The organism is Bradyrhizobium sp. T-1 (genome assembly GCF_053592855.1).
This window is the reverse complement of sequence record NZ_JBSGOX010000002.1, coordinates 517922-574604: the sequence shown is the minus strand read 5'-3', so window position 1 is coordinate 574604 and position 56683 is coordinate 517922. Positions and strand designations below refer to the sequence as shown.

General features: G+C 59.1%; 53 protein-coding genes and 1 pseudogene (1 of these 54 only partly in view). 37 read left to right on the top strand and 17 right to left on the bottom strand.

Annotated features, from left to right (window positions below; translation table 11 throughout):
- Nucleotides 1-36 precede the first annotated feature (36 nt).
- Entirely contained in the window at nucleotides 37-954 is a 918-nt protein-coding gene (locus ACWAT4_RS42125) for a LysR family transcriptional regulator (protein WP_128930053.1), read from the bottom strand.
- 122 nt (nucleotides 955-1076) lie between these two features.
- On the opposite strand from ACWAT4_RS42125, the gene ACWAT4_RS42120 reads away from it, so the two are divergent.
- From ACWAT4_RS42120 to ACWAT4_RS42110, 3 genes are all read left to right on the top strand, one after another.
- Entirely contained in the window at nucleotides 1077-2429 is a 1353-nt protein-coding gene (locus ACWAT4_RS42120; RefSeq protein ID WP_128930054.1) for an MFS transporter, read from the top strand.
- A gap of 55 nt (nucleotides 2430-2484) precedes the next feature.
- Nucleotides 2485-3672 carry an L-talarate/galactarate dehydratase gene (locus ACWAT4_RS42115; RefSeq protein ID WP_128930202.1) on the top strand — a complete coding sequence of 396 codons (1188 nt, stop codon included), beginning with the start codon at nucleotides 2485-2487 and terminating at the stop codon, nucleotides 3670-3672.
- A gap of 83 nt (nucleotides 3673-3755) precedes the next feature.
- Complete coding sequence (locus ACWAT4_RS42110) at nucleotides 3756-5006, top strand: lactonase family protein (protein WP_164933592.1); 1251 nt, start codon at nucleotides 3756-3758, stop codon at nucleotides 5004-5006.
- An 83-nt stretch (nucleotides 5007-5089) separates the two neighbouring features.
- Here ACWAT4_RS42110 and ACWAT4_RS42105 read toward each other — a convergent pair whose 3' ends face one another.
- From ACWAT4_RS42105 to ACWAT4_RS42095, 3 genes are read right to left on the bottom strand one after another with little or no spacing between them, the layout of a single operon-like run.
- The gene (locus ACWAT4_RS42105) at nucleotides 5090-6385 is read right to left on the bottom strand and encodes a glycerate kinase type-2 family protein (protein ID WP_128955144.1); all 1296 of its coding nucleotides are present in this window, start codon (nucleotides 6383-6385) and stop codon (nucleotides 5090-5092) included.
- 9 nt (nucleotides 6386-6394) lie between these two features.
- Complete coding sequence (locus ACWAT4_RS42100) at nucleotides 6395-7471, bottom strand: tartrate dehydrogenase (RefSeq protein ID WP_128930057.1); 1077 nt, start codon at nucleotides 7469-7471, stop codon at nucleotides 6395-6397.
- Between the two features lie 27 nt (nucleotides 7472-7498).
- Complete coding sequence (locus ACWAT4_RS42095) at nucleotides 7499-8791, bottom strand: MFS transporter (protein WP_128930058.1); 1293 nt, start codon at nucleotides 8789-8791, stop codon at nucleotides 7499-7501.
- A 153-nt stretch (nucleotides 8792-8944) separates the two neighbouring features.
- Between ACWAT4_RS42095 and ACWAT4_RS42090 the strand changes: the two genes are divergently transcribed.
- Both ACWAT4_RS42090 and ACWAT4_RS42085 read left to right on the top strand, forming a co-directional pair.
- Nucleotides 8945-9862 (top strand): LysR family transcriptional regulator, encoded by a 918-nt coding sequence (locus ACWAT4_RS42090; protein WP_128930059.1) that lies wholly within the window; start codon nucleotides 8945-8947, stop codon nucleotides 9860-9862.
- A gap of 608 nt (nucleotides 9863-10470) precedes the next feature.
- Nucleotides 10471-10725 (top strand): type 2 periplasmic-binding domain-containing protein, encoded by a 255-nt coding sequence (locus tag ACWAT4_RS42085; RefSeq protein ID WP_232995554.1) that lies wholly within the window; start codon nucleotides 10471-10473, stop codon nucleotides 10723-10725.
- Nucleotides 10726-11168: 443 nt separating this feature from the next.
- Here the strand turns inward: ACWAT4_RS42085 and ACWAT4_RS42080 are convergent, their stop codons facing one another.
- A complete protein-coding gene (locus ACWAT4_RS42080) occupies nucleotides 11169-12074 on the bottom strand; it encodes a LysR family transcriptional regulator (RefSeq protein WP_128955145.1) in 906 nt (301 codons plus the stop codon).
- A gap of 442 nt (nucleotides 12075-12516) precedes the next feature.
- On the opposite strand from ACWAT4_RS42080, the pseudogene ACWAT4_RS42075 reads away from it, so the two are divergent.
- From ACWAT4_RS42075 to ACWAT4_RS41995, 17 genes and pseudogenes are all read left to right on the top strand, one after another.
- A pseudogene (locus tag ACWAT4_RS42075) lies at nucleotides 12517-13501 on the top strand (pyruvate kinase).
- Nucleotides 13502-13733: 232 nt separating this feature from the next.
- Nucleotides 13734-14711 carry a LysR substrate-binding domain-containing protein gene (locus ACWAT4_RS42070; protein ID WP_128930062.1) on the top strand — a complete coding sequence of 326 codons (978 nt, stop codon included), beginning with the start codon at nucleotides 13734-13736 and terminating at the stop codon, nucleotides 14709-14711.
- Entirely contained in the window at nucleotides 14701-16368 is a 1668-nt protein-coding gene (locus ACWAT4_RS42065) for a GspE/PulE family protein (RefSeq protein WP_377818964.1), read from the top strand. Before ACWAT4_RS42070 ends, ACWAT4_RS42065 begins: the two co-directional genes overlap by 11 nt.
- Before the next feature lie 4 nt (nucleotides 16369-16372).
- A complete protein-coding gene (locus ACWAT4_RS42060; protein WP_128955146.1) occupies nucleotides 16373-17587 on the top strand; it encodes a type II secretion system F family protein in 1215 nt (404 codons plus the stop codon).
- A 20-nt stretch (nucleotides 17588-17607) separates the two neighbouring features.
- Entirely contained in the window at nucleotides 17608-18078 is a 471-nt protein-coding gene (gspG, locus tag ACWAT4_RS42055) for a type II secretion system major pseudopilin GspG (protein WP_128930065.1), read from the top strand.
- Nucleotides 17960-18532 carry a GspH/FimT family pseudopilin gene (locus ACWAT4_RS42050; protein ID WP_313753858.1) on the top strand — a complete coding sequence of 191 codons (573 nt, stop codon included), beginning with the start codon at nucleotides 17960-17962 and terminating at the stop codon, nucleotides 18530-18532. Before gspG ends, ACWAT4_RS42050 begins: the two co-directional genes overlap by 119 nt.
- Complete coding sequence (locus ACWAT4_RS42045; protein ID WP_128930067.1) at nucleotides 18510-18908, top strand: general secretion pathway protein GspI; 399 nt, start codon at nucleotides 18510-18512, stop codon at nucleotides 18906-18908. The genes ACWAT4_RS42050 and ACWAT4_RS42045 overlap by 23 nt, the downstream gene beginning before the upstream one ends.
- Complete coding sequence (locus tag ACWAT4_RS42040; protein WP_128930068.1) at nucleotides 18905-19639, top strand: general secretion pathway protein GspJ; 735 nt, start codon at nucleotides 18905-18907, stop codon at nucleotides 19637-19639. The genes ACWAT4_RS42045 and ACWAT4_RS42040 overlap by 4 nt, the downstream gene beginning before the upstream one ends.
- Nucleotides 19640-19721: 82 nt before the next feature.
- Nucleotides 19722-20585: a type II secretion system minor pseudopilin gene (locus ACWAT4_RS42035; RefSeq protein WP_164933593.1), complete on the top strand. Its 864-nt coding sequence runs from the start codon at nucleotides 19722-19724 to the stop codon at nucleotides 20583-20585.
- A complete protein-coding gene (locus ACWAT4_RS42030; RefSeq protein WP_128930070.1) occupies nucleotides 20582-21655 on the top strand; it encodes a PilN domain-containing protein in 1074 nt (357 codons plus the stop codon). Before ACWAT4_RS42035 ends, ACWAT4_RS42030 begins: the two co-directional genes overlap by 4 nt.
- Nucleotides 21633-22190: a type II secretion system protein GspM gene (gene gspM / locus ACWAT4_RS42025; RefSeq protein ID WP_128930071.1), complete on the top strand. Its 558-nt coding sequence runs from the start codon at nucleotides 21633-21635 to the stop codon at nucleotides 22188-22190. Before ACWAT4_RS42030 ends, gspM begins: the two co-directional genes overlap by 23 nt.
- Nucleotides 22187-22786 (top strand): hypothetical protein, encoded by a 600-nt coding sequence (locus ACWAT4_RS42020; RefSeq protein WP_128930072.1) that lies wholly within the window; start codon nucleotides 22187-22189, stop codon nucleotides 22784-22786. The genes gspM and ACWAT4_RS42020 overlap by 4 nt, the downstream gene beginning before the upstream one ends.
- Before the next feature lie 460 nt (nucleotides 22787-23246).
- Nucleotides 23247-24524, top strand: a complete 1278-nt coding sequence (locus ACWAT4_RS42015) for an MBL fold metallo-hydrolase (protein ID WP_128955148.1) — start codon at nucleotides 23247-23249, stop codon at nucleotides 24522-24524.
- 82 nt (nucleotides 24525-24606) lie between these two features.
- Nucleotides 24607-25257, top strand: coding sequence for a DUF1007 family protein (locus ACWAT4_RS42010; RefSeq protein ID WP_128930074.1), 651 nt, complete (start codon nucleotides 24607-24609; stop codon nucleotides 25255-25257).
- A gap of 279 nt (nucleotides 25258-25536) precedes the next feature.
- A complete protein-coding gene (gene gspD, locus ACWAT4_RS42005) occupies nucleotides 25537-27834 on the top strand; it encodes a type II secretion system secretin GspD (RefSeq protein ID WP_128955149.1) in 2298 nt (765 codons plus the stop codon).
- A 16-nt stretch (nucleotides 27835-27850) separates the two neighbouring features.
- Nucleotides 27851-28450, top strand: coding sequence for a prepilin peptidase (locus tag ACWAT4_RS42000; protein WP_128930076.1), 600 nt, complete (start codon nucleotides 27851-27853; stop codon nucleotides 28448-28450).
- 45 nt (nucleotides 28451-28495) lie between these two features.
- Nucleotides 28496-28981: an SEL1-like repeat protein gene (locus tag ACWAT4_RS41995; RefSeq protein WP_128930077.1), complete on the top strand. Its 486-nt coding sequence runs from the start codon at nucleotides 28496-28498 to the stop codon at nucleotides 28979-28981.
- A gap of 732 nt (nucleotides 28982-29713) precedes the next feature.
- Here ACWAT4_RS41995 and ACWAT4_RS41990 read toward each other — a convergent pair.
- Nucleotides 29714-30799: a TRAP transporter substrate-binding protein gene (locus ACWAT4_RS41990; protein WP_128930203.1), complete on the bottom strand. Its 1086-nt coding sequence runs from the start codon at nucleotides 30797-30799 to the stop codon at nucleotides 29714-29716.
- Nucleotides 30800-30887: 88 nt separating this feature from the next.
- Entirely contained in the window at nucleotides 30888-32564 is a 1677-nt protein-coding gene (locus tag ACWAT4_RS41985; protein WP_164933594.1) for a thiamine pyrophosphate-binding protein, read from the bottom strand.
- A gap of 183 nt (nucleotides 32565-32747) precedes the next feature.
- On the opposite strand from ACWAT4_RS41985, the gene ACWAT4_RS41980 reads away from it, so the two are divergent.
- From ACWAT4_RS41980 to ACWAT4_RS41970, 3 genes are all read left to right on the top strand, one after another.
- Nucleotides 32748-34223 carry an aldehyde dehydrogenase gene (locus ACWAT4_RS41980; RefSeq protein ID WP_128955150.1) on the top strand — a complete coding sequence of 492 codons (1476 nt, stop codon included), beginning with the start codon at nucleotides 32748-32750 and terminating at the stop codon, nucleotides 34221-34223.
- A 131-nt stretch (nucleotides 34224-34354) separates the two neighbouring features.
- On the top strand, nucleotides 34355-35725 hold the full coding sequence (locus ACWAT4_RS41975) for an amidohydrolase family protein (protein WP_128930081.1): 1371 nt from the start codon (nucleotides 34355-34357) through the stop codon (nucleotides 35723-35725).
- A gap of 188 nt (nucleotides 35726-35913) precedes the next feature.
- The gene (locus ACWAT4_RS41970) at nucleotides 35914-36798 is read left to right on the top strand and encodes a Bug family tripartite tricarboxylate transporter substrate binding protein (protein ID WP_449731338.1); all 885 of its coding nucleotides are present in this window, start codon (nucleotides 35914-35916) and stop codon (nucleotides 36796-36798) included.
- A gap of 27 nt (nucleotides 36799-36825) precedes the next feature.
- Here ACWAT4_RS41970 and ACWAT4_RS41965 read toward each other — a convergent pair whose 3' ends face one another.
- Nucleotides 36826-37620 (bottom strand): GntR family transcriptional regulator, encoded by a 795-nt coding sequence (locus tag ACWAT4_RS41965; protein ID WP_128930083.1) that lies wholly within the window; start codon nucleotides 37618-37620, stop codon nucleotides 36826-36828.
- Nucleotides 37621-38173: 553 nt separating this feature from the next.
- On the opposite strand from ACWAT4_RS41965, the gene ACWAT4_RS41960 reads away from it, so the two are divergent.
- A complete protein-coding gene (locus ACWAT4_RS41960; protein ID WP_128930084.1) occupies nucleotides 38174-39133 on the top strand; it encodes a LysR family transcriptional regulator in 960 nt (319 codons plus the stop codon).
- A 790-nt stretch (nucleotides 39134-39923) separates the two neighbouring features.
- Here ACWAT4_RS41960 and ACWAT4_RS41955 read toward each other — a convergent pair.
- Nucleotides 39924-40451, bottom strand: a complete 528-nt coding sequence (locus ACWAT4_RS41955; protein WP_128930085.1) for a GNAT family N-acetyltransferase — start codon at nucleotides 40449-40451, stop codon at nucleotides 39924-39926.
- On the bottom strand, nucleotides 40439-40753 hold the full coding sequence (locus tag ACWAT4_RS41950) for a type II toxin-antitoxin system TacA family antitoxin (RefSeq protein ID WP_128930086.1): 315 nt from the start codon (nucleotides 40751-40753) through the stop codon (nucleotides 40439-40441). The genes ACWAT4_RS41955 and ACWAT4_RS41950 overlap by 13 nt, the downstream gene beginning before the upstream one ends.
- A gap of 421 nt (nucleotides 40754-41174) precedes the next feature.
- Between ACWAT4_RS41950 and ACWAT4_RS41945 the strand changes: the two genes are divergently transcribed.
- The gene (locus ACWAT4_RS41945; RefSeq protein ID WP_128930087.1) at nucleotides 41175-41462 is read left to right on the top strand and encodes a type II toxin-antitoxin system Y4mF family antitoxin; all 288 of its coding nucleotides are present in this window, start codon (nucleotides 41175-41177) and stop codon (nucleotides 41460-41462) included.
- Nucleotides 41463-41471: 9 nt separating this feature from the next.
- On the opposite strand, the gene ACWAT4_RS41940 is transcribed toward ACWAT4_RS41945, so the two are convergent.
- From ACWAT4_RS41940 to ACWAT4_RS41925, 4 genes are all read right to left on the bottom strand, one after another.
- Complete coding sequence (locus tag ACWAT4_RS41940; protein ID WP_188637393.1) at nucleotides 41472-41702, bottom strand: hypothetical protein; 231 nt, start codon at nucleotides 41700-41702, stop codon at nucleotides 41472-41474.
- Nucleotides 41703-41739: 37 nt separating this feature from the next.
- Complete coding sequence (locus tag ACWAT4_RS41935; protein ID WP_188637394.1) at nucleotides 41740-41922, bottom strand: hypothetical protein; 183 nt, start codon at nucleotides 41920-41922, stop codon at nucleotides 41740-41742.
- A 49-nt stretch (nucleotides 41923-41971) separates the two neighbouring features.
- Nucleotides 41972-42202 (bottom strand): hypothetical protein, encoded by a 231-nt coding sequence (locus ACWAT4_RS41930; protein WP_188637395.1) that lies wholly within the window; start codon nucleotides 42200-42202, stop codon nucleotides 41972-41974.
- A gap of 209 nt (nucleotides 42203-42411) precedes the next feature.
- Nucleotides 42412-42768 (bottom strand): XRE family transcriptional regulator, encoded by a 357-nt coding sequence (locus tag ACWAT4_RS41925; RefSeq protein WP_232995558.1) that lies wholly within the window; start codon nucleotides 42766-42768, stop codon nucleotides 42412-42414.
- Between the two features lie 291 nt (nucleotides 42769-43059).
- Between ACWAT4_RS41925 and ACWAT4_RS41920 the strand changes: the two genes are divergently transcribed.
- From ACWAT4_RS41920 to ACWAT4_RS41885, 8 genes are all read left to right on the top strand, one after another.
- Nucleotides 43060-43239 carry a hypothetical protein gene (locus tag ACWAT4_RS41920; protein ID WP_449731337.1) on the top strand — a complete coding sequence of 60 codons (180 nt, stop codon included), beginning with the start codon at nucleotides 43060-43062 and terminating at the stop codon, nucleotides 43237-43239.
- Nucleotides 43240-43851: 612 nt separating this feature from the next.
- Nucleotides 43852-45915: a hydantoinase/oxoprolinase family protein gene (locus ACWAT4_RS41915; protein ID WP_128930089.1), complete on the top strand. Its 2064-nt coding sequence runs from the start codon at nucleotides 43852-43854 to the stop codon at nucleotides 45913-45915.
- Nucleotides 45912-47573 carry a hydantoinase B/oxoprolinase family protein gene (locus tag ACWAT4_RS41910; protein ID WP_128955152.1) on the top strand — a complete coding sequence of 554 codons (1662 nt, stop codon included), beginning with the start codon at nucleotides 45912-45914 and terminating at the stop codon, nucleotides 47571-47573. The genes ACWAT4_RS41915 and ACWAT4_RS41910 overlap by 4 nt, the downstream gene beginning before the upstream one ends.
- 14 nt (nucleotides 47574-47587) lie before the next feature.
- Complete coding sequence (locus ACWAT4_RS41905) at nucleotides 47588-47947, top strand: DUF4286 family protein (protein WP_128930091.1); 360 nt, start codon at nucleotides 47588-47590, stop codon at nucleotides 47945-47947.
- Between the two features lie 152 nt (nucleotides 47948-48099).
- The gene (locus ACWAT4_RS41900) at nucleotides 48100-49356 is read left to right on the top strand and encodes an MFS transporter (protein ID WP_245477392.1); all 1257 of its coding nucleotides are present in this window, start codon (nucleotides 48100-48102) and stop codon (nucleotides 49354-49356) included.
- A 71-nt stretch (nucleotides 49357-49427) separates the two neighbouring features.
- A complete protein-coding gene (locus ACWAT4_RS41895; RefSeq protein ID WP_128930093.1) occupies nucleotides 49428-50063 on the top strand; it encodes an RraA family protein in 636 nt (211 codons plus the stop codon).
- Between the two features lie 21 nt (nucleotides 50064-50084).
- Nucleotides 50085-50459 carry a cupin domain-containing protein gene (locus tag ACWAT4_RS41890; protein ID WP_128930094.1) on the top strand — a complete coding sequence of 125 codons (375 nt, stop codon included), beginning with the start codon at nucleotides 50085-50087 and terminating at the stop codon, nucleotides 50457-50459.
- Between the two features lie 67 nt (nucleotides 50460-50526).
- Nucleotides 50527-51336: an alpha/beta fold hydrolase gene (locus tag ACWAT4_RS41885; RefSeq protein WP_128930095.1), complete on the top strand. Its 810-nt coding sequence runs from the start codon at nucleotides 50527-50529 to the stop codon at nucleotides 51334-51336.
- Between the two features lie 73 nt (nucleotides 51337-51409).
- Here the strand turns inward: ACWAT4_RS41885 and ACWAT4_RS41880 are convergent, their stop codons facing one another.
- Both ACWAT4_RS41880 and ACWAT4_RS41875 read right to left on the bottom strand, forming a co-directional pair.
- Nucleotides 51410-52357 (bottom strand): AEC family transporter, encoded by a 948-nt coding sequence (locus ACWAT4_RS41880; RefSeq protein ID WP_128930096.1) that lies wholly within the window; start codon nucleotides 52355-52357, stop codon nucleotides 51410-51412.
- A 337-nt stretch (nucleotides 52358-52694) separates the two neighbouring features.
- Nucleotides 52695-53186: a MarR family winged helix-turn-helix transcriptional regulator gene (locus ACWAT4_RS41875; protein WP_237864937.1), complete on the bottom strand. Its 492-nt coding sequence runs from the start codon at nucleotides 53184-53186 to the stop codon at nucleotides 52695-52697.
- Between the two features lie 89 nt (nucleotides 53187-53275).
- On the opposite strand from ACWAT4_RS41875, the gene ACWAT4_RS41870 reads away from it, so the two are divergent.
- Nucleotides 53276-54484 carry an ABC transporter substrate-binding protein gene (locus ACWAT4_RS41870; RefSeq protein ID WP_128930098.1) on the top strand — a complete coding sequence of 403 codons (1209 nt, stop codon included), beginning with the start codon at nucleotides 53276-53278 and terminating at the stop codon, nucleotides 54482-54484.
- Between the two features lie 14 nt (nucleotides 54485-54498).
- Nucleotides 54499-55677, top strand: coding sequence for a cytochrome P450 (locus ACWAT4_RS41865; protein ID WP_128930099.1), 1179 nt, complete (start codon nucleotides 54499-54501; stop codon nucleotides 55675-55677).
- A 676-nt stretch (nucleotides 55678-56353) separates the two neighbouring features.
- Here the strand turns inward: ACWAT4_RS41865 and ACWAT4_RS41860 are convergent.
- Nucleotides 56354-56683 carry the 3' portion of a putative bifunctional diguanylate cyclase/phosphodiesterase gene (locus tag ACWAT4_RS41860; protein ID WP_128930100.1) on the bottom strand. 1479 nt of this gene lie beyond the right edge of the window, so the window shows 330 of its 1809 coding nt (coding positions 1480-1809); the start codon falls outside the window, past its right edge — the gene reads right to left on this strand; the stop codon is at nucleotides 56354-56356.

Below are 56683 nucleotides of genomic sequence, written 5' to 3'. Positions count from 1 at the left end.
GGACCGAATCCGGGTCCGCGTTCTGGTTAGTGGCCTCTAGGGCTGCAGCTGCAAGGGCCGGCGGACACCGCTGCCCTCGTCCCGAAAGGCAAGCTCGCGCAGGCGCGGTAAAACAGGATTGCGATTGTCACTTCTCCAGATGGCGTGCAATTCAGCAAAGATAGAGCGCCCAAAGCGGATAGGCCGAAACACGACATTGTCGAAGCAGGCATTGCGGGTCTCTCCGGGAACAATCGCAAGACCCAACCCCGTGCTGACCAGCGCGAGGATGGCTTGTGCCTGGCTCATCGACTGCACGACATTCGGCCGGATGCCGGCGGCTCCAAACGCCATGGTCAGCAGCGAGTTCATGTAGGGGCCAGCGCTCGAATACATGATGAAGGGTTGCCCATCGAGCTGCTCAAGCTCGGGCCGGCGCCGCCCCGCGAGCGGGTGATCGAGTGGCAGGGCGAGCGCCAGCTCCTCGCGGAACACGCATGCGCTTCTGACCGTCTCGGCCGTCTGCAATGGGCGCACCAAGCCGAAATCGATTTGCCCTGATTTGAGAGCTTCGAGCTGCTCGCGCGAGGTCAGCTCGACAAAGCTTGCTTCGATGTGCGGTAGTTCGCTGCGCAAGCACGAGGCAAGCCAAGGCAAATACCCGTAAGTTGTAGCACCCACGAAGCCGATCGTCAGGGCACCACCAGCCAATAAGGCTGCTTGTCGCGCAGCCTTCACCGCATTCTCCCGTTGCTGAAGCAGCCCTCGCGCTTCAGAGAGAAACGCCCTTCCAGCGACGGTCAGCTCAACCGACCGGCTCGTTCGCTCAAGCAGCGTCACATCGAGCTGTTGCTCGAGCATCTGGATGTGCCGGCTGAGTGGCGGCTGAGTCATGTTGAGGCGCTTGGCCGCTCGCCCGAAATGAAGCTCGTCGGCAACCGCAACAAAGGCACGAATTTGTGCAAATTCGATCATTGATAACTTTAAGGTATTAGCTCGATCCAAAATTGAGTTTAGACGTGAATTGATCCTGCGTCTAGGTTGGGCTCCGTGATCGGCGAGAGATCGATCCGGGAAAACCTCGACGGGAGGATCGTATGTCAGGGAGCAGAGTGGCGCGCTTCCAATTTCGTTTCGTGATCTTGGCACTCATCACGATGTTGCTGGCACTAAGCAGCGGCGATCGAGCGACGCTCTCGATCGCGGGCCCCAATATGTCCAAGGCTCTTGGCATCAGCCCGGTCGAACTCGGCTGGATGTTTTCCGCTTTCGCATGGGCCTACGTGCTGGCTCAGGTGCCCGCTGGCTGGATCACGGACAAGCTCGGCGCAAAGCTCAGCATCCTGGTCGGATTGATCCTCTGGTCGGTCGTCACGTTCCTGATGAGCGGCGTGGCCTGGCTCGCCTATCCGTTTCTGGCCATGCTCGCCTTGCGCTTCCTGCTTGGCGTGTTCGAATCTCCAGTCGGGCCGGCTGCTGGGCGCATCATCGCTGCCTGGTTTCCATCGAGCGAGCGCGGCATTGCCGGCGCGATCTTCAACAGCGCGCAATATGTCTCCCTCGTGATCTTCACGCCTTTGATGGGCTATCTAGATCATCGCTTCGGCTGGGAGCACATCTTCACTGTGATGGGCGTCCTAGGGCTCGCATTCTCCGCCCTCTGGTTCGTCACGTACTATCCGCCTGCTCAACATCCAAAAGTCGCGCCAGCTGAACTCGATCACATTCGCTCTGGTGGCGGCCTTGTCGACCTCGGCGCAGCTCCTGTGCGCTCCGCCGAGCGCGGTCCAAAATGGTCGGATCTGGCCGAAGTCTTCCGCAGCCGCATGCTCGTCGGCATCTTCCTCGCGCAGTACGGCATTACATCCATCACCTGGTTCTTCGTCTCCTGGTTTCCGAGCTATCTCGTCAAGGCCCGCGGCTTTTCGGTACTCGACGCAAGTTTAGTGGCGACCATCCCGGCCATCGCCGGCTTCGTTGGCGGCGTCATGACCGGCTTCTTCTCAGATTGGCTTCTTCGCAGGACCGGATCGCTAAGCACCGCGAGGAAGACGCCGATTACGATTGGTCTGTTGATGACGATGCTGATCATCGGCTGCAATTACACAGACTCCACCACGTTGATCCTAGTCCTGATGAGCGCCGCCTTTTTCGGCAAGGGCTTTGGATCGCTAGGTTGGACCGTAGTGGCCGATACCGCGCCAAAAGAAGTCATCGGGCTGACCGGCGGCGTCTTCAACGCGATCGGTAATACTGCCGGCATCACGACCCCGGTTGCGATCGGCTACATCCTTGCAGCGACCGGATCCTTCAATGGCGCGCTGCTCTATGTCGGCCTCCATGGCCTACTCGCCATTATCAGCTACTGGGTCATCGTGGGCCCGATTCAACGTGCCGTCATTCAGGAAAGGCCCGAGCTTCCTCGCGCTGCGCCAATACCAGCCGAATAGACGCCGGGCCGCAGAAGAGTATTCAACGACGAAAGAGGACGAACAGATGAACTTTATGCAAAACACGACACGCATCATTGCCAATCCGCTAGCTGCGGGACTTGCGCCCGGCGAAGCCACCACCGATCGAATCGCATGGGTCAAGCTATCGCTGGTTTTCCTTCCACTTGCCGCACCGATCAGCGACGCGAAGGTGCTTACCGGCCGCCAAAAGCCGCTCACGGAGATCGCGTTCCTGTTCGCGGAGATCGAAACCGAGCAGGGCCATAGTGGCATCGGCTATAGCTATTCGAAGCGCGCGGGAGGGCCCGGGCAGTTCGCTCATGCCAAGGAAATTGCCGGTGAACTTATAGGTGAGGATCCCAATGACATCGCGCGCATCTGGGACAAGCTGGTCTGGGCCGGCGCTTCCGTCGGGCGTAGTGGACTGTCAACCCAGGCAATTGCCGCCTTTGACATTGCGTTGTGGGATCTCAAGGCCAAGCGAGCGAAGCTGCCGCTGGCCAAATTGCTCGGCGCCCACCGAGATTCGGTTCGCTGCTACAACACATCCGGCGGCTATCTCTCCATGCCCATCGAGGAGGTCAAGGAGCGCGTCTCGATGGCGCTCGAAAAGGGCATCGGCGCCATCAAGCTCAAAGTCGGCCAGCCCGACCCGATGGTTGATCTCGCCCGCATCGAGGCAGTGCGCAAACATATTGGCGACGTACCGCTGGCGATCGATGCCAATCAGCAATGGGACCGCACGACTGCACTGAGGTTTGGTCGCATTGCCGAGCAGTTCAGCCTGACCTGGATCGAAGAGCCGCTGGATGCTTACGATTACGAAGGGCATGCCGCGCTCGCCAAGGAGCTTGCAACCCCGATCGCCACGGGTGAGATGCTAACAAGCGTCGATGAACATTACGAGCTGATCCGGCACAATTCGGTCGACTTCATTCAGCCAGACGCCCCCCGCGTCGGGGGCATCACCCCCTTCCTGAAGATCCTCGCGCTTGCCGACCATAAGAAGCTGCAGCTCGCTCCCCATTACTGCATGGAGATCCACCTTCATCTGACGGCGGCTTACGGCCGCGAGCCCTGGGTCGAGCACTTCGAGTGGTCGGAAGCCATGTTCAACGAGAAACTCCATGTCGTGAATGGACGCATGATCGTGCCAAACCGACCGGGCCTCGGCTTCAGCCTCTCGGATCAGGCTCGGGCATGGACTCGCGCCACTCACGAAGCCGGAAAGCGGCCCTAATAAACAGAAGGCTGGTCCGGCCCCGCCGGCCCAGCCTTTTGAGGCCGAGTAGACTTAGCAGCACGTTACGAGGAGTTGAACGCATGAACCGCGCAGTGTCACTCAGCCGCCGTACGTTTGTAGGCCTCCTTGCCGCAGCGGGGCTATCGCCACGAGCAGTTGCTGCGCAGAACACAGCTCGCGCGGTCCTCTACGTCGCAGTTGGGTCCGAGCTGATGTGTTACGAGGCCGACGACACGAAGCTCGCCTTGCAGAAAATTGACACTATTCGCGTGCCAGAGGCGGTTCAGTACGCCTGGAAGCATCCATCAAAGCCGCTGCTCTACGTGGCTTTTAGCAACCGGTATACCTCCAAGGCTGACGACCGGCACGGGGTCGCGGTCTATGCGATCGATCAAGACACGGGGCGGCTGCAGCAATTTGGAGAGCCTGTCTTTCTCAAGAACCGCCCAGTTAACCTCACGCTCGATCCGGCAGGGCGCTATCTGCTTGTTGCTTACAACATGCCGTCAGATCTGACCGTCCATGCGCTCGGGGAGAACGGCTCCATCGGAGTTGAAATCAAGCAGTCCGGCTCAATCGATGCCGGCATCTATGCTCACCAAGTCCGTGTCTCACCGTCTGGCAAGCTCGTCGTGCTTCCGACGCGCGGCAACGATCCGGGCGCCGGCAAGCCCGAAGATCCCGGAGCCCTGAAAGTCTTCCGATTTGAAGCGGGGCAGCTTTCGCATGAGACTTCGATCACTAAAGGAAACGGACTTGGCTTCGGCCCGCGGCACGTCGACTTTCATCCGGAAAAACCGTGGATGTTCGTATCGATGGAACGCAACAACCAGCTGCTGGTCTATGGGACGAGTGACGAAGGCATCGATCCTAAGCCGCTGTTCGAAAGATATACTGCTGAAAACCACGAAGCTAGGCTACCGGTCCAGTTCGTCGGCCCCATCCACGTGCACCCCAACGGCCGGTTCGTCTATCTTGCCAACCGCTCGGACGGAACGATCGATTTCGCGGGCCGAAAGGTCCATGGGGAGGGAGAAAATACTGTCGCCGTGTTTTCGATCAATCCCGCAAGCGGAGAGCCGACGCTCATCCAGACCATTGATACCCTGACCTTCCATTGCAGGACATTCTCAATCCATCCGGCCGGACGAATGCTGGTCACAGCTGCGGTTGCGCCGCTTGACGTTCGCGACGGTGGCGCCGTTCGGACGGTTCCAGCAGGGTTGACAGTATTCGACGTCGCCGACGATGGCAAACTGAACTTCGCTCGCAAATACGAGGTCGATATCGGCAAAGATTGGATGTTCTGGTGTGGAATGGTTGCTCTCTGAGCATGCAGCTCTGCACGACGCGCTCGCGGGAGCTCTCGCACGAGCGGGCGCCTTATGTAGGCGAACGAACGAGCTTTGCCAGCTTACGACGTCTGTTGCCTAGTCGGCGCAATCAGAACGGCCCGAATGTCATTGACATTTGTGAGAGTGGGACCTGTTCGAACGAGATCACCAAGACGCTCGAAAAAGGTGTAACTATCGTGAGCCGTCAGAAGCGCGCGGGCATCGAGCTGGCTCGCAGCGGCGCGATGCAAGGTATCTGGCGTCACCAAAGCGCCGGCGGCATCCTCCGTTCCATCAATCCCGTCACTATCCCCGGCAATGGCCCAAATGCCCGCCGCTCCATCAAGGGCCACCGCAAGTCCGAGCAAGAACTCGGTATTGCGACCACCACGACCTGCTCGGCCATGACCGATGCTAACTGTCGTCTCTCCTCCTGAAAGCAGAACGGCCGGCGCCTTTACAGGATGCCCGTGCTGAGCGACCGACCGGGCAATTCCGGCCATCATGGTACCGAGCTCTCGGGCCTCCCCCTCGATTGCGTCCCCAAGTACAACAGCGCTCAATCCCTCGCGCTTGGCGAGCTGCGCTGCAGCATCAAGGGCCGTGAGTGGCGCGGCGATAATACGGACATCTTCGGCAATGTCCCCAGGCTTCGCCGTATCTTGTCCGCCGTCTAGAACGGCTTGCGCAGAGTCGGGCAGCTTGATCCCGAAACGGCGAACGATCTCGCGCGCATTGGCCTTCGTGCTGGCATCCGGCAGCGTCGGGCCGGAGGCGATCGCAGCCGGATCGTCCCCCGGAATGTCTGAGATCACGAGGGTGAGGAGGCGCGCAGGGCGCGCTGCAAGCGCCAGCCGACCGCCTTTGATCGCCGACAGGTGCTTGCGCACCACATTCATCTCCGCAATCGTCGCCCCGCTCGCGAGTAATGCCCGGTTTACCGCTTGCTTGTCCGCGAGGGTCATCGGAGGGGCGGGAAGGGCCATCAGTGCGGACCCGCCACCGGACATCAACGCTAGGACCAGGTCATCCTTCGTCAGCCCTCTGACCGCATCCAGCATCCGCAGCGCCGCGGCCTCGCTCGAGTGGTCCGGGACGGGGTGCGACGCCTCAAGGACTTCGATCCCGCCCGCCGGCACCGCGTGCCCGTGCCGCGTCACAACGACCCCCGACAATTCGACGTCGGGCCAGGCCGCATCGACCACCGCAGCCATTGCCGCGGACGCCTTGCCGGCTCCGACAACAATACAGCGTCCGCTGGGCTTTGGCGGCAGATGCGTCGTGACGGCTATGCGCGGATCAGCGCTCGCGATTGCGGCATCAAAGAGTTGCCGCAGCAAGCTGCGAGCCCGTGCGTCGGTCCACACAGCGGACATTGGGGGGCTTCACGCGTTTTCCGCTTGGATCGCGCTCACGACAGCGTCTGTCACCTTGCGGGTGTTCGCCGATCCTCCAAGGTCTGGCGTATGCAGTTCGGGGTTGGCGGTGACGCGCTCGATTGCCTTCATGAGCCGCTGCGCGGCTGCATTCTCCCCCAGATGCTCAAGCATCATAACCGCCGACCAGAATGTCCCGACGGGATTGGCAATGCCCTTGCCTGTGATGTCGAAGGCGGAGCCATGGATGGGCTCGAACATCGATGGGAATTTGCGCTCGGGATTGAGATTGGCGGTCGGGGCGATGCCAAGCGAACCGGCAAGGGCAGCGGCAAGGTCGGACAGCACATCAGCATGGAGATTGGTAGCCACGATCGTATCGAGGCTCTGCGGGCGCATGACCATGCGCATCGTCATGGCATCGACCAGCATCTTGTCCCACGTCACGTCAGAAAACTCGCGCGCGACCTCCGCTGCAATTTCATCCCACATGACCATTGCATGCCGCTGTGCATTGGATTTCGTCACGACGGTCAACAACTTGCGGGGACGAGACCGTGCAAGGCCGAAGGCAAAGCGCATGATCCGCTCCACACCGGCGCGCGTGAACATAGCGACATCGGTTGCTGCCTCCAAAGGAGATCCCTGATGGACCCGTCCGCCGACGCCCGCATACTCGCCTTCCGAATTTTCCCGAACGATGACCCAGTCGAGCTCCTTGTCCTTGACGGCACGCAAGGGCGAGGTGATGCCGGGAAGGATGCGGGTCGGACGCACATTCGCATATTGATCGAACGGCTGACAGATCGCGAGCCGCAGGCCCCAAAGCGTGATGTGGTCCGGAATTTCTGGGTGCCCTGCGGAGCCAAACAGGATTGCATCGTGATTACGGATCAGATCGCGCCCGTTTTCGGGCATCATGCGGCCATGCCGCTTATAATATTCCCCACCCCAATCAAAGTGGTCGAAGTGAAAGGTGAATGCCCCATCGCGCTTCGCCAGCGCCTTAAGAACTTCGACGCCGGCATCCACAACTTCGGAGCCGATACCGTCGCCTGGGATTGCCGCAACGTTGTAGGTCTTCATGAGAGATATCCTTCCTCTTCCGTATGATTAGTGCGCGACGGCCGCCTGATGGCGGCCGATCGAGCGCGCGAGCAGCAACGTCAGCGTGGCGGACAACAACAAGAGTGCGCAGACGAAATAGAGCCCGCCCTCGAAGCTGCCGGTGAGGTCCTTGATCCATCCGATCATGGCCGGACCGACGAAGCCGCCGAGATTGCCGATGGAGTTGATGGTTGCGATGCCGCTCGCCGCGGCCGGACCGGCCAGGAACAGTGTCGGCATGCTCCAAAGCGGCGGCTTGGCGGCGCTGATGCCGACGTTCACCAGCACCAGCGCAGCGATAACTGAAGCAACGCCAGTCGACATGCCTGCCAGCGCGAGCCCGGCCGCCGCAACGAGGCAAGCGATGACTACATGCCACGTCCGTTCGTTGGTGCGGTCCGAATGCCTTGACCACAGATACATGGCCACCACGGCGATCGTCGGCGGGATCGCATTGAGCGATCCAACCGCCATATTCGACAGGCCGAAGCCTTTGATGATCTGCGGCGCCCATACCCCCAGCGTGTACAGTCCCGCCGACGTGCCGAAGTAGACGAGGGACAAAGCCAGAACGCGTAGATCCGTCAGTCCCCGCCAGACGCTATGGCTCGCCGACCCTGCCTTGGCCGCCCGCTCCGCATTCATGGCCTCGACCAGCCAGGCCCGCTCATCATCGGCAAGCCACTTCGCCTGTTCCGGCCGATCCGTCATGAATCCGAGCACGATGAACCCAAGCACGATGGCGGGTAGCGCCTCGAGGAGAAATAGCCATTGCCACCCCTTAAGGCCGAACAAGCCGTGCAACTCCAGAAGAGCGGCCGAGACGGGCGATCCGAGGACCGTTGAAAGAGGCGCCGCTGCCATGAACAGAGCGGTGATCCCGGCACGCTGGCGCGCGGGAAACCAATAGGACAGATAGAGGATAATTCCTGGGAAGAACCCAGCTTCGGCCGCGCCGAGCAAGAAGCGAAGAACGTAGAAGCTTGTTTGCCCTTGGACGAACGCCATTGCCCCGGATATCAAGCCCCAGGTGATCATGACCCGAGCGATCCACAGTCGGGCTCCCACCTTGTCCAAAATGATGTTGGAGGGCACCTCGAACAGGAAGTAACCCCAGAAGAAAATGCCCGCACCAAATCCGTATACGGAGGAGGAGAAACCAAGATCCTTGTTCATCGTCAGCGCTGCGAAGCCGATGTTCACTCGGTCGATAAACGCGACGAAGTAGAGTAGCATCACGAATGGCACGATCCGGTAAGCTACTCGACGGATCGTGCGCTTCTGAACCTCGTTCACCACCTTGGGCCTCCTCGTTTTTCGGCTGGCGCCCCGGCTGGCAGCCATGCCTTTTATCTACGGCCAGCCTAGAAGGAAGAGACGGCGTCACTCAATACGCCCTTATTTGTACAAAAAAATGGTATAATGGCTCGGATTCGACAAAAGGGCCTGCTCATGGAGCTGCGTCAATTGAGATGTTTCGTCGCCGCCGCCGAGCAGCTGCATTTTGGCCGCGCGGCCCAACACCTGCAGATGCTACCTTCCGCCTTCGGCCGCCACATCAAACTCTTGGAAGAGGATCTTGGTACGCGGCTGTTTGCAAGGACCACGCGAGCCGTCTCTTTGACCGACGACGGCGCGCTACTTCTTCGGGAGGCGCGCATCATTCTCTCAAAGGTCTCGACCGTGGAGGCCGTCTTGCGCGGTCGCTCGCGTTCGGTCGGAGCCCGGAATCTCAAGGTAGGCGCCATAGACAGTGCTGCGGCCGGGCTTATGCCGCAGCTGTTGCGAGACTTCCGCGCGAAATACCCCGACGTCACCGTTCATCTTCTGGAGGAAAAGACGTTCCGGCTGCTTCCCAAGGTCCTTTCCGGAGCGCTCGATCTCGTTTTCATCCGTCCTCCGGAGAAGATGGACCGAAGGCTCGAATGTAAAACTCTGCTCATGGAAACCGCAGTGGTCGCCCTTCCCCGCAGGCACGCGCTTGCACGTAACGAATGTCTGTCGCTCTCGGCGATCGCTCATCAACCGATGATCGTTCCTGATCGGCGATCTCGGCCCCACAGCCACGACTTGACCATGAAGCTGTTCGAGGACGCCGGGCTGACGCCCCGCATCGCTCAGCTCGCCGATGAAAAGCAGACGATCGTGAACATGGTTGCGGCTGGACTGGGACTGGCCGTCGTCCCCCGCTGGACCTCTCGCATGGCTGTTGCGGGCGTTCGCTTTGTTCCGCTCAAGCTGGAGCGCTTTGGAGCAGTTGGACGGCTTCCGCTCGCTGCAAGTTGGCTGCGTGGTTCCCGCGATCCTATTCGCGATACGCTTTTGACGGTCCTCGAAAAGCGGTTGCGGTCTTATGCCAAAGGTGCCTGATGATTCTTGCAGAAAGCCAGGCGCCGAGCTCCGATGCGAGCGCAAATGTCAAGCTCGCCGGTCCGAAAGTGTTTGAACCGTGTTCGGTCGGGTACCGATGGTCATCGTTGAGCGCATCTGGAAAGGGAGGCAAGGAGCACGAATACTCATGAGCCGTCGATTGTCGAGGCATCCTGCAAGCCCACTTCGCGTGCGTTTCGATGTTCATCAGCGCGATCCAAGTTGGACGACCGATCGGGGGTGCGATCCGCTGCTAGCCCCCGAGCCGTAACTATTGCGTTTCACAAACACCTCTGTTCGACCGCGACGGTCGAGGAATGCAGATGACCGAGGCAAGCCTTCTCTTGCACCGGAGCGCATCTCAGATCCTGCGTGACCTTGCCGGTTAGGAAGTCATGGCCGACGGAAAGCATCTCACCAGTGATGTCATCATCGGTGCTACCCCGTCCGTCATTGCATTGGCAGGCGCGGAGCTGATCAGGGCCTACCGGGAGCGTCTGCCCGAGTACGCCCGCACTTGCTAGAGGGACGTTGACGCGCTCGATCGACGTCGCGTTGGTCCACGTCTTCAACCAGAAAGCCCACGCTTAATCAGCAAGCGCCTCGCAGTGGAGCGGCTGTTCGCAATCGGGCCGCCAGAAATGTTCGCCGGCGATCCGGTCAGCCCCGCGAGCCTGCTTGCTATACTCTTTCCCTCTGCTCAAAATCCGATTCGAAGCCTTCTCGACGCCGGTGCCGCGGGCATCGATCTGTCGGTGTCGATTGTGCTGGAGATCGACACGATGATTCCTCTAAAAGACCTCGTCCGGCAGCGCCTTGCCCCGGCGTCCTCCCGTTCTGCGCGGTCAGACATGAGTTCGTGACGGAACTTTGAGCGCCGGCTCAATCGTCAGGCCGAAATCAGAAGGGATCTGGGCCTTATCTGCCTTGCGGATCCGGCCGCCGACGCGCGTCGCCTCCGAGCTGATTGCCCGCTTCGGTATATCCTGCGCAAGATCGTCTCCGGAAAGAGAGGACACGGTTTCGTCGATCCGATAACCGCCTAAGATAGTAGGCCCCTAAATATACAGCGATGGCGCGATGAGGCGGCGCTCCACCAACTTTGGAAGCACAACAAAACCAAGATCCGCGGTGTCTATAACGCGGCCGCTTGAACCCCATGGGCTTCTTCCGAATCTACCTCGAGTGGCCCGAAATGATGTAGCCTTCCGGCCCGGTGGTTTTCCCAGTCTGCCTAACTCCCAAAAAAACGCCCGCCATAGGTGGCGGGCAGTCTGCGGGAGAGAGTAGTGCGATCGGGTGCGACTCAAGCTTCCTTTGCGTAAGCTGCAAGATCGGCCCGCAGCATCTTCAATATGTCGTCTCGGATGGGATCCCTGGTCCCGCGCGACCAAGCAGCCGCAAGGGGAAGTTTGTTCATGTCCGACGCCACGAGCCGGACATAGCGAACCCCGCGGCTCGCCAGGCGCGACGTCCAGCTAGGTACGATAGCGATCCCCAAACCGGCCGACACCAGGTTGACGATCGTTTGCTTTTCCTCCGCAATCTGAGCAATCCGGGCGTCTAGCCCGGCTTCCGCAAAGAGCTTCATCGTTAGATCGTGGCTATGAGGCCTGGACCGCCGTTCGGGAACGATCAGTGGCTCGTTCTTGAGATCCGCAACCTTGACCATCTTCCTCGACGCAAGTCGATGATGGTGCGGAAGGGCTACGACGGCTGTCTCAAAGAAGAGAAATAGAAACTCCAGCCGCTTGTTGGCGTCTTTTGGGGGGCGCACGAAGGCGAGATCAAGCCGTCCGGTCAAAAGGCGCGGCAACAGACGAATGGTCTTATCCTCGACCAGTTGAATCGTTGCATCAGGCCGACGCTTGCGAAAGTCTTTAAGAAGTTTCGGAATAAGTCCGGCGGCAGCACTGTCGATGGCACCAACGCGTATGATTGTTGCCCCTTTGCGCGAGCGCGTCCGAAATCTGACCGCAAGCGCATCGGCTTGCGTCAGCAGCGCACGCGCATCTTTAAGCAAGACAACACCGTCGTCCGTCAGCGCGACGTTTCGCGTCGTGCGCGTCAGAAGCCGCGTGCCGAGATCCTCCTCCAGCAGCCGAACAAACCGCCCCAGGGCCGAGGGAAGCATATTCATTCGTTGCGCCGCTCTTCCGAAGTGAAGCTCTTCGGCTGTTGCTACGAAGCAGCGCAGTTGTTGCAGGTCCATCAGTTCCTCCGTACGACGACGATAACATCAAAAACGCCGGTCTTATTATGTCATTCTTTTGTATAAACGATTGGAGATTGAATCCGCTCTGCCTTGATTGCAGCGTTTTCTCGATAGCGCCGTCGATGCGCAGAACAATCAAACGCCGATCGGGCCAGGAGCCCATCCGGCTTGACGAACGATCTGGAGGTCCGGTTTGCGAAAGTGATGCTGCTCTACTTGGCTGGGACGGAGACGCCGAGTGCGCCAGGCACGATCGTGCGCCGAGCGCGCTAGGCCAGGCACATGCGGCACACTTCGATCCGCTCTTGCCTCGCGGCCCGCGATAGCAACGGCCTTCTTGATCGCGTCGGCGCTCTCATTCGCATCGATTCGATACGCACGAACGTCGGCAATGTCAGGGCTGTTTGATGGGCGGCCCCGCAATTTCGCGAGGTAAAACATGCATCGTCGGCGAGCCAAGATTATTGCGACCGTCGGACCCGCCAGCCGTTCGCCAGAGATGCTCGCGGCATTGGGCCAGGCGGGCGGATACGTTCCGACTTACAGGCAGATCACGCAAGGCGTCATGGCGCAATTCGTCAACTCGAACGAAGATTCAGCCGCCCTATTGGTATTCTTCAGGACTTGCAGGGGCCAAAGATCCGGGTTGGTACCATAAGGAATGGCAGATTTTCCCTCAGTGCCGGTGACGCCGTTCGCTTTGTTCCGTCGGTCGGCGTCCGGGCATATCGATGACATCGTGCGCCTCTCCGATGGGATAGTGATCGCGCGCGTTGATCTTGGCGTCGCAATTCCGCATGCGGAGGTTCCCGGCCGACAAAAGGAATTGATCCGATCGTGCCGCCTCGACGCTCAATGGTTGCTGCGCCGACGCCGACACGCGCCGACACTTCGGATGCGGCCACAGCGATCTATGGCGGAGCCGACGCGATCATGCTGTCCGCGGAATCTGCGACCGCGCAATATCCGTGCGAGGCCGCCACCAACATGAGCCGCATAATCGAAAGCACCGAGCGACATAAAATGTATCGTTCGATCGTCAATGCGTCGGAGCCGGACGAGGAGCAGACCGCCCCGACCGCGGCGGCTGCGGATCTCGCAACGATGATCGGAGCCTCAGCGATCCTCGCCTTCACCTCGAGCGGTACGACTGCAACGCGCATCGCGCGCAAACGTCCCAAGGTACTGATCCTCGCGATCACACCGGAGGAACGGGTCTCGCGCCAACTATGCCTGTTGTGGGGGCGCCCACGGCATGAAGTCCCCCAACATAAGCTCCTACGAGGAGATGGTCGAACGCGCGACGCAAACCGCTCTCAACGTGAACTTTTGCGGAGAATGCCGATGTCATCGTCGCCGTGGCCGGCATACGTTTCGGCGATGCCGGCACAACCAATAATTTACGCGTGGTGACGATTGCTTAAGCGCTTCGCCGCCATCCTGGCCGCCCCCTTCCTCTAACCAGCTGACGTCGCAGCGCGGCCTATGCCGTTTGCCGGCCCAACCTTGCGCAACTGCCCAGCAGATCACGTCCTCGCAAGAAATTATTCTAATCGTTTGTATATTATAATGAGCATTGAGGTCAGCGAGCCAGTGACCTTAAGATTATAGATTAGCGGGCGAATAAGTTCCGTTTTGCAATCGGGAAACGTCGGGGTGAAACCATTAGCACAAGATCTTGAGGTGTTTATCGTTGCGGCGCGGCGGGGAAGTTTTGCTGCGGCGGCGACAGAGTTAGGTGCGTCGCCTGCCTACGTCAGCAAGCGCGTCGCGCTACTTGAGCGGGCACTCGGACGCGTGTTGTTCCTGCGTACCGCTCGACAAGCGGTGCTCAGCAGCGATGGGGAAGTGTTGCTGTCCAAAGCGCAGCGCGTTCTCGATGCCTATGCGGATTTTGTAGCTGACGGTCCTGAGACCGATTCCGTCGCCCGCGGCAGCGTACGAATTACGGCAAGCTCGGGTATTGGCTGCAATCATGTCGCACCACTTGTATCGGAGTTGGCGCTCCTACACCCGGAATTGGATATTCGGCTGGAAATCGTCGATCGGAGCGTGGATCTGGTTGAGGAGAATGTCGACATTGACATTCGGGTCGGCAGGGTACGCGAGCCTCACTTGCTCGTGCATCCTATTGCGCAGGGAAGACGCATTCTCTGCGCGGCTCCCAGCTATCTCAATCGACGCGGCATGCCGGAGGAACTCGGCGATCTCGCTGGACATTCGTGCCTGGTCATGCGCGAACGTGACGAGGTGTTCGAGCGCTGGACTTTGCATGGTCCCATCGGGATGCGCACCATCAACGTCACCGCTGCCCTCTCCACCAACCATGGCGATATCATCCGCAATTGGGCGATTGCCGGCCGTGGGATAATGCTGCGTTCTTATTGGGACGTGGCCAAGGGGCTCGCGAATGGCCAATTAGTCCACGTGCTTCCCCTCTGGTGGCAGCCGGCTGATATATCTGCCGTCACCAAAGTCCGCTCAAGCAGTGTGTACCGATATTATCTTTGCGTCCGCTATATTCGCGAGCGGCTCCGTGACGGGCCATTCGCACTTGCCACAAAGCGATGGCCCGAGACTCCAGGTGAAACAGAGCTCACACTTGAGGAGGCTCCCGCGCTTCATGAGGCCTGAAACCGTGACTGAGTTTGCAGAGCGCCTTCGGGGCGATGCGCATGTCGCAGCCGGCATGGGCGGCCTTGTCGCCGAAAAGCTCACGCTGCGCCAGCTTTTCGAATCGTCCGACCTGTCGGCCCAGGAGTTTGCCGACGCGGTCGCAGCCTTTTTCAAACATGACCGTGCGGCTTTAGCCGACCTCTTGGCTGGGACGAGCTTGGTCGAACACTTCTCGCCTCGCTTCCTCCGGGAAATGGCGATTTTTCCGTATCAGCTCGCGAATGGACGCGCCGTGATTGCCCTGTTCGATCCCACGGACACGGCAGCGATCAGCGCCGCGGAGATTGTACTCGGCCCCGCGGTAAAGGTCGCCATCGCGTCGTTTGAGGACATTGATACCGCGCTCTCTCAGCGCCTTAGCGAAGGCGAGACCACCGCAGCGAATAGGGATAATACCATCGCTGTCCGCGAGGAGGATATCGAAAGCCTCCGCGACCTAGCTAGCGGCGCGCCGGTCGTCCGTGCCGTCTCCGAATTGATCGAAAAGGCCGCCGAGCTTCGCGCCAGTGACATACACATTGAGCCTTTCAGGACGGAACTGGCAGTGCGTATGCGGGTTGATGGCCTGCTTCGCCATATCCCCTCACCATCCCATGTACTCCCACAGGCCATAGTCTCCCGCATCAAGATCCTGGCGGGTCTCAACATAGCCGAGCGCCGATTGCCTCAAGATGGCGCCGCGCGTGTCCAACTTGGGCGAGCTGAAATGGATTTGCGCGTCGCTATCATGCCGACGCAGCATGGTGAGTCTGCCGTCATTCGGCTTCTGCCCAAGGAGCGGGGACTCCTTGCGATCGAGAAGCTCGGCTTTGCGCCCGACGACGAAGCAAAGCTCCGCGCAGTCCTGACGCTCCCGCACGGTCTCATCGTGGTCACCGGACCAACCGGCAGCGGTAAAACCACGACGCTTGCGACCGTGCTCGGCCTCCTCAACGAATCCTCCCGGAAGATACTGACGATCGAGGATCCGGTAGAATACGAAATCAAGGGCATCAATCAGTCCCAGGTAAACTCTGCTATCGGCCTGACTTTCGCGAAGGCATTGCGCGCTTTCGTGCGGCAAGATCCGGATGTCATCATGGTGGGCGAGATCCGTGATGCCGAGACAGCGGAAGTAGCGATCCACGCTGCCCTGACCGGGCACCTCGTCCTGACCACGCTGCACACCGAAACCGCTGCGGCCGCCGTGCCGCGACTGCTGGACCTCGGCGTCGAGGCGTTTCTGTTGAGTTCAACCCTCCGTGCCGTGATCGCGCAGCGGCTGGTGCGGCAGCTTTGCGACCGGTGCAAAACAACGAGCCGGCTCGAGCACTCGGAGTTTGCGGCCGATCGGCGGTACGCCGCGATCGGCCTTCGGGTTGGTGATGAAGTTTACAAGGCAGGCCGATGCGAGCGTTGCGGCGGAACGGGCTACCGCGGCCGCGTTGGCCTGTTCGAGGTCCTTGAAGTGGCCGATGAGGTTCGTCAGCTGATGAATGCGCACTGCGACGCCGTGTCGATTGATCGAACAGCGGTTCGATCTGGAATGACCACCATGATCCAAGACGGCCTCGCGAAATGCCGAGCCGGCGTCACGTCGCCCGCGGAAGTTCTCCGCGTAACGACCATACGATAACGTGATGCAAACCTTTCGCTATCTAGCTATGACCCAGAGCGGTGAGCTCGTAAACGGTATGATCTCCGCGTCCACCGCGAAGGAAGTTTTCGCGCGTATCGAGTATCTCGGTCTCGTTCCGATCGAAACAGTCGCTCAGGACACTAAGGTTGCGGTCGCTCATATCGCTGCTGGTTTTCTTGGGCGACCACGCGCCGAAGACGTGACCATCTTTACACGTGATCTTTCTTTGCTGCTCAAGGCGGGCGCGAGGCTTGACGATGCACTGGAGTTGTTGTGCTCAGATGACGACATCGGCCGCCTGCGCCCGATTGTGAGTAAACTCCGCGTCGCAGTGCTTGCGGGCGAAAGCTTCGCTGAAGCCGTCGGCAAATATCCGAGTTGCTTTCCGCCTATCTATGCGGCGCTCGTGCAAGTCGGCGAAACGTCCGGGAAGCTCGGCCACCTTCTCGATATGCTGGCAAGCGAGCGCGCGCGCACGGAGGCCTTGCGCCGAAGAATTACTGATGCGCTGCAATATCCTGCATTCGTGTTGCTCGCTGCATCCTGCGTGCTGGCATTTTTTGTTCTCGTGGTACTGCCACAGTTCGGAGCTGTGTTGCGCGATTTCGGCGCCAAGCAGGACTCGCTGATTGTCACGGTGCTTGGCGTTTCTGAATGGACGCGCTCCAACGGTCTGGCGATTCTTGGAGTCGCAGGGGCCGCCATCTTTGCAGCCTATGCCGTCCTCCGCCGGCCCGTGATCCGGTTCCGGCTGCTCGCAACACTGATGCGATTGCCGGGCCCCAGTTCGATTTTTCGGGCCTACCAAACTGCGGTGTTCTGCCGCAATCTCGGCATCCTTGCTGGCAGTCAGGTACCTTTGACCACCACCCTGCGCATCCTCGTCGATATCATGTCCTTTTCGGGCGATGTTCCCGCCTGGACAACCGCGGCTGATCAAGTACGACACGGCGCGAAGCTTTCTGACGCCCTTTCCCAGTCAACGGTCTTGCCCATGATGGCGATCCGCATGATCCGCATTGGCGAAGAAACCGGCCAGCTGCCAATACTCGCCGGGCGCATCGCGGAGTTCTACGAAGCCAAGCTACAGAGGAGTCTTGACCGGCTCGTCGCCGTTATCGGACCGGCGGCCGTGATCGGCATTAGCGTGGTTGTCGGCGGTCTCATCGTTTCCATTATGACGGCCCTGCTGTCTATCACTCAACTCGTATCGTGATCTCAAAACAGCGAGCGCAAATGACGCTTATCTCATCCCGCGCAATGGCCTGGCGGCGGCGGTCGTTCGCAGCGGGCGAGAATGGATTCACCTTGGTCGAGATGCTGGTCGTCATTACGATCATCGGGCTGATCATGGGACTGATCGGCCCCCGCGTGTTGAACTATCTCGCTGAGTCCAAGGTCAAGACGGCCAAGATACAAATCCGCAGCCTCGCCAGTTCGCTCGATCTCATGTTTCTCGACACGGGACGCTATCCGTCATCTTCGGAAGGCCTTAACGCCCTGGTAAAACCCGCAGCTTCGATGGCCGGATGGCACGGTCCCTACATCGATGGAAATAGCCTACCGAACGACCCGTGGGGTAGGCCCTATGTTTACCGGTCGCCCAGTGGGAACGCCAAGTTTGAGATCATGTCCTACGGGGCTGACGGGCATGAGGGCGGTGCGGATTCTGCCGCCGATATCTCGTCAAACAGCAATGAGAAATAGCCCGGAAGCACAAAACGGATTTACTTTGCTTGAGATGGTCTGCGTGTTGTCCATCGTCGCAATGCTGGTCGGTATCCTTCTGCCACGGCTTTCGCCTGGAACGTCGCGGCCGCGGCTCGAGGCATCGGCACTCGAAATCGCGTCCCTATTGAAGATCGACCGGAACGCGGCAGTTAAGAGCGGGATGCGCGTGCTGACCAGAATCGACGCGAGCACCCGGCGCCTGCAATCAGGTTCGAACGGCAGCGTTCTCGTGGTACCGGACGATGTGACGCTGGACGCACTATTGCCACGGGATTGCGAAGGACGACCCGCCCTTTCGACCATAAGTTTTTTCCCGAGCGGGTTCTCGTGCGGTGGCACGCTTAGACTCTCGCGTCTGAATACTGTCTACGAAGTTCGTGTGAATTGGCTTACGGGGGGAATCGAGATTGTGCGCGTTCCGGCTGTGTAATGCCTCCCGCAGCGTCGCGGGGTTTACGATCGTCGAGGCATTGGCCGCTCTCGCGATCGCCACCGCCATGCTGGCGGCGATCGGCTCGCTCATGTCGACCAGCATAAAAGGCGCGCGGAGGATTGATGATCGCATGGTCTTGGTGGAGACGGCGCGCACTCTGGCGGCAGCATTGCCGCCGCGCGGCGACGCAACCACGGGCGTAACGTCGGGTGAACTCAACGGCATTGTCTGGCGCGTCGATATATCGCCCTTGCTCAGGACAGCGTCCGACAAGCAGCAATGGGTGCCGAAACGGGTCCGGATCCAGGTTAAATCTTCAGCAGGTACGAGCTTCGCCCTGGAAACTGCGCGTCTGGGCCGGAGGTCGCAGTGATAGCCCGGGATCACCTCTCCCAAGCCTTGCACCGCGCGAGTATCGCGGGGTTCACGCTGTTCGAAGCTCTCGCGGCGATCGTACTTATGGGGATTGTTGTTTTTTGTCTAAGCACAATCGCGACGCATTGGCTACCCAGCTGGGATCGTGGCCTGGCGCGCGCGCAACGCGCCGAGCTTATTGGCATCGCCCTTGACCGTTTAACCGCCGATCTTGCGGCATCGCAGTTCATTTCCGCCAACGGCGGAAGCAAAAAGCCGCTGTTCAACGGCACAGAAGGATCTGTCACTTTTGTGCGCACGGTTACAAGCCCCAACGCCAAGTCGGGCCTCGAGATCGTTAAAATCGAAACAATCAAGGACCCTACTGGTCTCGTCCTCATACGCTCTTCGAGGCCCTTCGTCTTGTTTGAAGGTGCGATTGACCCGTCTGGCTTTGGTAATCCCGTCGTCCTGCTGCGATCGCCCTATCGGGCCGAGTTCGCCTATGCGGGACCCGGCGGCGTGTGGAAGGCGAACTGGCTGAATGTCGGCCACTTGCCGGCCGCCATCCGCCTCACGGTCCAAGATCACACCCTTGGGGAGGCGAGGGTAATCTCGACCACGACGCTTATTCATGTTGACGCGCCTGCACTATGCATCAGCGGAAAGAGCACGGATTGCACGGGAGAGCCCGACACTAGTCCCGATACGGCTCCCGCAGCGGACTCTCTCGAGAGCCGTCGGACCTGAGGCCACAATGATATTTTGCAATCCGCAGGAAGGACACTTATCTGGGGGGCGGGAGGGCTTTATCCTCATTGCGGTCCTCTGGATGTTGATTGCACTCGCGACACTTGCGTCCATCTATTCGATTTACATAGGCAGTTCTTCCTGGTCGAGTTCGGTGATCGAGCGCCGTCTGCAAGCCGATCAATTGGTGTCAGCCAGCCTTAATCTCGCGACCCAACGCCTTGCTGTGGCAGACCAGCGCGATCGACCTACGCATGGCCACTTCAGCTTCCGGCTAGGCCAAGCCAACGCATCGGTCAGATTCGTTTCCGAAGCGGCCCGGCTCGATCTCAATCAGGCCCCGCGCGAACTACTATCGAGTTTCTTCATAGCGATCGGCGCATCGGAGGAGGATGCCCCGCGTTTTGCTGCGCGGATTGTTGGTTGGCGAGAGCGCTTAAGACCATCCGATCGCGCTAATGAAGCGCAGCTTTACCGCGCCGCCGGCCGCGGCTATGGACCGCGAGGCGCTCCCTTCGCACATGTAGGAGAGTTATGGTTAGTTCAAGGTCTGCCGCAGGTCATCATAGAACGAATGTTGCCTCTGGTGACCGTTTACAGCGGCAGGTCCGATATTAACGTCTTCGACGCGCCGCCCGAGCTTGTTGCGGCTTTGCCTGGCATGACCCTAGATCGTCTGAATGGTTTTCTTGGCCAACGGCAGCTCGTGGCTCCCAGTAAGGACGCTCTAGTCCGACTGCTCGGTTCAGATCAAACCGCCGCGACCGCCGATGCAAGTGACGCGTTCCGGCTGGACATAAAAATAGGGGGCGCAGGGGGATGGAATAGCTGTGCGGAAGCGGTCATCTTGCTACAGGGTCCGGACGATCCTTTTCATATCCTTGCCTGGGATGACAGTTTGCGCGGTGACTGTCGTCAGGGCATGGCAACGGCGAACCCGCCATGATCCTGTTTAATTCGATAGCGGCAGGCCTCGCTTCGTGGGTACAAGCCGTGGCGTCCGAAGTTTCATCGCTCTCGAACGGCTTGCGCCGACGCTCGCAGGTTCGGATGGTGGAATTCGAGAAGGATCAATTCACCCTTCATCTCGTGACCGACCCCAAAAACGCGAAAGCGCCTGACCACGCGCTCGCGGTCCTGGAGGGAGCGGTTGCTAGCCCAATCCCTCCAGCATGGAAGTTAGCTCTGACTGGAAGTCAGCTTGAACTTGTCCTTCACCCGGCGCGATTTCTGTTTCGCCCGCTGGATTTGCCGAGGCGCGCTGCCGAATATGCGGCGGGTGTCGTGAGGTCCCAAATCGACCGACTAACCCCGTGGGATGTGCAAGAAGCGGTCTATGGTTGGAGTGCTTCACCTGACGAGACTGGCGACCGCATTCAGCTGACAATCGCTGCCACGCCTCGCGCTAAGCTAACGCCCTTGCTCGATGCTATCGGATCGCTTGGGACTTGGTCAATCCTGGTCTCCACGTCACGTTCGAACGTGCCAATTAGGATCGTTGAGACACAAATACACGGACCGACCGATTTCCGTCGTGTTCGTACGTGCCTGATGGTAGTTCTGCTGTTAAGCGGCTTTGCTGCCACTTCGTCGCTTTGCATTTCAGCGCTCATTTCGGACGGTTTGGCCCTGAGACGGGAAGAACTCTCTCGAAAGATATCGGTGCTCACAAGAGCGTCGCAGAATGTTGTTGCCGAATCCGCTTTGCGAGAGCTCGAACAACAGAAGCGCAACACTCCTTCGCCCGTAATGGCGATTGAGGCGCTGTCGGATCTACTGCCAGACAACACGTTCCTAACGGAGCTGCGTATCGATCACGCGAAACTACAGATAGCGGGCCTTACGAGCGACGCCGCATCGCTCATCCGCCTGATCGAGCAGTCGCCCCAGTTTTCACACGCGATCTTCTTCGCTCCAACCACACGGTCTGAAGGAGCAACCAAAGAGCAATTCCACGTCGAGGCTCAAATCAACCCCGCATTCGCCGCTATCCATGAACCAGACCTACCGCATTAGACGCTACGTCAGCGCCATTCCGTTCGTTGCCACAATTTGTTACGCGGCAATGACGGGATTTCTATTGCTGATCACGGGCTGGACGGCGTTGGACCTGGCGGAACAGCATCGTACGCTGGCGAACGCGAACGAAATGTTCGACAGGTTGCAGTCACAACAGCGGGCGGCCCGCAGCACGAACGACGGGGCGCTCGCTGTGAGTCCACCAGTTGTCGAAGGTCCCACGGTCACAGTCGCGGCCGCCGTGGTGCTGCAGCACGTTTCTGCAGAAGCGACGCGGATGGGAAGCAACATCTTATCGTCGCAGGTCGATCTGCAGGACGCAGGAGCACAACACGGGATCGTCAGAGTCTCTGTCGATCTCGAGATCGAGCAGCCGGCCCTTCAAGGCCTCCTTTACGAGCTGGAGGCGGGATCGCCCTTCCTGTTCATCGATCAATTGGTCATACAGGTACCCGAGTCGTCGACAAGACACGCCGCGACGAAGGTGCGCGTCGCAATTGTCGTCTCCGGATGGTGGCGGAGTGTCAAATGAAGTGCCCCCTCACGATTCAAGCTCTCGCGCTGGCCTTCCTGATCTTGGCAGTCGAATCGGGGAGGCGGCCTGCCGAGGCGAGTCAGACTTCAACGGCTACTGGCCTGAATCCGCCAGTGTCGCCCACAATGGAGTACCTGCTTGCGAAGGAGCCATTCGAGGCTACCCGATCGGAGCATAATCCCATTGCCAAAGTCCCCCTTGCGCAGCTCAATAAAACGCAAGAGCGCCCGCTATTCTCTCCGTCACGCCGCCCTCCGTCTCTGCCGCCGCCGAACGCGCCCACTATCCCCGTTGTCGTCGCGGCTCCCAAGCCGCTCGAGCCTGAGCTTCCGCCATTTGAACTCGTGGGCACGATAACTGGGGGCGCCGACAGCATCGCCGTCTTTGTGAATCGCGCGACTGGCGAGACGGTGAAGTTGCGGCAGGATGAAGTTCAATCAGGATGGACGTTGCGCGACATCGGAGCGCGTGAAGCCACGCTTTCGAACGGCGAGAACATCAAGGTTCTGGCTCTCGCCTTGCCCGGCACGACCGCAGATCCGGCGCCTGTGGAAGCCAGCACCGCTTCAATACGGCATCCTGCGAAGCGTTAAGGGTAAATGCGATTATGTTAGCGGATCAATCGCAACCGCCAAGTGTGCCGCGCTGCGATGGGTCGCCTTCAGGTACACCGACACGACGATCTCGTAGCCGCTCGTGCCATTGCGTGCAATGCCGCAGACCCTACGTTGCAGCGCACAGAGGCAATTCATCTTGACAAGCAACACTTCGTGTCGCTCGACAACACACCTCAGATATTGATGTCCGTCATTCAGTCCCTAGCATCGCGAGAAAGCGCCTTATGAACCGCTTTTCGTTTGGCGCGGCTGGCGGGGGACTTTCAAACATCAATGGCCCGATCCGATCTGTCGCCTATCTACTCGGAAACACGAGCGAGGCTTTTCGAGATGGCGACCTTCACTCTAACGATTGAACAACCGAAAGAGGAACCTTTATATGTTACGCAGGAACTCAATCCCAACCAAGTGTGCCTTGGCTTTGGCCGCGACGCTCATGGCAGGTTCGGCGTTGTCGACCACGGCTCACGCAAACAATGGCGACTTGATCGCAGCGCGTCAGAAATTTTTCGGCGACGAGAACGTCGATCCCGAGTCCGGGCGGGTCAGTCCCGACAAGGTCATCTTGTCGTGGCTCTCGAATTCAACTCTGGCGGCTTCCATTGCCGGCCACGTTTTGCTTTTGGACACTTACGTCACTCGGCTCGAAGTTTCGCCGGGCCGCACGCCCTTCGTTATCGGCGATTTGGTTGCTCTCAAACCAGAAGGCCTTCTAATCGGGCATGGTCACTTCGATCACGCGGACAACGCGGCCTACATCGCTGCGATGACCGGCGCGAAACTCTACGCCACCGCGGAAACCTGCGTTGCCCTGCAAGCCGATTTCGCGCGCGAGCAGGCCGACCCGGCGATTCAAGGTAATCCGGCTACGGCGTTTCCTCACAAGGCGTCGATCTCCTGCAACACGGTCACGACGACCGGTTCGGTTCCCGGCACCCAAATTGTCAAACTGGACTTCCTGGAACCGGACGCCTGCGTAATCGCCTTCCGACACTTGCACTCGGTTGCAGTCCCGGTCGACCCGACCTGGCCGCGGGCACCTAATCCGTCCGTTTATTATGCGGTTGACCCGCGCGATCCGGGGCTGTTTCCGGCCGGAACGCCGCTTGCGCCCGGGAAAAGTGGGACGCTGCCTGGGCAGATCAACATTGCTACCAGCGGCAGTGGTGGTCCGGGTGGCCCTATTCCGCTGTTTTTCGATTTTGTGTTGCGCGAAGGTCGTCACTTCACCTTTGCTTGGTATAACTCGTCGGGAGCACTCAAAGAAGGATTGGGAAGCGGGTGGCCCAACGGCACGCCAGCTGACGGCCAGCGTATCACGAACATCCTGAAGAGTTTACCGGCCACCGATGTGGATGCCGGTACGATTGCGACAGCCAATTTCGATAACAATTCTTATCGTGATCCCTTCGCGTATATTCAAGCGCTGAACCCGAAGATCTTCATTCCGTTGCATCTGACCACCGGGTCGACCTTCAAGGAATCCATCTCGCCCGCCGTTTACGGCGGATACCTGGATCAAATTAAGCGCCTCGGCCTGACACTCGATCAATGGCCAGACACACGATGGCTCGTTGATCCCGAAGATTACGCAAAGCCCATCGTCTACGACATTCGGGACCCGCGCTGGGACAATCCAAAGAAGCTGCCCGCCATCAAGCATTATTGCGGTTCTGATCCAGACGACCACCACGACGACCACGGGAAGCCGTGACCACCGCGCCGACGGCTGCTCGAAAAGAGGAGCCGTCGCGCCCTTCCACGATCCGCGCGCCGGATGCAACTGAAATGATGCAATGAAACGCTCTCTGATTTGGTTCGTAATCGTCGCAACGCTGTGTGTGTGCATCCACGCAAGGCACGTCGACGCTCATCCGGATATATTGGTTCACATGCATGATGCGGTTATCTTTGATGGAAATGGCTCTATCAGCGGCGTCCGCGTATCTTGGACCTACGATAGGGAAACGTCGGTGACGGCATTGCGAAGTAGCGGCCTCAACGAAAGCGCCCCACACCTCGGGCGTGACCAGCTTGATCCGCTGGCCAGGGCGACGGTTAATTCGCTGCGCGCGTCTGACTTCTATACGTTCGCGCGCGTCAATGGCACCAAGCAGCCATTCGATGGCGCATCCGATTCATGGCTCGAGTGGGATGGATCGGTGCTAACATTGCATATGGCTCTCAACTTCAAGCAGCCCGTGAGCAACAGCAATTTCACGCTCGAGCTCTTCGATGAAACAGACGAGATCGAGTTCGATTTCCAAGAAGGAGACGCCGTCATCATGACGAAGGCACCCAAAGACTGCGCGCTCGTCGTCGCACGGCCAGGCGATGCCGCCGCTCAACGGGAACTTCTCGGCGATGCTTATCTCAATCCCAACGTTCAACCGGTCGGTTGGGATGCGCAATACTCAAACAAGGTTTCGGTGCGATGTCTAAGTTAGAGGCAATTACAGCCTTGCTCAACCGAATGAAGTCGCCGCTCGACGCTGAACAAGCTGTCTTATGAGCGATTTCGCGCGCGGAGACATTGCTTTGCAGAATTGTCACGGGCGAAACGAAAGTGTCGGTGCAGCGATATTGTTGCATGCGGCTTAGCCGTTGCGACAACAACATAAGGAGTAACGTCAATCATTGAGAAGATTGGGCGCCGCGCGGTTCACGCGCTCGACGATCTGCTCGCATTTGTAATGAAGACGCGAGAGAGTGAGAGGCTACGCGCTATGTTGACACGCCTGCACCGTTTGCGATGTGGCGCGAAGCTGAAGAAGACAATTGCCCTAGTTGCCGCGGGGGCTCTGACGGGATGCGGCGCGCCACTCACGTGGCAGGACACTCACACCAAACCTGACGTAATGGATGAGGTTCGTAATCAGGATCTGCTTCCCCGATTTCCGGAACGCACCGCAGAAGCCGATCTGCAAGGCACTGTCCGGCCAGGTCGCGCCCAACTCTTTTCGGCCGAGCCGGTCTCTTCTATGCAGGCAATCGTGGCCCCGGCGACGAGTACCGGCACCGGTCCCGGGTATGAACTGAATTTCGAAAACGCCACGATTGCGTCGGTTGCAAAAACTGTACTCGGCGACATCCTGAAGACGAGCTACACAATCGACCCGCGTGCTCAGGGCAATATCAATATTGCGTCGGGAAGGCCGGTTCCGAAGCAGGACTTGCTGTTCGTGTTCGAGAGTGCGCTCCGATTGGCAGGAGTCGCGCTCGTCCGCGACGGCGCCGCTTATCGAATTGTCCCACAGACAGAGGCACTCGCAGCCGGCAGTCTTGATTCGCAGCCTGCAAACGTGGAGCCGGGATTTGGCGTCTCTGTCGTGCCGCTTCAATACATATCGGCCGGGACGCTGATGCAGCTCCTGGATAGTTTTGCTACGAAGCCCGGTGCGGTTCGCGTGGATAAGGCTCGCAACATGCTGCTGGTTCAGGGCACAGGGCCCGAGCGTCGCACGGTCGTCGATACGGCTGTTGGTTTCGACGTTGATTGGATGCGGGGGCAGTCAGTCGGTATCTTTCCACTCCAGAACAGCGCTCCTGAGCCTGTCCTGACAGAACTCGAAAAAATCTTGAATTCAAAGGAAGGCGACGTTGGGCACGATCTTGTCAAGTTTCAGGTAATGGAGCGCCGCAACGCGATTTTGGCGGTAACCTCCAAGCCGCAGCTCCTGCGAACGGTCCAGACTTGGATTGGCCGACTCGACGCATCAGATCCTGCCCGTGTTGTTGTACATGTCCGCCGGGTCAAGTACGGCGACGCCCGGCAGCTCGCGAAAGTGCTCGGCGAAATCTTCGGCGGAGGCAGCTCAAATGCAACCGACAGCGCGGCGGGACAGGTCGCGCCTGGGAGCGGTTTGGTGAGGACATCGTCCAATGCCGACCGACTACCAGCCATCTCAACGACTTCCAGCTCCTCCACAAGCACAAAAGGCAATACTGATTTCGGCGGAGGCGCACTCGGGGGCGGATCGCGAACAGGGAACGACACTGGCGGCTCGGAGCTACAGAGCGCTGGCCTTAGCGGCAGGCCCGTGATGGAGGGGATTCGCATCGCAGCCGACGTTTCCACGAACTCCCTGCTTATCTATGCGAACGCTCAGAATTACCGGACCGTCGAACAGACCATACGCCAGCTCGACCAACCGCAGGCTCAAGTCGCGATCGATGCGACCATCGCTGAAGTTACGCTCAACAACAATCTGAGCTACGGGGTTCAATTTTTCATCCAAAGCAAAAACCTCGGTATGGCTCCCGATCGAGGCTCCGCCCTGAACGTCCCAAGCTCCCCCCCAGGACAGCAGTCGAGCGTCCTCAATGGCGTCGCATCCGCTTTCCTTAACCGCGCCTTCCCAGGCTTTAATTTCCTCGTCGGCCCTGAGGCGCAGCCCAACATGATCATAGATGCGCTGCACGCGGTGACAGATGTCAAGATATTATCGAACCCTTCGCTGGTTGTGATCGACAATCAGGTCGGCACACTACTCGTTGGGAACGAGATCCCGGTATCGACCGGCACCGGCAACGTTCTCAATTCGGCGACCGGCACCAACAACACGATCATCAACTCAATCGACTATCGCAACACCGGCATTATCTTGCGCGTCATTCCTCGGGTTAGTCCCGACGGCAACGTGCGCCTCGATATCGAGCAAGAAATCAGTCAGGCGACGAACGCGACCGCGAACTCGCTCACGCCGACCGTCTCGCAACGCAAAGTGAAGAGCTCTGTCGCCGTGCCGAACGGGCAAACCGTACTCTTGGCAGGCCTCATTCAGGAAAACACTGAAGTCGATCGTGGTGGGATTCCGGTTCTCGACGAGATACCGAAAATTGGCGACCTCCTGTCGCACCAGAACAAGACGACGACCCGGACCGAGCTCATTATCTTCATCCGTCCGCAAGTCATTCGGGACAGCATTGCCGCCCACTACGTCGCCGAGGAGTTTCGGGCAAAGCTGCGCGGAACGGTCGAGTCCCTTCCTTCCAAGGGAAGACAACCGCCACTACTTCAATGAAGGAGCAACGAGGAAAATGCCGGAACGCCTCTCGCGTTGCTCGCAAAAGTTTCTCACGTTCCGAGCACCGACCCACGTCACGGTCACGGCGGCATTCGTCCTCTGCGCCGTCTGCATGGCGACGAGCGTCGCAGCGGATCCGAGCTCCGCAGGCCTCCTCGGGGCGGCATTCTCCGCCGTTGCCATCGCAATCGCCGTTATAGATGCGCGACTCTTCGTAATACCAGACGAACTGACCATCCTGGCGCTTGTACTCGGATTGGCAAACGTGTTCGTGCAACCTCCAGACTGGATGGTGCCGACGCTCGCGACGGCAGCATCGCGCGGAGCGGCATTAGCCGCGATGTTCTGGCTATTGCGCATCGCCTACAGGTCCGTCCGTCTGCGCGACGGCATCGGGTTGGGGGACGTCAAACTCGCCGGCGTTGCTGGAGTCTGGCTCGATTGGAATCTGATTCCAATCGCAATCGAGGTCGCGGCCGGATCAGCTTTAATCGCCTGCGGAATTGCGGCGCTTCTCCGTCGCGACAGCATCCAAGCCATCACCCGGCTGCCGTTCGGTCTGTTCTTCGCGCCAGCCATTTGGGTCACATGGCTGATATGGAAGGTCTGGTGAGGTTCGAATGATCGTTGCAGATTGCAAATCGACTCGGGAACATCTATGAAGAATGCACGCCCCCTGATCGGAACTTTGTTCCTCACACTGTGGACTATCGGCAACGTGTTCGGCGCCGAACTCTCCGAAAACGGGCGCTCATTCGCGCGGCGACATGTTTCGGCGGCGGGCGGTGCGATTGAAGCATGCCGGTCCGCTCGAGCCGCAGCTGTCTTGGGCTTCAGGCACGAACATGGCTTCAATGTCCCGCAGTCCTACGAGATAGCCGCGGCGTATTACCACACGGCAGCCGCATGCGGTGATCCGACAGGCCAATATTTGTTCGGCCTCTCCTACGATAAGGGGCATGGCGTTGCGCAGGATGGCGTTCTTGCGTACATGTGGCTGAATTTGGCTGCCGCCCACGCTCCTCAGCTACGGCGCCCGTATTACCTTCGAACAAGAGACGCGGTAGCCAATAATCTCACGCCTGCACAACTCAGCCAAGCTCAATGGCTAGCCATTCAATGGCGGCCCGGAACGGCACCTTAATCCCACTTTTCGAGGTTCCGACCAGGCCTTCTTCGATCATGTGCGAATGGTGCTAGCCGTCGCTTTTCGCGGCGCAGCTAGGATGCATCTGTAGACTCTCGGTTCGGCGGCGTGGCGGTCGACGTCGGTTCTGATCTGCTCGGGTTCGGCGCACGAGCCACCGGTCTTGCGCGCCTTCTGCTCAATTCCTTCGCTCGGAATAGCGAAATTCACAGCGAGCAGATCATTGCCGTGCCTTCTTAAGTTACGCCTTGCTTGCGTATTCACGTGGAGCCAGCCCGGCAATTTGGCTATAAAATGCGGAAAGTCAGTCCCATGGGCGGGTGACAAGGTCTGCCGGAGTTGCCGCCCCGGCGCCGAGCGGTTTTGGCGGTCCCAATCCGTCCAACATGATTGCATCGCCTTCCGGCGGCACCAACCTACTCCGCATGCGCCGGCTCGGGCTGTCCTGTGTTCGTGCTGAATTCGTTACTGGGCGTCGTTGCCGAGTAAGAACTCTGCGGCGTAGCACTATATATATCGCGTCAGGGCCCAGAGTTGTGTTACCGCACACAGTTCGAGGGGATGACGGAGCGTGCGCGGTAAGACCCTCACGATCCATATTCGGCCGCAGCCAGTCCAAGAAGGATAGCCAGCACGAAACTTCTTGGGCATCGTTTGAACGCGGCTGCTGGAAGTCGCCTGAGTTGCCGATGCGAAGCGCGGGCCCCCGAGCCCTAGAGACCGATCCGGTCACGTCTTGTACAAGCTATACAGATTGGATTCGAAGCTCGCTTCTGCGACCCTGAACCAGGTCACGATGTCCTCACGAAACTTCAGCCATTCGCTGTAGATCTTGCGAAACTCGGCATTCTTCTCCGTCTCTTCGGCGTAGAGCGAGAATGCCGCGCGATAGCCGCCCTCCATGATCTCGCGCGAGAATGGCCTGAGCTCGGTGCCGTTTGCGATCAGCCGACGCAGCGGCGCCATGTTGCTGGCGTCGTAATGCGACAGCATGTCCCAGGAGGCCTCCGCGGCGGCCACCTCGAATGCCCGCTGATAATGAGCAGGCAAGGCCGACCAAGCCTTCGCTCCTACATAGAAGGCCAACTGCCCCGTGCAATCCCACCAGCCCGGGTAATAGTAATATTTTGCGACTTTGTTGAAGCCCAGCTTCTCGTCATCGTAGGGGCCGACCCATTCGACCGCGTCAATCGTGCCTCTTTCTAGTGCAGCATAGGTGTCGCCGCCGGCAATGTTCTGAGGAACGACGCCGAGGCGTGCGACCACGTCGCCCGCAATGCCGGGGATGCGCATCTTGAGGCCCTTCAGATCATTGAGCGTATTGACCTCGCGGCGAAACCAACCGCCCATCTGCACGCCCGTGCTGCCGCCGGGAAAGTTCACGACGCCGTAGGACTTGAAGAACTCCCTGAACAGTTCGAGCCCGCCGCCGCGATACATCCACGACAGATGCTGGCGTGGCGTCATTCCGAACGGCAGCCCGGTGTCGATCGCAAACGCCTTGTTCTTGCCGCTGTAGTAGATCGATGCCGTGTGTCCTATCTCGACCGTTTCGCTCTGCACGGCATCGAGTACCTGCAGGCCTGGCACGATTTCCCCGGGGCCGAACACCTGAATCTGGAAGCCGCCATCCGTCATCTCCTCGACGTGCTTGGCAAGGCGAACGGCGATACCGTGAATGGTGTCGAGGTTCTTGGGATAGCTGGACGCCAGGCGCCAGCGGATCGTGGCCTTTTGCGCTCGGACGACAGAGGGGGCGGTCAGCGGCAACAGGCCGACCGCGGCAACTCCAACAATAGCTCGACGGGTCTTCATGGTTCCACCCTGGTTCTTTATGATTGTTGATTGTCGTAGGTTGGATCGCTGACGGCGTGCCCGCTCCTCCGGCGCGCCGTCCGCCAATCTAGAGCTTCCGTTCCATCACGGCATCGAAATTGGTGACGGGCGGAAAGGCTTCCTTGTCGATGACGACGTCGATCACGAACGGATTGGATGCCTTCATTGCGACCGCCATGGCTGCCACAAATTCCTCGCGATTGGTGGCGCGTGCGCCCCTTGCACCCAGCGCGATTCCGGCCGCGGCGAAGTCGACGCGCCCGAAATCGTTCGCTTCCGCAACCACATTTCCCTTCCAGCGATATTTCTCGTGATATTCGAAGGCGAGCGCGCTGTTGTTCATGACGATGATCACGACCGGCAGCCTGTAGCGAACCGCCGTCTCGACATCAGCCAGGTGATAGCCGGCGCCGCCGTCGCCGGTAATGCATACCACCTTCTCCGATCGCGCGATCTGGACGCCGAGCGAGGCGGGGAGCGCCCAGCCGAGCGATCCGACTGCGCGGAAGAAGGCGTCGTAACGCAGCGTCGGGAACAGCACGCCGGTCCAGGCAGCCATGTAACCTGTGTCTGCGACCAGCGTGATCTCGCTGCCATAGCGGGAGAGCTCGTCGAGCACCGAAAGCGGGGAGAGGGCCGTGTTGCCACCTGACGCAGCGAGTTGTTCGCGGTGATTAGCTGTCCATTTATCAGTATCGCGGCGGCAGCGGTCCAGCCAGGCGGACGATGTCCGCAAATTCTGCTGTTTAACGAGGTCAAGTAGGTCGGTGAGGAAGATCTTGATGTCGGCGCGGACACCGAGGCGTGGCGCGTAGGTGTTAATGAGGGAAGCCGGATCATGGTCGATCTGGATCACGGTCGCCTTGCGGCTCGGCAAAGTGTAGCCGTTGGTTGCCAGTCCGCCCAATCGGGTCCCGAGAGCGAGGGCGCAATCGGCCTCTGCCACGAGCTTGTTGGCGCTCACCGAGGAATAGCGTCCGACGATGCCGCAGAAATTCGGGTGTGACGTCAGAATGGCCGGCTTGCCGCCAGCCGTGGCGACGATCGGGATGCCCGCAAGGTCCGACAGCAGTGCCAGTTCGGCCCACGCGCCGGCAAGCCGCACGCCCTCGCCGACAAACAGAACCGGGCGCTCCGCGCGCTTGAGGAGGTCGAGCGCCGTAGCAACCTCGGTGCCGAGCGCACGCACCTTGCTGGCGGCATTTGAGTAGGAACGTTCTAGCCGGTTCGCGGTTTGCGGGTCCCCGGGCAGCGCGAAGAAATTCTTCGGCACGTCGAGATGGGTGGGTCCGCATGTCGGTGTCGCCGCGATGTGAAGCGCCTGCGAGACGAGACTCCCTGTCATCTCAGGAGCGGCGACGGCACCGTTCCACTTCGTGACGGGCTGGAAAATGACATGTTGGTCGAGGTCCTGATACTCGTTCATGTGCAGGGCTTGCGTCGCGGTCGCTCCTGTCAGCGCGAATACCGGCGATTGGGCCCAGACGGCATCTGCCAGTGCGGCCGCGACGTTGGCGGCGCCGGGCCCGGCCTGCCCATAGGCCGGCGCGACGCGGCCGCTGGCGCGGGCATAACCGTCCGCCATGTAGACCGCGCTGGCCTCGCTGCGTGCGACCACCATTCGAATTCCGGCATCGCGAAGCGCGATCCACAACGGCTGGTCGCCGCCGGTGAGGAGGAAGAAGTTCTCGACACCGGCATGCTTTAGCGCAGCGGTGATGTCGGTGGCCACGTTGTTTGTCATTCTAGTCCTCCCCGCGCGGGTTCGTCGACCTGCAACGTCAATAAAGTATGTCATACCGTATTATTGCAAAAGATATTTTGTCAAACCTCCCTCAGGGCGCGTAGTAAGCAATAGCTTGACCTCACTAAAAGCCAATAATACGATATTATGATTCCAGATATTTATGCTGCAGGGAGGCGTTCCGTGAAGAAGTACCAGATGTATATCGGTGGAAAGTGGGAGGATCCGGCCTCGGGCGAGTGGTTCGAGACCATGAATCCCTACACCGCCGAGCCATGGGCGTTGATCCCGCGCGGCAATGCCGAGGATGCCGCGCGCGCAGTCCAGGCGGCGCATCGGGCGATGAATGTGGGGCCGTGGCCCAAGCTGAATGCAACGCAGCGCGGCGCGCTGATGCGCAAGCTGGGGGACCTGATCGCGGCGAATGCAGAGCGGCTCGCCGAGATCGAAGTGAGGGACAACGGCAAGCTGATCAGCGAGATGCGAGGGCAGCTCAATTACATTCCGCAATGGTACTATTACTTCGGCGGCCTCGCGGACAAGATTCAGGGCTCGGTCATCCCGATCGACAAGCCCAACATGTTCACCTACACCAAGCACGAGCCGGTCGGCGTCGTCGTCGGTATCATCCCCTGGAATTCGCCGTTGATGCTGGTCGCCTGGAAGCTTGCGCCGGCGCTGGCGGCCGGAAATACCGTGGTGCTCAAGCCCTCGGAATTCACCTCCGCATCGCTCCTCGAGATGATGGCGCTGGTGGAGGAGGCGGGCTTCCCCCCTGGGGTCATCAACGTGGTTACCGGCTTTGGCAATGAGGTCGGGCCGGCGCTGGTCGAGCATCCTCAGGTCGCCAAGGTCGCGTTCACCGGCTCCGATGCCACCGGCCAGAAGATCTACAAGGGCGCTGCGCGCGGCCTGAAACGCGTCAGCCTGGAGCTGGGCGGCAAGTCGCCCAATATCGTGTTCGACGACGCCAATCTCGACAATGCGGTCAACGGCGCCATTGCCGGAATCTTCGCGGCCGTCGGGCAGGCGTGCATCGCCGGTTCGCGAATGCTGGTACAGGAATCTGTCCACGACGCCTTCGTCGAAAAGCTCCTGAAGGCGGCGGCCACGATCAAGATGGGCGATCCAATGCAGAACGAAACACAGGTCGGGCCGGTCGCCAACCGGCCGCAGTTCGACAAGGTCCTCGCCTATATGGAGATCGGCAAGAAGGATGGCGCGCATCTGGCACTCGGAGGCGATCGTGCCCATCGGCCGGAATGCGGCAAGGGTCTCTTCGTCGAGCCCACGGTCTTCACCGGCGTCAAGAACAGCATGAGGATCGCGCAGGAGGAGGTGTTCGGCCCGATCCTGTCCGTGATCCCATTTCGCGATGAGGAGGAAGCCGTCGAGATCGGCAACGACATCCTCTTTGGTCTGGCCGCAGGCGTCTGGACGCAGAACATGAAGCGCGCCCATGTCATGGCTGACCGGCTAAAGGCCGGCATGGTCTGGGTCAATACCTACCGCACGGTGAGCTACATGGCCCCGTTCGGCGGTTACAAGCGCAGCGGTCTCGGTCGCGAAAACGGCATCGAGGCCATCAACGAATACATGCAGACCAAGACCGTCTGGATGAGCAGCGGCGACGAGCCCTATCCGTTCGTGCTGCGATAAATCGCTGAGTTAGGTGATCCAGGGCGCATCGTCTCGGGATCAATTGCTAATTGCTCGTAATATAGTACTATAAGATTTAATGGCCCCTGGGACCAACCCGTGGGGAACGAGGAAACAGGGAGGAGCGCCGCATGAGAGCCGCATCGGTCGTCATCTTGGCCATCGCGGGCCTGTGTCTATCGGGCATGCCGGGACAGGCGCAAACAAAGTCAGTCGTCCTGAAGGGAGCCACTCTGATCGACGGAGCGGGTGGAAAGCCGCTTCCCGATTCCGTCTTGGTCATTCGCGACGGACGCATCGCGGCCGTTGGGTCCGTAACGGCGGTGCCGGTGCCATCCGATGCCGATGTCGTTGACCTCAAGGGCAAGTCCATCATCCCCGGCATGATCTCGGATCATTCCCATGTGGGTATCGTCAGGGGCCTCAAGGCGAGTCCGGACAACTATAATCGCGACTACATCTTGTCCCAACTTCGACAGTGGGAGGCCTATGGCGTCACCACGATCACGTCGCTGGGCCTGAACGCACCTGAATTCTACGATCTGCGAGCGGATCTACATGCCGGCAAGGCGCCAGGGGCCGACATCTTTGGCGCCGACCGCGGCATTGGGGTTGCGATGGGAGCACCGCCCGTGGCGATCGTTCCCGTCGGCCCGAACCAGATCTATCGCCCGGATACGCCCGACGCAGCGCGCGAAGCGGTGAGGGAGATGGCGGGACGCAAGACCGACCTGATCAAGATCTGGCTTGACGACTTCGGCAAGCTGCTGCCAGTCAAAGTGAAGCCGGAGGTCTATACCGCCGCCGTCGACGAGGCCCACAAGAACGCGCTTCGGGTCGCCTTCCACATCAACGACCTCGAAGATGCTCAGGCCGCCCTGAAGGCCGGCGCTGACATTCTGGCGCACGGCATCCGTGACAAAGAGATCGATCCGCCGACGATCGAATTGATGAAGAAGAATGCCGCCTGGTACGTTCCCACCTTGGCGCTCGACGATTCAAATTTCATTTTTGCCGACAAGCCGCAGGTCTCGGCGGATCCGTTCGTGAACCGGGCACTGGATCCCGCCGTGAAGACGCAATTGGAGGATCCGGCTTGGCAGCAGAAGGTCCATGACGCACCAGCTTCCGAGCGCGCCCGCAAGGCGCTGGCGATGAACCAGAAGAACCTGATGACGCTTTACAAGGCAGGTATCGGCATCGGGTTCGGATCCGATTCCGGCGTGGGCCTGCGTTTCCCCGGCATTGCCGAACATCGTGAGCTCGATCTCATGGTTGAAGCCGGCCTCACGCCGATGCAGGCGCTGACCATCGCGACCAGCGGCGCGGCGAAGCTGCTCAAGCTGGATGACCGCGGTGTCCTGCTAGCTGGCAAGCTCGCCGATCTCGTCGTGCTCGACGCCGATCCATCGGCCGACATAGCCAACGTCCACAAGATCTCGGCGGTCTGGCACCGCGGAAAACCTGTTGCAGGGCCGATCGCAACGTTTGCGCAGCGATAAGGAGAATGGGCGGGGCCGGCGACGCTTGCATGCCGTCCTGGGCCACCCCCCGAACTGTTGGTCCGAAGTCTTGTTCTCGATCATCACCTCGGGAGAAACACATGGGACAACTGACACGACGTGCCGTGCTCGCCGGCGCACTCGCCACCCCCTTTGTTGCCAGGGCAGAGGACTGGCCTGCGGGTCAGATGAAGTTCATCATCCCGTTTCCTGCCGGCGGAACGCTGGACGCTATCGCCCGTCTGGTTCAGCCGGGTTTGCAGCAGAGACTGGGAACGACGATCATCATCGAAAACCGTCCGGGCGCAGCGGGCAGCATCGGCGCGGCGGCAGTGGCGAAGTCACCGCCAGATGGCCGCACGTGGCTGTTCGTATTCGATACTCACGCGACCAACCCGGTGACGCAGCCGAGCCTGCCATATAATTCCGAGACAGATCTGGATCCGGTCATGCTGGTCGGTACGGCGCCGAACATCATTGCCTGTCAGCCGTCACGCCCTTACCAGACTTTGGCTGAGTTGATCGCTGCGTCGAAAGCCAAGCAGGGCGGCTTCGCATTTGCGTCGGCTGGAACGGCGAGTCTTGGCCATCTCACGATGCTGCTGCTTGCCAAACGCTCCGGCGCGCAGTGGAGCCACGTTGCCTATAAGGGAGCAGCCCCCGCGGTGAACGACGCGATTGCGGGACATATTGACCTGATCATCGCAGCGACCACGGTGCTCAACAGCCAGATCGACGCCAAGTTGCTGCGCCCTCTCGCTCAGACCGGCGCAACACGCCACCCGACCCTTCCCGACGTACCGACGCTCGCCGAAAGCGGGTTTCCCGATCTCGTCGCGACGCCTTGGTGGGGACTGTATGCGCCCGGGAAGACGCCCAAACAGATCATCGCGCGTTTCAATACAGAGATGCGCGCGGTTCTGAAGGACGCCAGCGTGACGGGACGGATCAACGCGATGGGGCTGACGGTCGCTGCGAGCGATCCGGACTACATGCGCAACTTTTACGCGGAGCAGGCGCATATTTGGGGGCAGGTGGTTCGAGACAACGGTCTCCAGGCCGAGGGTGGATAGCAGATAGACCATCGCGCGGACCGGTTTTTACATCGTCACCCTACCGACCGGATTATTTGGTGCCGCGTCACGGCGCGGCCGTCCCCGCGGACGTTTCGCCCGAAGCGCGGCTTCCGCGTCCAGCGCGGCCTGGTGTTCCGCCGCCACCTCCAGCTGCTCCAGCACCTTGAGGGTTGCTCTCGCGCCCATGTTGACGTGATTGACGGCAGCCTGCCACGCCGCCTGCGGCTTCCGTGTGATGATCGCGTCGATTATCGCATGGACCTCGACAGCGTTTTCCTTCAGGCGTTCGGGCTGCGACAGAACAATGGGACGAAGATAGCTGAGACGTGCGCGAATGACGCTCACGAAGCCCTTGACGACGCTGTTGGCCGAAACGCTCATCAGGAATTCGTCGAGCTGATTCTTGCATTCGAGCACCTTAGCAACGCTACCTGATTTGAAGGCGCGGTCCAAATCTCGTTTGAGCCGGTGCAAGTCCTTGATTTCGCGCTCAGAGATCCGCTCGGCGGCGGTCCTTGCCGTCAGCCCTTCCAGCATACCCCTGACTTCATAGTGTTGCCGCGCCTCGTCGGGGGATACCCGCGCCACCACGGGTCCTTGATTGGGGATGTTGTCGACGATGCCCTCGGCCTCCAGTTGCCGCAGGGCTTCACGGACGGCAGTCCTACTGACGCCGGTCCATGCACACAGCTCGCCTTCCTTCAACCGCTCGCCTGGTTGAAAGCGGCCATCAATGATGGCGGTGCGCAGATTGCTTGCGACCTGTTGCCGGAGCGGTGCGGCCTTGGCCGGTACGCGCTGGACTTTGGAAACCTTCACGCAGTAATTCCTTGTACTAATTCGGTAATTGGTATCATACAATACTAGTTGATTATCCTGCTGCCTAGCTGCGATTTAGTCTCCTCAGGCTTGAGACGCTCGGACTGACATTGCCGAATATCCAACTTGCACTGGGCGAGAACGAGCCGCGGTCGAAAGAGTTGCCGCCGCACGCGCCTTGCCATCCTTGCTCACCAGGCGTCAAGGTCGGAAAGGGGTCCTGCGGATTGCGGCTCAACGAAGCACGTTCTCGCGGTCCTTTTCGCAGATCGCCGTTCAGGCCCCGCAGACCCATTCATACCTACGATGCCGGAGAGCTCGGCAGCCGCCGCCCTTGCGATGCGTTTGCCCAAGCTAGCTGGCGAATGGGCGAGGAAGAAACCAACGTCTACTGGTGCGCTCTGCCAGGCTCGCATAAGCTGAGTGGCTAACATGTGAGGGCCAAAAATTCATGCGGCAAGCTCGGTTTGACGGTTGGTTGCAGAGCTGTCGCGGTCCCGTCCGCACAAGCCGAACGGCATTTGCTATGTATCAATTCGCCCGTTCATAAGCCATGGACCTACGACAGCTTCGGTACTTCGTTTTCGTCGCGGATCTGAAGAGCATCGCCCGCGCTTCGGCTCACCTCGGCGTAGCAGGCCCTGCCATCAGCCGGTCAATCAGTGCTCTCGAAGACGAACTGCGAACGCCGCTGTTCGACCGAGACGGGAGAGGCATGCAGATGACGGAAGCAGGCCTCATGCTGCACCGAAGCGCATCCCAAATCCTGCGCGACGTGGAGCTTGTTCGTCAGGAGGTCATGGCCGAAGGAAAACACCTGACCGGCGACGTGATTATCGGAGCCACGCCGTCGGTTATCGCCATGGCGGGAGCGGAGCTCATCAGGGCCTGTCGCGAACGTCTGCCTCGCGTTCGTCCGCGCTTACTTGAGGGATATAGCGCTTATTTGCAAAACTGGGTGCTGACCGGCTCGATCGATGTCGCATTAGTCAACGGCCTTCAGCCAGATAGCCCGCGCCTCGTCAGTGAGTGCCTTGCCGTCGAGCGGCTGTTCGCCATCGGGCCACCAGGGATGTTCGCTGGCGATCCGGTCGGCCTTGCGAGCCTCCTTGAACATGCTCTGCTGCTTCCGTCGGCTCAAAATCCGATCCGAAGTTTGCTGGATGCGGGCGCCGCTGGCCTCAATCTCTCCGTATCCACGGTGCTGGAGATCGATTCCGTTACCCTTCTGAAAGACCTCGTGCGACAGGGCCTTGCTCCCGCTGTCCTCCCCTTCGGCGCTGTCAAATACGAGCTCGAGACTGGCGTCTTGAGCGCCAGCCCCATTGTCACCCCCGAAATCAGAAGCGATCTGGACCTCATTTACCTTGCCGATCGTCCGCCAACGCGAGTGGCATCCGAGGTGATCGACATGCTTCTGGAAATCCTACGCCAGATCGTTTCCAAAAAGGAGCCGAATGGTTTCGTCGAGATCCGGCATCGCGCCAGCGTCCGCCGCAAGGCAAAGACGTAGCCAAATCGCCGACAGCCAGAAGCGCGTGCCCACATAGCTCGATAGTGTCCACTGCTCGTAAAGGCCGGTGCGCAACACTCGAAACGAGGCAATGGTACCGGAGCCAAAGGCCATCATGGGTGTTAAGCGCTGGCGACTTCGCAATGAAGGCGTGATCCCTTTGTCGGCCTAACTGTTTCTGCGCGTTTGAGATGGGGCGTCTGAGGTTGACCTTCGCCAAACCGTCGCACGGATTCCGGCCGCCGTGAACGGCAGCAACTCCAGCCAAGGCTCAATTTCCCAGACCGTGATCTTCACTGGCCTTTCCGCGTCGGAATTGTGGGGCAGGCAGGGGTCAATGTCGATTTCACCAAGCGTAAGTTTCATGTTCATGAGCGCGCCGACGAATACAATCAGCTCGGCCGCCCGAAATCAGGCTCGGAGGAGCGTTCGTCCCATTGCCGCCGATCGCATTCAATGCGTTGCGTGAATGGAGGCTGCAATGTCCCAAGCCCGATCTCGGATCGGTGTTTCCAGTCCGGTGAAGGACGTCGAGATCGTCACCCGCGATTACATGGTCAAACGGGGCCCTGTGACCGGTGCAAATCGCCGCCGGTATCACCAAGTTAGGTAAGGCTCCAACGAGAAGGCCATGGACGCCGCAAAATATCCGGGCTTCACTCTCTTTCGGCACTTCTTTGCGAGCTGATATATAAACCGCAAGGTTGATGGCGGGCTTGAATTGCGGCGCCTAAGGTGGTCCAGGAGCGGCTCGGCCATTCGGTACTGGGGCAGTTGGATTGTGACGCCATTAGAGTGCGTCGATGGCAGTTTCGATAGGGAGGAAAAATGTTCGGGACCCAATCGGACTTTCTATGAATTCCGCTTCTTTCCAAAAAGCGGCAGCCTTCTCATCGATCGCGTGTACCAGGATGGCGCGAATACCGATCGTTTCAGATGCGTGAACGATTTGGTGGAGGGCATGTTGAAGCAGGTCTTGGCCGAGCCCCTTGCCCTTGTAGGTAAGATCTCGCGCCAAGCGGCCTATAATGGCTACAGGTACGGGATTTGGGAGTCCGTGCCTTTTTATGGGCGGCTTGGGAATTGCAGCCCTCTCAACACTTCCAGAGGCGATGCAGTAGTAGCCTACGACCGAATTGCCCTCGCAAACAACATAGGTGCGAGCAGTCTTGCCCTCGCTGTCGAGGGCGCGATTCTTCAACCAATCGGTCAGGGCTTCATTACCGCAATCAAAGCGGCTAAAGTCATGCGTCGGCTTGAGAAGCGTGGGGGAGGTTATGCCCGCACGCTTCCTCGGATGTTCGATTACTTCTGCCAAAGCGGCTTACGCTTCATCAGTGCCTTCAACTTGGTCCCGGCCGGAGGCGGGTTATCAAGTGCATTCAAGAAGGCATCGTGCTTCTCTGGATCAAGGACAAATAACCTTTGGTCCAAAAGCACATCGATGGCATGTTGCCGCGCACTATCCAGCATGAATTCGCTAAGCGTCTTGCCCACCGCCACTGCAGCGGTATCGATCAAGTGCTTTACCTGTGCGGTAGCGCGAATGTGGATATTGGTTTCGCTCCGGACGCGGCGCGACCTTACTCGCGCCGCAGGGCGCTGTAGTGCTGCTTCCATTGCGGTTACTCCTCACTTCTTATGAAGCGTTATATTGCATTCGTGTACACAATGTCAACACGGTTCGAATGGTTCCGAAGAAACTATCCAAAAAAGGGCCGAAGAGGACATAAGTGACCAATGGATCAACCGAAACGTTCACATAACCCAACTTAACTCCCCAAGTCGATTCTCAACGGGCGAGGTCCCTGGCAACGGTCGGAAAACCAAAAGCGGAAAAAACCCAGCTGCGGTCGAGCGGGGTCGCCGCTTGCTTGGTCAATGCCAAACTAAGCCGCTGTCGGCGTCTCAAATGATTGGACATCCCGGCGCAGATGTCGTCGATCGGCGACATTCTAAAATGTTGTCAAACGCTGACATTTCCGATTGTCAGCGAACGGCGACACGGTAATGTAAGCGATCGCTGACATTTGGATGTTCCATGCTCACACGTACCGCAGCCGATCTTGGCGCCGTCATCCGCGACCGGCGCAAGCGCCTCAAGCTCGATCAGTCGACGCTAGCTAAACAGGTTGGTGTCAGTCGCCAATGGATCATCGAAGTCGAGCATGGCCACCAGCGCGCAGAACTCGGGCTCATCCTTCGCGTCCTTGATGCTCTCGGCATCAAGCTCGATGCAGACAGCAATCTCTCCTCGGGCCACGCCGCCCCGAAGTCCGCCGTCGATCTGGATGCCATTGTGGCGAAAGCCAAGAAAGGCAAGCCATAATGGCCGAGCTCATTGCACTCCTTGAACGAAGTCGGTCGCGTCCGTAGTGATGCACGCGGCCGGCTGATCGTCGACGTTGGAAATCAGTGCATTGAACGTCATGCGTCGAAAAAGTTCTTTCGCATCCTTTCCCGGCTCCTCCGTGACCCGGCGCATCTCTTCCGCCATCAACACATAGGACCAGCGATCGCGCATCTCGACGGCTTCATCAGCTCGCAAACCGGTTAGCCCGCTGATCATCCGCGAACGCAAATATCCCTTGCCCGTCTACGTGCGATCAAAGCGCTTGACGAGAAGAACGTCCTTCGCTGCAAACCTTGGCCAACTCGAGCATCGCGCGTTCGACGCGAGTGTTGTTCCAGCGGTCGTCCGGACGATTGAACTTTGCGATCCAGAATCCGTGGTCATCTTCGACGACAGCTTTCGGACGGGCTCCGCCCATGGAGGTGCCGAGCAGCATCCAGTCTCGAACCTGGGCGCCTTCCTCGGTTTTACATCTTCCTAGAGCATCAAGGCTTCGGCGATTTCCTGAAGCTTTGCAAGTTCGAGCGTCTTGTTGAATTTGCGACGTGGTGCCGGAGGTTGTTGACCAAGTCCAAACCAAGCGCCCCTACGCCGTCGTCGGCTGAATTCAGCAGATAGTCGAGTTCGCCAAGCTGGGGAACCCCGGCATGCTTCTCGATGACGCGGCGACCCCAATAGTCCGAGCTTGCATCGCGTAACGCGCCAAAGACCGCCATTCAGTCGGCCTGTTTCGTAAGTCTCATCCGATAATTCAAGCTCGATAGGATCAATCGCGACCGCATCTCCGTTTGAGAGGTACAACTTGCCGTAGACGAAGCGAGCCAATGCATTGCCACGGCGATCCTTAGCGAGCTAGAATCGGGCCGGCGGTTATCGGTTCGGTCTGACACGGCAGCGTGATGTAGACGAAGCATTCGGTGTTGCTTTAGAAGTCATTGTCGAGCCCTCCGGACTTGCGCGCCCGCTTGCGTTCCCGCGTCGCTTGCAGAGCAATCCCTTCCCTGTCCTTTGAGGGGTCAGCGAGTTCTTCGAGGGGCTGGAGCATATCGTAGAGCCACAGCAGCCCGGCATACACCACGATACCCGTCGATGCTTTGCCCTTTTCGGCGTCCATAACAGCGCGCACGCCCGTTCCAATTCTGCTGGCTGCGTCCTGCATGGTCATGTTGCGGCGGATGCGTGCAGTACGCAGATCCGCTCCCAATTGCGTGAGCGTCCGTGACACCGGGTAAGGGGGCGCCTTTTGAAGTTTGTTGGTTGCTACCATGCTCTTGAAGGCCATTAAGCAGATTATTATGCTCTTAAGAGCATACAGCAATTTCCTGCAGTTTGCCATATTTTGCTTTTAAGAGCGCTTTATGTGCGATAATTTGCTCTCAAGAGCACTTATTCCATTTTCTAGTGCCGTAAATATATCAACGGGATATGTAACCAAAATATGCAGCTATTAGTTGTGAAAGTTCCTATGATAATCTATTTGGGAAGCTCTTTGACTCGTCAGGGGCAGCCATTTGGGACCAGCACCGAGGGTGCCGCCAGTCACGACTAACCAGGCGGGTCGGAATCCAGAAACATGTCTGGAGCCAACAACGAACAGCTTCGTCCGCCGCCGAGCTGGGACAAATTCGAGGAAATCTGCGCGGATCATTTTTTGCGCATCTGCAAGGACAACCAACACGACCGTGCCGGGCAAGGCAACTCGGCGTCGATGACTACGGCAAGGATAGCGGAGCTGATGCGAGATGAAGCGTGAGTTGACCTCCGAGATCGTCACGCGCGTTGTCAAGGAGGTGCGAAGCACTAATGTTGTTGCTGGTCCCAGCCCTGCGCAGGCACCGACCGGTCGGTCTGATCCACTGGACAACGGCTGACGGAAGCGCTCGAGCGCGACTACGCTGCGCGTTGCGAACCCCTTCTCCAGCAATCGGTCTTTCCCGAACTCCACAAACGAGACGAGCTCCCGCCGCTCCTTCCGATTTGCTGGAAACGAAAGGCAGGCCGCGTACGCTTCTCCCGGCACAGACGCTCGCGTCCGTGAATCAGTCGCAGAGATCCAGGCTTCGCCATCGTCTCCGGATCTCTCGCGAAATACGGCCTTGCTGACTTTGTCGCGTGACAGATTGGCCCTCCCAGGCTTGTCACCGTACGCATCAAGACTCTGGAGAAGAGGCTGCTTAGATGGGCACGGAACGGGAGGAACTCTTCTCACACGATGATCAAGAAGGGGGCGTCGGGCACGCCGCCGCCGCAGCAGGCAGCCGCGGGCGGAGGACTAATGCTCCCTTAAAGCTGGATTGCCCAAACGGTAATTCGGCTGTCACCCCATAGTCGCTAATCCTACCAAATCCTGAATTTGGAGGAGCGGATGCGTTTAGGCGCCGATATTGGGGGAACTTTCACAGATATCGTCCTGGTCGACGATGAGACCGGTTTATTTCGGCTCGGTAAGGTCCTGACAACTCCAGATCAGCCTGACAATGGCGTAATCAATGGAATTAAGCAGGTCATCAACGGTGATGCAGGCCAAGTTTCGCATGTTGTGCATGGGACGACGCTTTTCACCAACGCGCTGATCGAGAGAAAGGGGGCGCTGACCGCTCTCGTCACGACCCGCGGATTCCGCGATGCCGTCGAAATTGCGCGCGAGCACCGCTACGACATGTACGACCTTCGGCTGCGTCGTCCCGCCCCGATTGCCCGGCGGCGTCACCGGTTTGAGATTGCCGAGCGAATTCTGTCGGATGGAACAATCCGCCAGGCCCCCAACGAAGACGACGTCGCGCGCATCGCCGAGGAGATGCGCAGAATAGGCATCGAAGCGGTTGCCGTCAGTCTCATCAACGCCTACGTTTGTCCGGATCACGAGCGCATCGTTGGCCGCATCCTACGGGAAAAGCTCCCCGGCGTTGCGATAACTCTCTCCAGCGACATCTCCCCGGAAATCAGGGAATTCGAGCGTTCGACGACGGCGCTCTGCAATGTCTATGTCAAGAGCATCGCCGAGAAATATCTGACGCGGCTCGAAGCGCGTACGCGCGACGAGCTCAGCGATGCAGCCGGTCTTTATGTGATGCAATCGAATGGCGGTCTGCTCACCGCCAGCCAAGCCATCGAAGCGCCGATCCGTCTTGTTGAGTCGGGACCTGCGGCCGGCGCGTTGGCTGCGGCACATTATGCCAAGTCACTCGGACTTTCAGACGTGCTCTCTTTTGACATGGGCGGCACCACCGCCAAGGCCTGCCTCATCGTCGATGGCGAGCCTCTGCTGGCCCCGGAATTCGAGGTCGATCGGCAATATCAGTTCAAGAAAGGCAGCGGTCTCCCAGTCAAGGTGCCCGTCATCGAAATGATCGAGATCGGCACGGGCGGCGGTTCGATCGCGCAGATCGATGCACTCGGCCGCCTCAAGGTCGGGCCGCATAGCGCCGGATCCGTGCCAGGACCTGCCTGCTACGGGGCGGGCGGGGAACGACCAACGGTCACTGATGCCGATCTGCTGCTCGGTTACCTCAATGCAGGCTTCTTCCTCGGCGGAGATATGAAGCTCGACAAGACCGCCGCAGAACGTGCCATTAACGAACAAGTCGGGGCCTCGCTTGATCTCGACACGATAGCCGCAGCCTGGGGAATCCATCAACTGGCAAACGAAGCAATGGCTTCTGCTGCACGCATCCACGCCATCGAGCGGGGGCGCACCATTTCCCAGTTTCCGATGTTTGCGTTTGGTGGCGCGGGGCCGGTTCACGCCTACGGCGTCGCGCGCGTCCTGAAGTTGCCGAAGATCATCTATCCGTTCGGTGCGGGCGTCATGTCGGCCGTCGGCTTCCTCACCGCGCCACTGGCATTTGACTTTGTGCGATCAAGCCCGGCACGGCTGGAACAACTGGATTGGGGCGCAGTCAATCGGTCTCTCAAAGAAATGGAGGAGGAGGGGCGAAGCCGTCTTGCTCATTCAATGGGTGATCGAGAGGTCTCGTTCCGTCGCTGGGCCGATATGCGCTACCGCAAGCAAGGCTTTGACATCCGTGTGCCGATTCCCTCCGGTAAACTTGGGCCAGACAGCATCGCGGAAATCACCGCTTCGTTCGAGCGGGTCTACACCGAACTCTACGGACATACCGTACCCAACACGCCAATCGACGTGATGTCATGGCGAGTGGTCGCATCGGGGCCCAAGCCTGACTTCAAGCTACCGGTCAATACGTCGAAGTCCGACGGTCCACTCAAGGGCTCCAGAAAGATCTACGTCCCTGACGCAGGACTCATCGACGTGCCGGTCTACGACCGTTATCGCCTTGGAGCCGGTGATCGCCTGCAGGGGCCAGCCATCATCGAAGAACGTGAATCGACCGTTGTTATCAACGGACCCGGCGAAATTAGCGTCGATCAGAACCGTAATCTCATTGTCGATCTCGAGGTGGCCCGATGAGCGCCAAGGAACTGGACCCCATTACGCTCGATATCATGTGGGGGCGGCTCATTGCCGCCGTGAACGAGCAGGCCGCGGCCCTGATGCGTTCGTCCTTTACGTCCATCGTCCGGGACGCCGAAGACCTTTCTGCGTGCGTGTTCGATCGCCGCGGCCGGATGGTGGCCCAATCGGTCACGGGCTCGCCGGGGCACATCAATTCCATGGCGACAGGAATGGAACACATCTTGAAGACGTTTCCGCTGGATACGCTCCAGCCCGGGGACGTCATCATCACGAATGATCCTTGGATTACGGTCTCTCAGCTTCACGACATCACGATTGCAACGCCCGTATTCCACAATGGGCGAGTCGTTGCGCTTTTTGCAAACTGCTGTCACGCGCTCGATATCGGCGGCAGGGGGCTGTCGTGTGATGCCCGCTCCGTCTATGAGGAGGGTCTCTTCATCCCGATCATGAAGTTGCATTCGAAAGGAGAACCCGTCGAAGCCGTTTATCGGCTGATCGCGGCCAACGTGCGGACCCCCGATGAAGTGATTGGCGATATTCATGCACAGATCACCGCGAACGAAGTCGGAGCAAAGCAGCTCAAGTCTTTCCTCGAAGAGTTCGATCTTGCGGATATCGAAGGGGTGGCAGACGCCATCGTCGCGCGCACCGAAAGGGCGATGAGAGCCGCCATTACGGCTCTGCCCAACGGATCGCATCCGTTCAAGATCACCATTGACGGGTTCGACAAGCCGATCGAGATTCAGGCCAAGGTCACTATCAAGGACGATGAGGTCATCGTCGACTATGAAGGGTCTTCCTCAACGGTTGATCTCGGTATCAACGTCGGTTTCAATTATACCGTTGCTTACACCACCTATGGCGTGAAGTGCGCAATTGCGCCAGACGTGCCCAATAACGCCGGTTCGTTCACGCCGATACGCACGATCGCCGCCGTCGGGTCAATCCTCAACGCTCAGCATCCTGCTGCCGTCGCTGGCCGTCATACGGTCGGTCACTTCCTCCCTTCAGCCATCATGGGCGCGTTGTCAGGTATCCTGCCGGATAAGGTGATGGCACCCGGCGCCGACAGTCTCTGGAATACGCATATCAGCGGCTTCGATAAGCGCGACAATCAGTTCTTCTCGTACACTTGGTTCTCTACCGGCGGAACTGGCGCCCTCAAGGGACTCGATGGCCTCTCGGCCACCTCCTATCCAAGCGGTGTCGCCGGTGTGCCCGTGGAAATCATCGAAGCTTTGACGCCTCTGGTCGTACGGCAAAGAGCGCTTCGACCTGACTCCGGCGGAGCCGGCGAACATCGTGGTGGCTTGGGCCAGACAATGGAAGTCGAGGTTCTGACCGAGAAGCCCTATCTCTTCTCAGGCATGTACGATCGATGTCACTATCCAGCACCAGGTTTGTACGATGGCAAATCCGGCGCGACCGGTTCGATCGCCAGTTCGAATGGCGAGGAGGTCCGCCCCAAGCTGAGCCGCATGTTGCCGCCAGATACGGTTTTAACGCTCTCGCTACCCGGCGGCGGCGGATTCGGTGACGTTAAACGTCGGGACCGGGAGGCGATCCTCAACGACGTGCTGGACGGTTACGTAACGCCGGAGGCGGCGAAACGTGACTACGGCTTTGAATACACTCCTCCTCACAAGTAGCAACGGAGCGCTTGATGCCGATCCAATCCCGCTTTGTCCTGATTGCTTCAATGGACGTCGATCCTGCGCACGAAGATCTCTTCAACGAGGTGTACGATGGGGAACATGTCCCGCATCTCCTGAAAGTGCCAGGGGTTCACAGCGTTACGCGCGTCAAAGGAGTTCCCTTCGCGTTCGCCATTGCCAACGGCATCAAGGATATGCCGGCGCCCAAGCCGATCTATACGGCCATTTATGAGATTGACCATCCGGACGTCTTGAAGAGCGCCGAATGGGCAAAGGCAGTCGAGGCGGGCAGATGGGCAAGCGAAGTGAGGCCGCATACCCGCAATAGGCACCACGCTGTCTATCAGAGGCAATCCACTAGCCCATAGAGCACAATCACCAATCAAACGTCGTGACGCTTGCCGGGGCGCCAACGACGGGCAGATCAAATGATAACGCGCAGGAGATAGGGATGACGACAAGCGCAGAGACGACATTGACGCCGCAGCTCGACACTGTCGGCCCAAGCACGGCAGGAAAGATGACGCGGCTTGCACTCGCCAGCATGGTGGGTACCTCGCTGGAATGGTACGAGTTCGTAATCTACAATTCCATGGCAGCTCTGATCTTCAATAAGCTCTTTTTCCCGTCATTTGATCCGATTGTCGGTACAATTCTTGCGTTTTCGACTTATGCCGTAGGTTACATCTCGCGTCCCATCGGCGGAATTATCTTCGGTCGCCTCGGAGATAAGGTCGGGCGTCGTGCCGTCCTCGTCTATACGCTCGCTTTGATGGGCATTTCTACCCTGGCGATGGGCTTGCTGCCTACGTACGGGAGCATCGGAATCGCCGCGCCCCTGCTGCTCGTTAGTCTCAGGACCATTCAGGGCATCGCGCTCGGTGGCGAGTGGGCTGGCGCCATCCTTCTTTCCGTGGAGCATGGCAAGCCACAAAATCGCGGGCTCAATGCGTCGTGGACGCAAGTCGGCCCCTCTGCCGGTACTCTTCTCGCCGCAGGGGCCATCGCCGTCACGACGACGCTGCTGAATGAGGCCGATTTCCTGTCCTGGGGCTGGCGCCTTCCGTTTCTGGCCAGCACCGTGCTGGTGTTCTTCGGATTCTGGATCCGCTGGAGCGTTGAGGAAACACCCCACTTCCATCAGCTGCAGGCCGGCCATGCGACGACCAAGGCGCCGGTTGCCGAGGTCCTGAGGGACCATTGGCGCAACCTGTTAGTGGCCGGTAGCGTTCGAATCGGTTCGGACGTGGTGTATGGACTGCTTGCCGTATTCACCTTGACGTATGTCACTCAGAAGCTGGGTTTGAGCCGCACATTGGCCCTGACCGCTGTTCTGATCGGCGCCGGCGTGCATGCCATATCCGTTCCCCTGCTTGCGGCGCTCTCTGACCGGATTGGTCGACGCACTGTCTATGGGCTCGGTGCTCTGGCATCTATCATCGGCAGCTTCCTCCTGTTCGGCTTGTTCGATACAAAATCACCAGCCATCATCATTGCCGCAGTTTCAGTCGGCATGGTGTTTCAAGCCGCGATGTTTGGTCCGCAAGGTGCTTTCGTCACTGAGCAGTTTCCAACACGTGTGCGATACACGGGGTCCTCGCTCGCCTACACCTTCGCAGGTGTCCTCGGTGGCGGTTTTGCCCCGCTGATCTTCGCCACCTTGTTGAGAGAGTATCCCGACACGTATGCGATTCCAGCCTACGTGACCGGAGCCCTCGTCATCACGCTCATTGCTTTGTTGGCAGCAACGGAAAAAGCCGGCCGCGAGATCGATTAGCCACCTTGTGCGATTTGGCGCCGCACATTTGCGATGCGGCGCCAGATCGCCGGATTGACCGGATGTGAACCATGAACGTCAAAACCGCGCTTGCCAGCGTGCCAAAGCCGCCTTCCGCTCTCATTGAAGCCTTCAAAGATGCCCCCACTTCGGTCATCTCGGACAATCTCGACCGATTGGCGGGTGCTGTTGGCTTGAGGCCATTCCATCGTTCCGGACGGTTGGTCGGAACGGCTTTCACCGTGCGGACGCGTCCTGGAGACAACCTCGCAATTCACAAGGCGCTTGAACTGGTCGGCCCCGGGGATGTCATCGTCGTGGACGGAGGCGGCGACGAGACGCGGGCACTGGTGGGTGAGATCATGAAGAATATCGCAGAAGAGAGGGGAGCTGCCGGCTATGTAATCGACGGCGCCATCCGAGACGTCGCGGCCTTCAGCGGTTCGGATTTCCCCTGCTTTGCCCGCGCAGTGACCCACCGCGGCCCCTATAAAAGTGGCCCAGGCTGCATCAACGTGCCAGTGTCGATCGGTGGGTCACCGATCGCCCCTGGCGACATCGTCGTTGGCGATGAGGATGGCGTTGTATCCTTTCCGGCCGCGATGGCAGATTCCCTGATTGAGGCTGTTCGTGCCCAGATCGCGCGCGAAGAGGAGACCATGAAGGCTATTCGCGAGGGGCGTTACGAGGGCTCTTACGGACGGTAGTAACCAGAACCAGAGGACGACATGACTGACCAGAAAAAGGAATTTCACAATCTTGATACACCGGATGACGGCTTGCTTCGCGAGCTGGCGCCCGGACTCACCACGCGCATCTTTTCGGGCGAACACGCGATGCTCTCGGTGGTGAGCTTCGCACCGCACGCCGAAGGCGTGCTCCATCATCATCCTGAGGAACAATGGGGCGTGCTGCTGGACGGCACTGCCATTAGGATTCAGGGAGGGGAGGAGATCCCTGTGCGCAAGGGCGACTTCTGGCGTACGCCCGGCAACGTCCCTCACACCATGCGAGCTGGTCCCGAGGGCGCCCGTGTGCTCGACATCTTCAGCCCACCCCGGCCCGAATATAAGAAGCCGGGATCCGGGTTCGGACAGACTTAGCCAGTGGCCTGGCTCTTGCTGCAAAGCGAGAGCCAGCTTTGCCCGTTAACGCTTCAAAGGGAAAGCCGTGCCGGAAAACCGTGAACTGGCCTTGGTTCGGTTGCCGTCACAAGTTGATGGCGTCGAATTGAACCTGTCAGCGATTCATCGCGCCGGAAAAGCGGCGCCAATCGTCTTCCTGCACGGCTTCGGATCTACCAAAGAAGACTACGCTGACATCGTGCGCCACGAAGCTCTCGCGGCGCATCCGTTTCTCGCCTATGACGCACCGGGTTGCGGAGAGACGTATTGCGCGGATCTATCAGACATTTCAATTCCGTTCTTGTTAAAGACTGCGCAGCGCGTAATCGAGCATTTTAAGCTCGACCGATTTCATCTCGTTGGCCACTCCATGGGTGGTCTGACGGCACTTCTGCTCGCGCACAAGTATCCCCAACACGTACTCAGCTTCGTCAATATCGAGGGAAACATTGCGCCCGAGGACTGCTTCCTCAGCAGGCAGATCTTGCAATTTCCGGAGCAGAACGTGGAGCGGTTCTTCGCCGATTTTATCGACCGAACCCGGCATATGCCAGCCTATGCCAGCGCGCTCTACGCTTCCAGTCTTCATCACAAAGTGAGGGCGGCTGCGGTACCTGGAATATTCCGCTCGATGGTCGATCTGTCGGACAGTGGAAAGTTGATGCAAAAGTTTATCGGCCTTCGCTGCCCGAAGATGTTCATGTACGGCGAACAGAATGCGACGTTATCCTATCTCGGCCTGCTTCGCACAAATGGCGTACGCCTTACCGAGATTCCGGCGTGCGGCCATTTCCCGATGTATTCCAATCCGATCGCCATGTGGACGCAAATTGCAGCGTTCCTGGCTGACGTTTAGAGGTCCCGGCGATCGCTAAAGCGCTCACCGAGGCTGTGCGCAATGAGGCCTTCGGCGGCTGAACGCGGGGTTGCTATTCGAGTGGATTCATCAGCAAGATCGTAATGAGCAAAGGAAGCGTCACTGCCGACAAAAGCGTGCCTAAAGCAACCGCAGCAGACGTTGAGTTCGCCAGCAATTTGTACTGCGTGGCGAACAGGTACGCATTGGCCCCTGCCGGCATGGCCGCAAATAGAACGATGACGTCGCCAACCAAGGGCGGCAGATGTAGAACGGGAAAGGCCAGCGTCCAGGCAACAAGGGGCATGATGATGAGCTTCAGAAAGCACATGACCGCGAGGCTCAGTGCTTCTCCGCGGAGTTCGAATCGCATAAGGCCGACCCCCAGCGCGATCAGAGCTGCCGGAGACCCGGCTTGAGCGAGTTGCTCGCAAGTCCGATCTACCAGCGAATTCAGTCCTGCCCCGGTCATTCGCCAAAAGAAGCCAGCTGCAATCGCGATTATGATCGGATTGCGCAAAAGATCTAACAGGAGGCGAAGCACAAGTGCCCAAATCGAGGCGCCATCTTTCCGCTCGATCCAGGCGATCTGAAGTGTTCCGCTGAGCCATAACAACGGTGTGTTAATGGCAAGGATCAGCGCCATTGGCCCCGCCGCCTTCGGACCGAACGCCGTGAGCGCGAGCGGAATACCGAGCATCGCTATGTTGCCGTACACAGCGCTCGTGGCTGCGACAACGCCGGCCGCGGGCGTCACGCGAAGCAGGCGTGCCGACAGAGCTAGAGCGGCGATCCAGGTGAGGGCGACAGCGCCATAGTAGGCGCCCCATGCCAGCAAAGGATTCATAGCAGGAAATTGCGAGATGACGATGGTCCGGAAGAGAAGCGCTGGTATTGCAATCGAGAATGCGAACTCGGAAATGCCCTTCTGCGCACCTTCTGAAACCAGTCCGCTAACAGCTGCGGCGTAGCCCACAGCAATGAGCCCAAAGGTCGGAGCAACGATCGCAAGTACATTCATATCGGGGTTGACGAGCAGACTGATTGTGATGCCGACGATTAGTCCAGACCGGCGCCGCGGTCCACCCGAAATTCAATAGGCAGTCTGTTTGAATTTCGATGAAGCGCAGCGAGCGAAAAAGCGGTGAGGTGCACCTCGCTCTCGACCGCCTGGCACGCGGCTTCGTTCCAGCAGCAGACTAACTTCGATGTCGAGGCGCATGCGCATCAGCTCGCGCTAAGGCCAGTCGTGGCATCCTGGTGAACTTGGCGCGAGGATGCGCGCGCATCAGCCGCCTGATTGCGAATGGCCAATGTCTTCTCCTTGTAAACGATACGGTCAAGATTTGATTAAGAGTCTAAAAGGGGCAGATCCGATTTAGCAGGCCGATCAAAGTGGATCGCTCCGTTTCATTAAGGGGAGCAAGCATTCGGCGGTTATAGGGCGCCGTGAGCCGGACGGCGTCCCTCATCAATTTCTCGCCTTTCGACGTCAATGTGATCTCAATCGCACGCCGGTCGATTTTGGACCGGCTTCGCTTCACCAGACCCGCGTCCTCGAGCTGGTGCAGAATTTTTGTCAAATTCGGGAGTTGAAGCCGCAACAGTGCTGCGATGCTACTCGGAACGACCCCCGGGTTGTCCCGCACCAGCATGAGGATTGCGTAGGTCGCAGGCGTCAGTCCGAGCTCGGCGAAGGTCTCATAGAAGCCGTCGAAGAACTTCAACTGGATCAATCGGATCACGAAGCCCGGGACGTTGCGAAGTGCGGCCAAATCGAGCTGCTTCTCTGCCGCCGTTGTTGCTATTGTCATTAGCTCCCCTGGGTCATCCACGTTCGCATCTATCATGACGCATGCCGAATTGACATCGCCCAATATACTTATAAAATATAAGTATTATGCGGCTGAGACCGCAACGGTAGCCGGGAGGAGTATCCATGAGGGTGACAAGCCTATTGGCGACGTGCGTCTCCTTGCTTGCGCTGATTTGCGGATCGGCCGATGCGCAGGAAACGGTGAAGCTCGGCGTTCTCAATGACCAGTCCGGAGCATTTGCAAGCTATCAGGGCATTGGGTCCGTCATCGCGGCTCAATTGGCTGTCGAGGATTATGGCGGAAAGGCTGGCGGCAGGCAGGTCGAAGTCGTCAGTGCGGATCACCAGAACAAGTCGGACACCGGCGTCAACATCGCGCGTCGCTGGTATGAGAATGAGGGCGTCGATGCAATCTTCGACGTCCCCAACTCGGCGATTGCGCTGGCAGTCGCGGGGATGAGCGCCGAAAAGAACAAGGTGTTCGTCGGCTCTGGCGCCGGTACGGCATTGTTGACTGGAGAAAAGTGTACGCCGAATACGGTGCACTGGACTTACGACACCTATGCTTATGGCCGCGGGCTCGGCAAGACCATCGTCGAGCAGGGCGGCAAAAAGTGGTTCTTCATCACGGCCGATTATGCCTTCGGCCACGATCTGGAGAAGCAGGCGTCCGAATCGGTCAAGGCATCCGGGGGACAGGTCCTCGGAGCCGTCCGTCATCCCCTCGGGACGGCCGACTTCGCCTCGTTCCTGCTGCAGGCGCAGGCTTCCGGCGCCGACATCATCGGTATCGCCAACGCCGGCGACGATACGATCACTTCGATGAAGCAGGCCGCCGAGTTCGGCCTGACCAAAGATCACAAACTGGTCGGTCTGATTCTGGGCATGAACGGCATTCCGTCTCTCGGGCTGCAATTCGCCCAAGGCGCCCAAATCATGAATCCGTTCTACTGGGACCTCAACGAGGCCACCCGGTCCTTCGCCAAGCGCTTCTCGGAGCGCATCCCATCCAAGGCCTATCCCAACGACATGCAAGCCGGCGTCTACGCTGGCGTCATTCACTACCTGAAGGCCGTCGACAAGGTCGGTGGCGCGAAAGACGGTAGGGCGGTCGTTGCCGCCATGAAGGAGCTTCCGACCGACGATTCCTTGTTCGGCAAAGGTTTCATCCGCAAGGACGGACGTAAGATCCATCCGCTCTATCTCCTCCAGGTCAAATCGCCCGACCAGTCGAAATCCAAGTGGGACCTCCTGAAGGTTGTCGGGATCATCAAGGGCGAAGATGCCTTCAGACCCGAGAACGAGGGCAATTGTCCTCTCAGCAAACAATAAGTCGAGGGGCCGCCATGAGCCAGTTTGCTTCTACTCGGATCGATCCGTTCGCTGATGAGGTGCTGAGGGATCCGTATCCGGCGTACCAGACCTTTCGCGAACTGGGACCGGTGTTCAGGATCGAGCCGTACGACATCTGGGCCATGGCGCGGTATGAGCAGGTTGATTCCACGCTCAAGGATTGGCAGACCTTCATCAGCGGAGAGGGCGTCGGCCTAAAGGGTATGAACCCAGCGCTGCCCCGGCCGATGACGCTACAGATCGACCCGCCCGATCACGAGAAGGGACGCCGAATCCTCGCCCGGACCATGTCACCGGGCGTAGCGAAGAACCTGCGCGACACCTTTCAGAAGGAGGCCGAGAGGAAAATCGGCGAGCTCGTCGAGCGGGGGACCTTCGACGCGATGACAGATCTGGCCATAGCTTATCCCCTAAAGGTGTTCCCCGACGCCATTGGCGTCTCAGAGGAGGGACGCGAGAACCTGCTTGCCTGGAGCACGTTCGTCTTCAACAGCTTCGGACCGGATAATCACATTCTCGCCAGATCTCGTGATCCAGGGCTGACCGCGCAGAAATGGATCATGGACCGTTGCGCACGCAGCGCGCTCAGACCCGATGGCATTGGAACGATGATCTACGAAGCTGCTGATGCAGGTGAGATTACTGAACACGAGGCCACGCATTTGGTCCGGCCATTCCTAACTGCGGGTGTCGACACGACGATCAATGGACTGGGGAATACCTTGCTTGCACTCGCAAGCCATCCAATGCAATTCGCCAAACTACACGAGCGCCCGGCACTCGCCCGCAATGCGTTTGAGGAAGGGCTACGCTATGATTCACCTGTGCAGACCTTCTTCCGCACCACCTCGCGTGAAGTGGAAATGGCGGGCGATATCATACCAGCGAGGACCAAAGTGCTGGTCTTCATGGCATCCGCCAACCGTGATCCGGCTCGTTGGCAAGAGCCCGAGCGCTTCGATGTGGAGCGACCTGTAACAGGACATGTGGGCTTCGGCTCCGGCATTCATGCTTGTGTGGGCCAGATGATCGCACGCTTGGAGGGTGAGTTGGTTCTAACGGAACTTGCGAAGCGGGTAAAATCAATTGAACTCATTGCCGAACCCGAGCGCATGCTAAATAACACCCTTCGGGGGCTCAAAAGTATGCCAGTCCGCGTGACTGCTGCCTGAGCGACCAATGGTGGCACTGTCCGATCTTGAGACCACCATCATCGACAGAGCAATTCCCATGCTACCAACTAGGGTCGGCCGCGAGGCGGGCAAGCCGCAGTTGGTTTGCTGCCCTGTTCAACAGCGTAGCCTCTCAGGCCTTGAAACGTCGCAAGACTACCGTTTTCAGGAGGCGCCAAGTCAAGGACAGACAATCGGCAGAATTTCAGCGTTGGTGCCAAACGACAATGAGCGAGACGATCACGCACTTGTCCCGAATTGGGCTCGCGATGCATGCGGCCTGAGCAATACAAAGGCGCAGTGTCAGGTCAAAAAAGACGAGAGGGAGCTCCGCCAAAAGACCGGTTGTCTGCCCCCTCCCTGACTTGGCCGCCACAAGAGTGTAGGGAGGTCCTTTCAGGCATTCGGGCTTTCTAGAATAGCGTGAAAAGCTTCAAAGCCATGATCGGAGTAGGCAAGGCGTTTTGTTGCCTGAGGGCTGTTTTGTTCTCCTGATCTCCTCGTTGAGTCTCTCCTGCCAGCATGTAGACTAGCTTTGCCCCCAATGGCTACATCAGTAGCGGCCCGCCGCGGTGTTGGCGCGAACGGCTCGAAGTGTTAAGGTGCATCAAGACCTCAGCGGGTGGCTTCCGCTTTAAAATAGCCGAGGGGTTCTCGAACCTTGGGCAGCTCCAGATTAGGCAACAGCTTTCAGCTCCTCAATGACGCGGATCAGCTGCGCCGCAGGCTGGGGGTAAGCGATGAAGTAGCCTTGGGCTTGCGTGCAGCGTTGGTCACCAAGAATCCTAAGCTGCTCAGCTGTCTCAACCCCCTCAGCGACAATGGTCATGTCCAAGGCTTGCCCCAACTCGGAAATTGCCCTGACAATCGCCGCCGCGCTCGTCTCGCGGCTGAGATCCTGCACAAAGGATCGGTCGATCTTGATCTTGTCCAATGGGAAGCTCCGCAGATAGCTCAATGCGGAGTAGCCTGTGCCGAAGTCATCTATGGCGATGTGAACTCCTAG

Bases quoted from the DNA above. Each gene is read 5' to 3' on its own strand.
- ACWAT4_RS42125 (WP_128930053.1), bottom strand. From the start codon at position 954: ATGATCGAATTTGCACAAATTCGTGCCTTTGTTGCGGTTGCCGACGAG.
- ACWAT4_RS42120 (WP_128930054.1), top strand. From the start codon at position 1,077: ATGTCAGGGAGCAGAGTGGCGCGCTTCCAATTTCGTTTCGTGATCTTG.
- ACWAT4_RS42115 (WP_128930202.1), top strand. From the start codon at position 2,485: ATGCAAAACACGACACGCATCATTGCCAATCCGCTAGCTGCGGGACTT.
- ACWAT4_RS42110 (WP_164933592.1), top strand. From the start codon at position 3,756: ATGAACCGCGCAGTGTCACTCAGCCGCCGTACGTTTGTAGGCCTCCTT.
- ACWAT4_RS42105 (WP_128955144.1), bottom strand. From the start codon at position 6,385: ATGTCCGCTGTGTGGACCGACGCACGGGCTCGCAGCTTGCTGCGGCAA.
- ACWAT4_RS42100 (WP_128930057.1), bottom strand. From the start codon at position 7,471: ATGAAGACCTACAACGTTGCGGCAATCCCAGGCGACGGTATCGGCTCC.
- ACWAT4_RS42090 (WP_128930059.1), top strand. From the start codon at position 8,945: ATGGAGCTGCGTCAATTGAGATGTTTCGTCGCCGCCGCCGAGCAGCTG.
- ACWAT4_RS42080 (WP_128955145.1), bottom strand. From the start codon at position 12,074: ATGGACCTGCAACAACTGCGCTGCTTCGTAGCAACAGCCGAAGAGCTT.
- ACWAT4_RS42065 (WP_377818964.1), top strand. From the start codon at position 14,701: ATGAGGCCTGAAACCGTGACTGAGTTTGCAGAGCGCCTTCGGGGCGAT.
- ACWAT4_RS42060 (WP_128955146.1), top strand. From the start codon at position 16,373: ATGCAAACCTTTCGCTATCTAGCTATGACCCAGAGCGGTGAGCTCGTA.
- gspG (WP_128930065.1), top strand. From the start codon at position 17,608: ATGACGCTTATCTCATCCCGCGCAATGGCCTGGCGGCGGCGGTCGTTC.
- ACWAT4_RS42050 (WP_313753858.1), top strand. From the start codon at position 17,960: ATGTTTACCGGTCGCCCAGTGGGAACGCCAAGTTTGAGATCATGTCCT.
- ACWAT4_RS42035 (WP_164933593.1), top strand. From the start codon at position 19,722: ATGTTGATTGCACTCGCGACACTTGCGTCCATCTATTCGATTTACATA.
- ACWAT4_RS42030 (WP_128930070.1), top strand. From the start codon at position 20,582: ATGATCCTGTTTAATTCGATAGCGGCAGGCCTCGCTTCGTGGGTACAA.
- gspM (WP_128930071.1), top strand. From the start codon at position 21,633: ATGAACCAGACCTACCGCATTAGACGCTACGTCAGCGCCATTCCGTTC.
- ACWAT4_RS42020 (WP_128930072.1), top strand. From the start codon at position 22,187: ATGAAGTGCCCCCTCACGATTCAAGCTCTCGCGCTGGCCTTCCTGATC.
- ACWAT4_RS42015 (WP_128955148.1), top strand. From the start codon at position 23,247: ATGGCAGGTTCGGCGTTGTCGACCACGGCTCACGCAAACAATGGCGAC.
- ACWAT4_RS42010 (WP_128930074.1), top strand. From the start codon at position 24,607: ATGAAACGCTCTCTGATTTGGTTCGTAATCGTCGCAACGCTGTGTGTG.
- gspD (WP_128955149.1), top strand. From the start codon at position 25,537: ATGTTGACACGCCTGCACCGTTTGCGATGTGGCGCGAAGCTGAAGAAG.
- ACWAT4_RS42000 (WP_128930076.1), top strand. From the start codon at position 27,851: ATGCCGGAACGCCTCTCGCGTTGCTCGCAAAAGTTTCTCACGTTCCGA.
- ACWAT4_RS41995 (WP_128930077.1), top strand. From the start codon at position 28,496: ATGAAGAATGCACGCCCCCTGATCGGAACTTTGTTCCTCACACTGTGG.
- ACWAT4_RS41990 (WP_128930203.1), bottom strand. From the start codon at position 30,799: ATGAAGACCCGTCGAGCTATTGTTGGAGTTGCCGCGGTCGGCCTGTTG.
- ACWAT4_RS41985 (WP_164933594.1), bottom strand. From the start codon at position 32,564: ATGACAAACAACGTGGCCACCGACATCACCGCTGCGCTAAAGCATGCC.
- ACWAT4_RS41975 (WP_128930081.1), top strand. From the start codon at position 34,355: ATGAGAGCCGCATCGGTCGTCATCTTGGCCATCGCGGGCCTGTGTCTA.
- ACWAT4_RS41970 (WP_449731338.1), top strand. From the start codon at position 35,914: ATGAAGTTCATCATCCCGTTTCCTGCCGGCGGAACGCTGGACGCTATC.
- ACWAT4_RS41960 (WP_128930084.1), top strand. From the start codon at position 38,174: ATGGACCTACGACAGCTTCGGTACTTCGTTTTCGTCGCGGATCTGAAG.
- ACWAT4_RS41950 (WP_128930086.1), bottom strand. From the start codon at position 40,753: ATGGAAGCAGCACTACAGCGCCCTGCGGCGCGAGTAAGGTCGCGCCGC.
- ACWAT4_RS41945 (WP_128930087.1), top strand. From the start codon at position 41,175: ATGCTCACACGTACCGCAGCCGATCTTGGCGCCGTCATCCGCGACCGG.
- ACWAT4_RS41940 (WP_188637393.1), bottom strand. From the start codon at position 41,702: ATGATCAGCGGGCTAACCGGTTTGCGAGCTGATGAAGCCGTCGAGATG.
- ACWAT4_RS41935 (WP_188637394.1), bottom strand. From the start codon at position 41,922: ATGCTGCTCGGCACCTCCATGGGCGGAGCCCGTCCGAAAGCTGTCGTC.
- ACWAT4_RS41930 (WP_188637395.1), bottom strand. From the start codon at position 42,202: ATGGCGGTCTTTGGCGCGTTACGCGATGCAAGCTCGGACTATTGGGGT.
- ACWAT4_RS41925 (WP_232995558.1), bottom strand. From the start codon at position 42,768: ATGGCCTTCAAGAGCATGGTAGCAACCAACAAACTTCAAAAGGCGCCC.
- ACWAT4_RS41920 (WP_449731337.1), top strand. From the start codon at position 43,060: ATGTCTGGAGCCAACAACGAACAGCTTCGTCCGCCGCCGAGCTGGGAC.
- ACWAT4_RS41915 (WP_128930089.1), top strand. From the start codon at position 43,852: ATGCGTTTAGGCGCCGATATTGGGGGAACTTTCACAGATATCGTCCTG.
- ACWAT4_RS41910 (WP_128955152.1), top strand. From the start codon at position 45,912: ATGAGCGCCAAGGAACTGGACCCCATTACGCTCGATATCATGTGGGGG.
- ACWAT4_RS41905 (WP_128930091.1), top strand. From the start codon at position 47,588: ATGCCGATCCAATCCCGCTTTGTCCTGATTGCTTCAATGGACGTCGAT.
- ACWAT4_RS41900 (WP_245477392.1), top strand. From the start codon at position 48,100: ATGACGCGGCTTGCACTCGCCAGCATGGTGGGTACCTCGCTGGAATGG.
- ACWAT4_RS41895 (WP_128930093.1), top strand. From the start codon at position 49,428: ATGAACGTCAAAACCGCGCTTGCCAGCGTGCCAAAGCCGCCTTCCGCT.
- ACWAT4_RS41890 (WP_128930094.1), top strand. From the start codon at position 50,085: ATGACTGACCAGAAAAAGGAATTTCACAATCTTGATACACCGGATGAC.
- ACWAT4_RS41880 (WP_128930096.1), bottom strand. From the start codon at position 52,357: ATGAATGTACTTGCGATCGTTGCTCCGACCTTTGGGCTCATTGCTGTG.
- ACWAT4_RS41875 (WP_237864937.1), bottom strand. From the start codon at position 53,186: ATGATAGATGCGAACGTGGATGACCCAGGGGAGCTAATGACAATAGCA.
- ACWAT4_RS41870 (WP_128930098.1), top strand. From the start codon at position 53,276: ATGAGGGTGACAAGCCTATTGGCGACGTGCGTCTCCTTGCTTGCGCTG.
- ACWAT4_RS41865 (WP_128930099.1), top strand. From the start codon at position 54,499: ATGAGCCAGTTTGCTTCTACTCGGATCGATCCGTTCGCTGATGAGGTG.